This window comes from Herbaspirillum sp. AP02 (assembly GCF_015767275.1).
Classification (GTDB): domain Bacteria; phylum Pseudomonadota; class Gammaproteobacteria; order Burkholderiales; family Burkholderiaceae_D; genus Herbaspirillum.
In genome coordinates, this window is record NZ_JADWMY010000016.1 from 1 (window position 1) to 57671 (window position 57671).

Sequence of the window (57671 nt, forward strand, 5' to 3'; positions counted from 1 at the left end):
GGGGGTGGGGTGTGGCGGGATGGCACAGAGACGTGCAATTGATGCGGAATCGTTGCTGTAAATGCAGGTTGGCGTGAGGAAGAGGGATTTTCTGTACAGAGGGTAGTCGAGCGCTACCATCTTCCGCTCCACGTGGATATTCATTTCCAGCCGCCAACGGGAGCGACGAGATTGATCTGACTGCGGACATCCAAGATGTAGCAAGGCGATGAGCAGGCGGTCTTGCTCGGTTGAGAGCAGCGGCTGCGCCCACAGTTGTCGGAAGTAGCTTTGCAGCTTGGCCGGCCTCCCCGCCAGCAATGCCGCCTCGGCATCGGCGCTGAGTGGCTGGTTCTTCCACTCGCGCAGCTGTGCATCACTAAATTGTTCTTCACGCCAGCGTGCCCAGAACTTCATGGGCGTGCTGGTGGTGCCATAACGTCCTTCGGTGGGGCTCACAGCCAGCAGCAACTGGGCATAGGCAAAGAGTTGGGGAATCTCGTCCGGCCGCTGGTTGCGCAGCTGCTGGCTGATGGCTTCATCGACCATGGCTTGGCCCACATGGGTGGCATCGGGCCGTTTGGCCTCGATCACCACCAAAGGCAAACCATTCACATAGGCCACCACATCGGGCACACGATGGTGCGTACCATGGGTGGACAGCACCTCCAACTCTTCTGTCACGTCCCAGCGGTTGGCAGTGGCATCGCTCCAATCCACCAGGGCAATGGTCGGCTGGTGCTTCTTGCCATCGGGCATGAACTCGGTGACGGTCACGCCCAGCGTGAGCATCTGGTAGACCCGCTCGTTGGCCGGCAACAGGCCTTCGGTCAGGTTCACCGCCTGCACCTGCCGCAGGATCTGGTCGATGCCGCTGGGCGAGAGCGGAAACCATTCGCCCTTGTAGTCGAAGCGCCGGGTTTGCAGCACTTCGATGAGGCGCGTCTTGAGGATGACCTCCCGCGTGCTGCCACGCAAGGCCAGCGCCTGGGCCGTGCTCAGGAAATGCCAGCCCAGATTGATCAGCAGATGCAGCGCCGGGATGTGGGCGCTGTATTGCTCGCGGGTTTGGGGGAGGGTGCTCATGCGGCCTCCGGTTCCGCCGTGGTGTCGGGCGTACGGACGCGACGTTTGCCGGTTAGCAGGTCGGCCATGAGGGCGCGTTTTTCTTCCCTAAGCAAATCTAACTGTCGCTGAACCGTCATCTCCTCCTGGCTAGCAGCATCAAGGATGGCCACGATGCGAAGCTGCTCGTCCAAAGGCGGCAGATTGATGGGCCATTTCAACCACTTATCCAGACGGAACAGCATCTTCTCGATATGCACACCGATGCTGGAGTGAAAGCAGGTTTGCTGGAAATAGGTGGTTTCAGACAGGTAGCGCAAGAAGCGCGGATCAAGATCGCCGTAGGTGTTCAGAACAGCGTACTCGTTGGAGACGATGGCGCCTTCCAGTTCTGCCGGAACGATGCCGCATGCGCCATGAACGATCTGACGCTTGGAGATAAGAAAATCTCCTTCGTGGACGTAAAACTGCGTGGGTGTCTTGATTTCCGCCCCTGGCAATTCGCATCGTTCGTCGACACCTCCACGGGACCGACGCACCGTAACCAGTCGATAGTTTGTGGCTAGATCAAGGCTTGCAGGACGAACGACCTCTTTCAAATGGGCGCCCAAATTGGTTTTGATCCAACCCTTCGGTGTTTGGGGTAGTTGAGGAATGCCTGGTTGTACGGAGGGGGGAAAGGCATCGCCCGCCGTGCGTTTCCCAGTACCGAACGGGACTGGCATCAGGAGGTGCCCAATCAACGAGTGCCTCTGTCTGCGACTGTTGGCGAGATGGCTTTCAGTCGCAACTATGGTCGCGTTCCATGTGTCGATCACCCGTGCAATACGGAGCTGCTCGTCAAATGGAGGAAGAATGACTGGGAATCCTTTCAGTTGCGTGGAGTTCAGCGATGCAAGGCCCGTCGAGCCTTTAGCACAAGAGAGAAAATAGTCGCGGCCATATCGCGATTGAACTAACAACTCCAAGAACGCTGGTAATAACTGCCCGCTCCCATGCGTTCGCACAGCAAACACATGATTCTGGTGAACGGCGTCGGGAATCTGGCCCTGCCATAAGCAACCACGTCCGAGATTTTCAGGATTTCCATTGCCTTCGATTAATAGCAAGTCACCTGCTTGCAAGGTATATCGCGACGTCTGACTAGCCGGTACGTCAATCTCTTGAACGTCAGACAAGTCCAAAGCACCGTCTTGCACGTTTGCAACTCTAAGATATGGCCGTTTCAGAGTGGCACCCTGACGTTGCGCGTTCTTTGACAGCCCTGTGCGAACTTCTGCGACGGTATGCAGTGGTACTTGTTTCCATTCCTTAGGCAGCATGCAGCACCTGCCTCGCCAGATGTTGTGCAGCTTCGTGCGGCGAAGAGAAGCGCTTGAAAGTCACTGACCGAGCTCTAGCCTCGGTTTCCAAAAAGTCCAAAGAATTCATAAAGCTTTCACGTTCTCGCCGCGGCAGGCACACCGGTAACAAATGGCGCCACACCCGCGAAGCGGCGATCACCCGCATCGAATCCAAGACTGAGGCGTTCTACACGGTGGACAAAGCCACTGGAAAGCGCATCTACATCGGGGTTGTGCGTGAAGCCGGGAAGGCGCCCTACTTGCGCACGCATGCGGATGGCAAATGGAATGACAACCTGCTGGCGCAAGGCGAGTGCGGCGCTGACTGCAGGCTCATCTGAGCGGGTAGATGCAGTGGCATGGGCTATGACCGTTGGTGGTGGTAGCCCATCTGACGCATCTTGTTTTTTATGCACAACGTTCTTAGGGCCCCACTGATGTGGAGCTGCTCTCCCCATTCGTAAAAAATCCGCTTCTCAAATATGCGGAGAAGTTTTCCCGCCCTCGCTATTAGCTTGCCGCCAACGGAGCCACTTAGAATGTGGACGCCCATCATCACTTTCCCATCAACACATGAAGGATTTATGCGTTTGTTCGGCAGCCCATGAGAACAGATTTGATCAAGCTGGCGTATGCTGCGAACTCATCCATTCACCAATCTCATCGACAATTTGTTAGCGGAGTTCCCCTCGAACTGAGAACGAATGCAGTTACATCTCCCAGACAAGCGCGAAGTCCAGTAGATGTTCTATCCTAGTGGGTGAGATGTAAGAAACATGCTCATCCAGTGACAGCGCTGGAGAGATAGCAGGAGTTAGAAAATAGGGATGGAGCTATCGACAGAGCCGGGCAGTAAGTAGGCCAATCTTTTCACTTGTGATTTTTATGCACTCTCTTGCTATAGCAAGACGCTCCTTATAAAACCCTTGCAACAGACGTACCCCTTCATAATCTATGAGCATTGGCTTAAGGGACATGAGCCAATTTTCTTTTTCTAAATCACTTATGTAGATGTCCGTATTCTGCTGAAATGACGCTTCCGATGCCTTCAAGAGTTCGATCAGCGCGACTAGGTCTTTGTGAGAAAAGGGCGCTGTATCTAGCAGCTGCGCCCACTGTTCTATCGTAACGAACATCAACGGGTGGTTACGCGACATTTCAGACCGTAGAAAATTGGAAAAATCGTATTTATTAAAAGATTTAACTAGACCTGCATCATATTTGCGAAGCACTTCTAGATCCTGAAAATAAAAATATAGCCCGTACCACTCAGAGAATTGATGCAACTTGTTCCTAAATGGACGAAACCACTCTTCAGTTTTAAATTCTGAATCTAAATTTCTAGATATATTCTGGTTTAGTGCTGCAAATGCATCCTCAGAATCTCCCGGATACCCCTCTACGTCTAACGCGAATGCTGGAGCGTATTTCTTAGGTATAGCTCTGAAGGCAGACTCTGTTACATCGTCAAAAAAAGTGGTCAATCGCAGAAAATCACCTGGCACAATTGCTTCCGGTATTTCTCTACCAAATATTTCTATCCCCGCCTCTATATAACAATGCGCCACAAGATGGGAACAAAAAAAACTGTCTTCGTTGCGCCTATCTCCTGATAGACCTAGGCCCGCCGCCATTGCCCCTCTTGGCCAATATGGTCTAAATAGGCATCCCTTGGCGGCGCTTGCTGCTTTGGTTGGCACATCCGCATCAAACGAGGCCTTTAGTCGTAGCACACGAACATTGCTTAGGTCAGCGACGTGTATGCGCTCCAAACACATTACTCGTACACCATTCCCTACCGCCTCTACGCAATTAGAGCCCATCATTGCTATTGATGCATGGCTGAAATTGGAATCAGTGACCTTTCGAATTACTTGACTTACTCGTGATGCAGAATTTGTGGAAAGCACCACATCGCCAGGCTTGAACTTGTTTACATCAATCACAAACACGTCGGATCGCATCTTGTTGCCTACTAGAGTGGACCTATAGCATCATAGCTCAGAGGCCCCGCGAAAGTTCTCAAACAACCCCAGTGAACACTACAGATGAGACATGAACTCCCTGACCGCGATTGGCACGGCTCGCATCATCCCTGGACGTACAGAGCTAATTGCTTCAGGTGGTGGGACACAGATATTGTCGGTGTGAATTTTCTTCCCTTAGCCACAGAAATGAGAGCGTGGCTTGAGGGAAGAGGCGAGCTCTCGCTGCCACCCGAAAAAGGGGAAGGCAATCGAGGAAGCTACTACAATCCATACACGTATAGTGGAGCAGCGTTAGGAGCAATTTTCAGCCGACTAGTAAATTCCTTTGCCACATATGTCGGTTCAAGCTCTAGCGATCACGATGAAGTAGATGCCGAAATTGAGAGACTTCGCCTCTATAACGAAATTCTCCTCTACACGGCCAGATTTTGCGAAACGGCGATTAAGCAGCTACTTTATTGCACGGCGATCCCTGAAAAGGATTTCAATCGTATGGCCCTCGGCGCGTTACTCGAATCGCCGTGTCCAAGCTGCAAGAAGGCGAAGGATAAACAGCCGCATAGTATTTCATTGGTGGGTACCTTGGCGCACCCATTTCATCTCTGCTTAGAATTTGAGCATTGCGCGCTGGATCATATGGCCTTAGTAAATAGCTTACGAAACTCGCAAGCGGCTCACTCAGATATGCAGATGCTAAAGGTCCGGACTGTAGAGGTCTCAAAGAATCAACTGAGGGAAGAGTGCGACGATATCCTGTCAAAGTTCGTTCACTTACTATCGCATCTCGAGAGTTTGGAGCAACGAATGCTGGAAGATCTGATTCAGAAGGGCAAATCCATTATGGTTCTGAAACTCGGCGGATTAGCTCCCGAGGACTGTAATTTTAATCTTGTCCCCGGTCAGCCTTTTATCGAGCCACCTAAGAAGCTATCAAAGGCAATCCAAATTTAGAAAGTCCGGCCACATCTAGCTAGTGGCCATCTGAATAAGCGGAAACGAAAAGGTCCTTTCCAGCTTTGCGCCAATTACGGCAAGCTTGCACAAATCAGCAATACGGATCAAAGCCCTTCGCATGGCGCCGTCCTCAACGCGTTGAGCGCCAAAGATTTCAATGCCCGATAATTGCTTGAATAACGCTGACGATTTCGTTCCCATGCCTCTTGGCCAGGTCAGCCATTGGTACGTAGTTTTGCCTGAACTCAAGCAACTGCGGGGGAAGAACTACGCGGCAAAGCTGCCCTCGCAACCGGATTGATTCCGACTTGTTGAATTGCACCTAACACTAACCCTCGGCTACGAGGGCTCCTATGACCGCGTGGCGGCCTTCGGACGAAAGTGGAAGGAGGGTCAAATGAGAGGGTCAAATCTGCGAGCGAATCAACAGTCATACCACTTGGAGCAATTACTCCGCGCATCCAATCTCCAAAACTACGGGCGGTAACTCCTGCTATGGAGGCCATTTCATCTTGGGTCAGATCTTTCCCTTAGCGCACCTGCGCGCCAAGCTGTATTTGCTTGAGTGTTTTTTGTAATTTAGTTTCTTTTTATGTCGCATAGCTCAGATTCGGTCGCTTGCAAAAAGGGCTCATATGGTTCTCACATATGAGCCCTTTTCTTCTCAACTTATGCTGCTATCTACAAACGAAATCAAACGTCAATATTCCCCGCCTGCAACGCATTAGATTCAATAAACGCCCGACGCGGCTCCACATCATCGCCCATGAGCGTCATGAAGATCTGATCGGCCGCAATGGCATCCTCGATCTGCACCTTCAACAAACGGCGCACGGTCGGGTCCATGGTGGTTTCCCACAGCTGCTCGGGGTTCATCTCGCCCAGGCCTTTGTAGCGCTGCTTGTTGACGCCGCGTTCGGCTTCGTCGCGCAGCCAGCCCATGGCCTGGCGGAAGTCGGTGATGACGGATTCCTTGCGCTTTTCGCCTTGGCCACGGGCCACCGTGGCGCCCTTGCGGATGAGGCCCTTGAAGGTCTCGGCGGCGGTGGAGAGCACCTGGTAGTCCGGGCCGCTGACGAAGTCGGCGTCGATCACGGTGGCCTTGATGTTGCCGTGCTGGCGACGATGGATGTGCAATGCCACCTTTTCGCTGAGCTCGTCCACGCGAGCTTGCACGTCGATGTTGCTGTCGTTGATGGCCTTCTTCAGTTCGGCGGCGGTGGCGGTGGCTTGCTCGATGTTTTCCATCTTCAGCACCACGCCGGCGGTCATGATGGCGTTGAGCGCAGCGTCATCGATGGCGCGCGACAGGCGCATGATGATGGCGTTGGCGGTGTTGTACTGGCGGGCCAGTTCGACCAGGGCTTCGCCGCTGATGGCGGGGGCGTCTTCGGCGGGCTTGATCTCGGCGTCGTTCAGGGCGATCTGCATCATGTATTGCGCTTCTTCCAGATCGTCCTTGAGGTAGCGCTCGTCCTTGCCGGCCTTGACCTTGTATAGCGGCGGCTGGGCGATGTAGATGTGGCCGCGTTCGACCAGGGCCGGCATCTGGCGGTAGAACAGGGTCAGCAGCAAGGTGCGGATGTGGGCGCCGTCGACGTCAGCATCGGTCATGATGATGATGCGGTGGTAGCGCAACTTGTCCGGGTTGAATTCATCCGCGCCGATGCTGGTGCCCAGGGTGGCGATGAGGGTGGTGATCTGCTCGGAGGAGAGCATCTTCTCGAAGCGCGCCTTCTCGACGTTCAGCACCTTGCCGCGCAGCGGCAGGATGGCCTGGAACTTGCGGTCGCGGCCTTGCTTGGCCGAGCCGCCTGCGGAGTCACCCTCGACGATGTAGAGCTCGCACAGGGCCGGGTCGCGTTCCTGGCAGTCGGCCAGCTTGGACGACAAACCCAGGCCGTCCATGACGCCCTTGCGGCGGGTCAGTTCGCGGGCCTTGCGGGCGGCTTCGCGGGCGCGGGCGGCTTCGACGATCTTGCCGCAGATGATCTTGGCGTCGTTGGGCTTCTCGGCGAGGAAGTCGGTCAGGGTCTTGGCGACGATTTCTTCCACCGGGCCGCGCACTTCGCTGGAGACCAGCTTGTCCTTGGTCTGGGAGCTGAACTTGGGTTCCGGTACCTTCACGGAGAGCACGCAGGTCAGGCCTTCGCGCATGTCGTCGCCGGAGATCTCGACCTTGGCCTTCTTGGCGAGATCGTTTTCTTCGATGTACTTGTTGATGACGCGGGTCATGGCGGCGCGCAGGCCGGTCAGGTGGGAGCCGCCGTCACGCTGGGGAATGTTGTTGGTGAAGCAGAGCACCTGTTCGTTGAAGGCGTCGTTCCACTGCATGGAAACGTCGACCGAAATCAGGGTGTTCTGGTCCGACATCTTCTCGCCGGTGGCCTGGAAGATGGTCGGGTTGAGGATGCTCTTGTTCTTGTTGATGTATTCGACGAAGCCGCGGGTGCCGCCTTCGAAGGCGAAGTCTTCTTCCTTGCCGGTGCGCTGGTCGGTCAGCTTGATGTGCACGCCGTTGTTGAGGAAGGACAGTTCGCGGATGCGCTTGGCCAGGATTTCGTAGTGGAATTCGACGTGGGTGAAGATCTCTTCGTCAGCCCAGAAGTGGACTTCGGTGCCGCGCTTGTCGGAGTCGCCGACGACCTTGATGGGCGAGACCTGAATGCCATCGACCACGTCCAGCTCTCGGTTCTGGACGACGCCCCTGGCGAATTCCATCGCATGCACACGGCCATCGCGGCGGATGGTCAGCTTCAGTTTCTTCGACAGTGCGTTCACGCAGGACACGCCCACGCCGTGCAGACCGCCGGAGACCTTGTAGGAGTTCTGGTCGAACTTGCCGCCGGCGTGCAGCTCGGTCATCACGATCTCGGCGGCGGAGCGCTTGGGTTCGTGCTTGTCGTCCATCTTCAGGCCGGTGGGAATGCCGCGGCCGTTGTCGGTGATGGAGATGGAATTGTCAGCGTGGATGGTGACGTGGATCTCGGTGCAATAGCCGGCCAGGGCTTCGTCGATGGAGTTGTCCAGCACTTCGAATACCAGATGGTGCAGGCCGGTGCCGTCAGAGGTGTCGCCAATGTACATGCCGGGACGCTTGCGCACCGCCTCCAGGCCTTCCAGGATCTGGATGGAAGAAGCGCCATAGCTTTGTTGCGCGGAATTGGTGTTGTCTGCGGGGCTGGAGGACATGGTTACCTTCTGAAATTGCTAGCCAAACGACTAGGGGACTGCAAAAAACGGAATTCGTCGGGGGATTCTTGGAATTCTTAAAAGCAACCGAGGGGCCGTCTGGGACGGCCCCTCGGGCGCGTGAAGCGGTGTTGCTCAGATCCGCATCGGCATGACGACGTACTTGAAGTCGGCGTTCTCGGGGATGGTAATCAGGGCCGAGGAATTGGCATCGCCCAGGGCGATGTTGACGTAGTCGTTCTTCAGGTTGTTGAGCACGTCGAGCAGGTAGCTGACGTTGAAACCGATGTCGACGGTGTCGCCGCCGTAGTCGATTTCCAGTTCTTCGACCGCTTCTTCCTGGTCGGCGTTGGTGGAGCTGATCTTCAGGCTGCCGGGAGCGATCACCCAGCGCACGCCCTTGAACTTGTCGCTGGTCATGATGGCAGCGCGTTGCAGGGAGCGCAGCAGCTGGTCGCGGCTGATGGTGAAGCTGTTCTTGTAGCCCTTGGGCACCACGCGGGTGTAGTCGGGGAACTTGCCTTCGACCAGCTTGGAGATCAGCTCGATGTCGGCGAAGGTCAGCTTGACCTGGTTGTTGGCGATCTGCAGCTGGACTTCTTCATCGCTGTCATCCAGCAGACGTTGCAGCTCGATGATGGTCTTGCGCGGGATGATCACTTCCTGGCGCGGGAAGTCCTGTTCGGTCTCGACCTGGCAGAAGGCCAGTCGGTGGCCATCGGTGGCGACGGCGATCACGTTCTTGCCTTCGACCACCAGCAGCAGGCCGTTGAGGTAGTAGCGGATATCCTGCTGGGCCATGGCGAAGTGGACCATGTTGAACAGGTGCTTGAGGGTCTTCTGCGGCAGGTTGACCTGGGCGTTGTAGTGCTCGGCCTGGGCGACCGTCGGGAATTCCTCGGCAGCCAGGGTCTGCAGCGCGAAGCGGGACTTGCCCGATTGCACCGTCAGGCGCTTGTTGGAGAGGGAGATGGCGACTTCGCCGGAATCGGGCAGGGCACGCAGGATGTCGAGCAGCTTGCGGGCGGCCACGGTGGTGGCGGTCGTTTCATTGCCGGAGCCGACGTCGGCGTGCGTGGTGATCTGCACTTCGATGTCGGTGGACAGGAAAGAGACCTTCTCGCCGTCCTTGCGGATGAGGATATTGGCCAGAATCGGCAACGTGTGCCGACGCTCGACAATACCACTCACGATCTGCAGAGGACGCAGGAGCGTGTCTCGTTGGGTTTTAACCAATTGCATAGTCAGTTTGTCCTTGCTAGTAATGGTTTAAAGGGTGCCGTCGGCCGGCTTTGCGTCATGCCCATCGTGCGCGTCATCCTCCTCTGGTGAAAAACGCCGTCTGCATTCCAACCTGCCTGAATATGCAACGCTCCTGCTGGTGGCATGACCGGTAAGCCACCGGTCCGGAACCCGTTCCCGAAAAGCTGGTGATACAGCAACCCGCGATTGTCCAGATAACTATGACAATGTCGGGAAGCCAGAAACACTTGGCTATACGTTCGGAACATTTGAATACATTTGCCGGATGTTTTCGGGTATTTATTCGAAGTTTCCGTGCTATTCCGCGGATTTCCTGCTCCGTGGCCGGCCCTTGCGTCCGCCTGCGAAATAACGCCTTCCATTGTACCAATCATCCCCTCTTCCGAGTAGTCCGCCCGGGGGGAGGGTGGGGCTGAGAGGATCAAAAAACCGGGTGGCGCGTGCGGAGGACTTCCCGCGCGCCGGGAGTTGAATCGCCGCAGGCGATCCTGCTGATTTATCCACAGGTATCCGCCGGGCGGGCGCGGAAATGTCGTTGTGGAAAAGAAAATGCCGCCGGCGCGGACGCGGGCGGCATTGTCATCTTATCCACAGGCCTGGCCGGTGGATGCTGGGGTCACCCCTTGAGGGTTTGCTCCAGCACGTGCAGTTCGTGGTTGCATTCCGGGCTCTTGGCGCGGTCGGCGGCGATCTTGCGCACCGCATGCAGCACCGTGGTGTGGTCACGGCCGCCGAAGAGGTCACCGATTTCCGGCAGGCTCTTCTGGGTCAGTTCCTTGGCCAGGTACATGGCGATCTGGCGCGGGCGGGCGATGTTGGCCGGGCGCTTCTTGGAATACATGTCGGCGACCTTGATGTTGAAGAAGTCGGCCACCGTCTTCTGGATGTTTTCCACCGAGATCTGGCGGTTCTGCACCGACAGCAGGTCCTTCAGGGCTTCCTTGACGACATCGATGGTGATGTCCTTGCCGTGGAAGCGCGAGTAGGCCAGGATCTTGCGCAGGGCGCCTTCCAGCTCGCGCACGTTGGAGCGCAGGTGCTTGGCGACGAAGAAGGCAACGTCGTCGGAAAGCACCACATCCTCGGCGGCGGCCTTCTTCATCAGGATGGCCACGCGCATCTCCAGCTCGGGCGGCTCGATGGCCACCGTCAGGCCGGAGTCGAAGCGGGAGATCAGGCGGTCATCCATGCCGCTGATTTCCTTGGGGTAGGTATCGCTGGTGATGATGATCTGCTTCTTGGCCGCGATCAGGGCTTCGAAGGCGTAGAAGAATTCTTCCTGGGTGCGGCTCTTGCCGCCGAAGAACTGGATATCGTCGATCAGCAGCAGGTCCAGCGAGTGGTAATAGCGCTTGAAGTCGTCGAAACCCTTGCGCTGGTAGGCCGTCACCACATCGCGCACGTACTGTTCGGCGTGGATATAGCGAATCTTGGCGCCCGGGTTATCCACAAGCACCTGGTTGCCGATGGCGTGGATGATGTGGGTCTTACCCAGACCCACGCCGCCGTACAGGAACAGCGGGTTGTACGAGGTACCGGGGTTGTTGGCGACCTGGGTGGCGGCAGCGCGGGCCAGCTGGTTGGCCTTACCGGTGACCAGGTTGTCGAAGGTCAGGACCGGGTTGATGCGCGACTGTTCCTGGCGCGGCGCGATGGCACGCACCGGCTGGGCCGGTTCGGGATCCAGATGCAACTGTTCGTGGTTGGGCAAGCCCAGGCCATTGGCGCCGCCGCCGGCCGCTTGCGGGCTGGCGGCCGGGCGCCGGCCCTGGTTGCCGCGCGGGTCCAGCACGAACTGGACTTCGGTCGGTGCGTCCCAGTATTCGCAGGCCAGCGCGGTGATGCGGTTGGCGAACTGGGTCTTGACCCAGTCCAGCTTGAAGCGATTGGGCGCAGCAATGCGCAGGAGCCCATCCTCGAAGTCGAGCGGCACCAGCGGCTTGATCCAGGCGCTGTATTGCTGAGGGGTCAGCTCCTGCTCGAGTTTATGGGAGCAAGCCTGCCAGAAGTTTTCCATGAAGCTTTCTTATCGGATAAGTGCGGCGCCCGCCTGCCGCGTCCGGAGGACGGGCCTGGATGGACGAAGTCGTCCGGGCGCGAAACGAGGGACGCATTTTACTCCGGTAAACCCAAGTTATCCACAGGTTGGCTGGCAAAAATCCCTGAAAAATCTGAACTATCCACAGGCTGCGCAGCAGCGCATCGTCACCCTGACACCGGAATGCCCGTGAGCGGGCGGTGTTAGGGGGACAGAGTCATCAGCTGTGGATAAGACGAGGCGGGCAATCCGCCCGCATTTTTTGTAACAGCCTGTGCAAAAGTGGATTTTCGCGGCAGATTTAGCTGTGGACAGGTGACTGTGGTTGGCAGCCGGGTTGCTCAATCGACCACGTTGCCGTCGACAAAGACCTTCATTTCGCCGGCCTGGAAAGCGGTCCAGACTTCATTGTTGGTCAATGGCTGGGTCACGATGACGGCAACCCGGTCATTGGTGGTGGTGACCTCGGCAAAGTCGACCGAGAGGTCGTCATCGGACAGCTTGGCGGTGGTGAAGGGGTGCTGGCGGACGATGTAATAAAGATGCGTGGAGCAGTGGGTATAAAGCGCCGAGCCGTCCGAGAGCAGCATGTTGAAGGTGCCGTGGCTGGCGATGCGCTCGACGATCTCACGCAGGGCGGGGCGCAGGTCGGCCAGCAGCGGCAGGGTGTCGCCGAAGCGCTTGCGCATCTCCTGCAGGATGTAGCAGAAGGCCAGTTCGCTGTCGGTGGTACCGACCGGGCGGTAGGGGCCATCGAGCTCGGGCGTGAAGTTCTTCAGGTCGCCGTTGTGGGCAAATACCCAGTAGCGGCCCCACAGTTCGCGCACGAAGGGATGGCAGTTGGCCAGGGTGACGCGGCCCTGGGTCGCCTTGCGGATGTGGGCGATCACATGCTGTGACTTGATCGGATAGTGCTTGATCAGTTCGGCCACGGGAGAATCGACGGCGGCCTGGTGGTCGACGAAGGTGCGCACGCCCGAGCCCTCGAAGAAGGCAATGCCCCAGCCATCGCGGTGGTGATCGGTCAGGCCGCCCCGGGTGGCGAAGCCGGTGAAACTGAAGACGATGTCGGTGGGGGTGTTGCAGTTCATCCCGAGAAGCTGGCACATGATGTGTTGCGGAAATGCTGTGAGGGTTGGCGGGTGGACAAGTTATCACGTTGACGCTGGCCCGGGTCCGGGCTGTGGATAAAAAAAGCCCCGCGAGCTTGCGCTAGCGGGGCTAATCCTTCCTAAAGAGGGAGGAGGAGACACAGTACGTACTACAAAACTACAAAACGACCAGAAGACGGATCATCAGTCGCACGGCAGGCGGAGACTCGACTTCAGTCGCGGGCAGCCATGTTGCGCAGCTCGGCTGCAAAATTCGGTTGGGTCATGCTGTATTCGTTGGCCATGCGGTTGAGCATGCGCTTGCCACTGAACTTGTGCGCCAGGATGCGTTGCTCCAGCGACTTGCGCGGCTTGACCAGCAGGACGGCGGCTTGCGCCAGACCCAGGATCAGCGGCTTGAACACCATTACCAGGGTCACCAGTGCGCCCAGACCCAGCGCCGGGCGGATATACGCCACCAGCATGCCCATCAGGGATTGCGCGAAGGGCAGGGCTGCTTCTGCAGGAAAGGCCAGGTTCAGAAAGGACATGATATTTCTACCTCTGATAATCAGGCCGCGACACGACTGCGCGGCGTTCAAGTTCACTGTTGTTGCGTCGCAGTATGCGGTTTGGCCTCCTGTATGACTACTTTAGAGTTCTCATATCAGATATAGAGTTTGTGAATATAGCTCTGCAGCCCTCGGCGACAACGGCACCATGGCCCGCAAACCCTTGATGGCTGGCCTTCATTGCCATTTTCACACTAGCCGGCTGGCAAGGTGGCGATGGCTTGGCGGATCGCGATGCGGCAAATCTGCAACGCCGTTTGACGGAGCGCGAAGGGACTGTGAATATCTCGAACGGAAGTCGTCGCCGATGGTGAGCAGCCCGTTCGCAATGCACGAAAAAAAACCCCGCAGGCATGGCCTACGGGGTTAATCCTTCCTAAAGAGGGAGGAGGAGACAACGGATCGGTGTCCTGACGCGTTGATCGAATCAGCGTCAACATAAGCGCCGTACGCGCCGGAACTACCGAAATCCTTGATACCGGCGCCGATCTCCAGGACCTGGCGCCAGCGTCACGCAAGTGTCATGCGTGACGGGTAAAACCTGAAACTGGTGAAGCAGAAACCTTCGATTAACCGCGCGAAGCGATGAAGCGCAGTTCAGCAGCCAGGTTAGGCTGGGTGGCTTCGAACTTGTCGGCCATGCGGTTCAGCTGGCGGGTGCCCGATGCGCGATCCTGTTCGGCGGCGACCAGAGCAACAGCTTGCAGCTCGTGGGCCTTGACGAAGTGGATGAAGATGTTGCGCATGACGGCGGCGAACTTGCTCTTGAAGGTGCTGTTGGTGCTTTGTGCGATGGTTGCCATGATTCGATCCTTGACGTTGTGTGTTATGTTGCATTGCAGTGTAGTGAACTCACATTTGTTTGACCACTTTCCGTTTCGGATATCAGTTATATAATCTGTGAATAATATTTCGGGTGGCGATCAGCAGCGCTCATCGGCCCCCCCAATGACTTCCTTCCTGCCGCAAAGGCCCGCCCCATGAGCTTTCTCACCCTGGACCTGAACCTGTTGCGCGTATTCGACGCCGTCATGACCGAGCAGAATCTGACGCGTGCGGCCAACTTGCTGGCCATGACCCAGCCGGCTGTCTCCAATGCGCTACGCCGCCTGCGCGACACCCTCAATGACGATCTGGTGATCCGTACCGCCCATGGCGTCAAGCCCACGCCCCGCGCCGAGGAACTGTGGCCCACCGTGCGCCGGGCCCTGTCGGAGCTGGAAGCGGTGATCGCGCCGGAGAGCTTCGATATCTCGCGCGCCCAGAACACCTTCCGCATGGCCATGGTGGATGCCACCGCCGCGCTGTGGCTGCCCTCCCTGGTGCGCACCATCATGCGCGACGCCCCCCGCATCAAGATCCGGATGATGCCGCTGACCACGCGTGACCCCCGCGCCATGCTGTTGCGCGGCGACATCGACCTGGCAGTCGGCTTTTTCCCCGGCGTGACCGCGCAGCTGGCCGATGGCCAGGGCATGGCCAAGAGCCAGATCAGCCACGCCCGGCTCTACACCGGCCAATATGTCTGCGTGATGCACAAGAACCACCCGCTGGCAGGCCAACCACTGACGCTGGACAGCTATTGCAGCGCCGACCACCTGCTGGTGAGCCTGTCGGGCAAGCCACACGCGGTGATCGATGACGTGCTGGCCGGCATGAACCGGGAGCGCAAGATCCTGCTGACGGTGAACCAGTTCTTCACGGCCGGCCGCATCGTGGCCAGTTCAGAGCTCCTCACGGTGCTGCCGCGCCACCTGGTGGCCGCCACCGGCATGGCCGAGGTGCTGGTGGTGAAGGAGTTGCCCTTCCAGACCCCGGAAGAGCATGTGGACATGTTGTGGCATGAACGCGACGCCCGCAATCCGGCCCATAAGTGGCTACGTGCTCACTTGTCTGCAACAACACATGACGAATTCGGTCGTATCAACATGAAGCGCTGATGCGGCGCTGGCAGCATAGGGCTTTCCCGGCCTGATCTATCCACAGGCGCCACGGAGACTGGCGCTCGGGAAAGCCGCTGTCGGCGGGCGTCGGCGCATGTTGATAACCCTTCATAGGGGATGCCGAAGCGATGCCGCGCCTGACCAAAATCCTTCTCTGGCTGCTTGCCAGTCTGCTCATCCTGATCGCCGCCGCGGTCATTTTCATCCTCACCTTCGACTGGAACCGGGCCAAACCCTGGATCAACGCGCGTGTCTCGACCGCGATCGGGCGCGAGTTCGCCATCGACGGCAATCTCTCCCTGCACTGGCAGCGAGCAGGCACGGACGCCACCCCAGGTGCGGCGCCACCTGGCTTCTGGGCGCGCTGGGTACCGTGGCCCCGGCTACAGGCCGAGGATATCCGTGTCGGCAATCCCCCTACCTTCAGCGGCGCTGGCCAGATGGCCACCGTGCGGCTGGTCAGTTTCACCCTCAATCCGCTGCCGCTGCTTGTGCATAAGATTTCCCTGCCTGCGCTGGAGGTACAGGCGCCCTCGGTTTCCTTGCTGCGCAACCGCCAGGCTGTGAACAACTGGACTTTCGCCAGCGACCACAGTGCGCCCTCGGCCTGGCAGCTCAGCCTGGGCCGCATCAGCCTGAGCCAGGGCAAGCTGGCGCTGGACGATGCGGTGCAAAAGCTCAACATCAAGGCCGATATCGACACCCTGGATCCGGACAAGGAGAAGGTCTACGGACTGGGATGGAAGCTCGGCGGCACCTTCAACGGCGCCCCGGTGAGCGGCCAGGGCAAGGCCGGTGGAGTGCTCTCGCTGCAGGACCAGCAGCAGCCGTATCCGCTGCAGGCCCAGGTCAAGGTGGGCAAGACCCGCATCGGTATCCAGGGAACGCTCACCAAACCGGCCGAACTGGCGGCGCTGGACCTGCGGCTGTCGGTGGCCGGCGCCAGCATGGGCAACCTGTATCCGCTGACCGGCATCCTGTTGCCGGAAACGCCGCCCTTCGCCACCGAAGGCCATCTGCTGGGCAAGATCGGCGAGAGCGGCAGTCAGTGGCACTACCAGGACTTCAGCGGCAAGGTGGGCGACAGCGATATCAACGGCAGCCTGGATTACGTGACCGGGGGCGCGCGTCCACAACTGACGGGGGCGCTGACCTCCAACGTGCTGCGCTTCGATGACCTGGCGCCCCTGATCGGTGCCGATTCCAACGCCGAGAAGGCCCAACGCGGCGCCGAGGAACGCCAGCCGGGCAACAAGGTGCTCCCGGTGAAGACCTTCAGCACCGAGGCCTGGGGTGCGCTGGATGCTGATGTGCGTTTTACCGGCAAGCGCATCATCCGGCAAAAGGACTTGCCCATCACCGACCTGCAGGCCCACCTCATCCTCAAGGACAAGGTACTGAGCCTGGACCCGCTCAACTTCGGCATGGCCGGCGGCAATCTGCGCTCGACCATCCGGCTTGACGGCCAGGCGGCGCAGATGAAGTCGGAGCTGAAGCTGGCCGCACGCAAGCTGAAGATCCAGAAGCTGTATCCCCAGCTTGATGCCTCGCGCACCAGCTTCGGCGAGATCAACGGCGACGCCCAGTTGAGCGCCACCGGCAATTCGGTGGCCGCCATGCTGGGCTCGGCCAATGGCGAGGTGAAGACCCTGGTCAACAAGGGTGCGATCAGCAAGTTCCTGCTGGAAGCGGCCGGGCTCAACGTGGGCAACGTGGTCATCAGCAAGCTGTTCGGAGACAAGGAAGTGAAGCTGAACTGCCTGGCCGGCGACCTGCCGGTGCAGGATGGCGTGATGCAGGTGAAGACCTTGTTGCTGGACACTGAAGACGCCTTGATCGTGGTGGATGGCGACATCGACATGAAGCGCGAATTGCTGGACCTGAACGTGCATCCGCGCAGCAAGGGCTTGCGCATCATCTCGCTGCGGTCCCCGCTGTACGTGAAGGGCAGCTTCAAGAACCCGGACGTCGGTGTGAACAAGGGAGTGCTGGCATTGCGTGCAGGAGGGGCGGTCGCCTTGGGCCTGTTGGCACCGGTGACCGCCATCCTGCCCCTGATCAATGTCGATGGCGACCAGCAGGCGGACTGCGACCATCTGCTCGAAGAAGTGAAGAAAGCACCACAGGCGCCGCCACCCGGCAAGACTGCTGTCACAAAGGGTATGCCCAAAAAATAGGCAGGGCCAACAGACTGTTGTTTTATCGGCGGGGGCAGGGGATAACTTTCCTGCCCCCGCCTCGTTTTAGCTTCGTTTTCCGCAACAGTGACACGGCTTGCGTCCGAGGTAGTGGTCGTTGGAAGACAGAATCCTGCCTCTTCCCCCCTTCAATCCCTTATGAATGACCTAAATCGGTGACCAATTGGGCGATTTCACCCACTTCGTCACATTTCGGGTTTCAAACCCTGAAATTCCTTCATATTCGATTAGCCTGTGGATAAAGTTCTGAATAACTTTTTCATGGATTGGGGAAAACTGGGAAAGTTATCCAAAGCCGAATTTTTATCCAAGATTGGTGATGGCGTCATACAGAGCTTGCCCTTGTGCTTATCCCGTTCGCAATTGCCTGATTTTTCGTGAGTAAACCAGGTTATCCACAGTAAACCACAGACGTTAACCATCACTACTAAAGTTATAAACAGCTTAGATATAAAACCGAACTGCGCGAGCTCTCGCTGCGCGCACACGTGTCTGCCACACCAGAGAACCGCACCACCGTCAGGAAAAGCGCCAGGAGTGACCTAGCGCCTCGAGGCTGAAAAATCAGGATTTCAAGGTATCCATCTGAGGCACCCTCACAGCCCCACCATGACGATTCGGTGAGGTGCATGCAGGGGGCTGGTTATCCAGAGATTGCAAGGCCGCCTGTGGGTAAATCGCATGCCTGGCGACGTTTTTTTATCCACAGGGAGGGATGAAAGGGGAAATCAGGGGCCCATGACAGGAAACGACGGTGGATAAATCAGTCGCCGTGAAGAGCGATGGCGTCCGCAACGTCAAGCTCCAGGTCGCTGCGGGCCTCAGCCACGCAAGGAAGCAGCCAGCCTTCGGCCTTTTCTTCCCTGGTCAGACCAGGCCATTCGATCTGATAGGCAATTTCGCCTGTGGACAGTTTGCACATGCACGTCCGGCAGGTGCCGTTACGGCAAGAACTGGGCATGCGTATGCCCGCGGCGAGACCCGATTGCAGCAGGGAAAGATGCGGAACCTGTTCGAATTGCAAACCCGATGGTTGCAGGACAACCTGGAAACGTTTTGCTTCGGTCATGGCGTTCTGATGGTTTTTGCCCGGGTTTGGAGGCGGCTGTGGATAAGTCTTTGCATATCTGCCGGACGTTTTGGGTATATCTGCGTAATTTATCCACCGCCGAAAATTTGTCCAGAATCTGTTCCTTCGCAATGCAGAAGCTTACCAAGCGTTTATCAGAAAGCTAAGGTTTTGATTTTTCTCAGGTAAACAAGGTTATCCACAGTTTTTGGCGACGTTAACTACTACTACTATTTATATATATCCACATCTGAATTAAAAGACCGGAAGAGCGCACGCGGTGGACATCTTTCCAAAAAGTTGGCTTTCAAACACCAAAACCGCCCCAAAAGCCCTTGGCAAAGGCCTACAGCGATTCAAACGTCCTTTTGGTTCTGCATGAAGACGGAGAAATCCACGACGTCTATTGCCATATAGACACTAAATAGATGTCTGTTAGTCAATTAACAAGCCCGGTCGACCGCCATCAGGCCTGCCAAACCTGTTGCAATAATTGAAATACCGCTTGGATGGCATCTTCATGTTGTCTTTTTTCCAGCGAAATGAAGCTCAACTCCGTCGACAACTCGACCGCATCAGCGATCACCAGACCATGGGCCTGCGCCTGGTTCAGGGCAATCGACTCCCGCGCCAGGGAAAGCCCGACCCCGGACTTGACCAGATCCAGCATGGAAGACTCCTGGTCCACCAAGGCTACCGTATGTGGTTTTGATTGATGTTGCACGAAGATACGGCTCAATAGACGATGATGTGCCGATTCCGCGGGTGTCCATATCCAGGGCAGGCGCGCCAGTTCCTTCCAGCCTTTGCCGGAGACCCGGTTTTTCCATCCTGCCGGGGCGATGACGTTGTAGGTGAAGGAAGTCAGCGTCATGGCGTGGAAGCCCTTGCCGGGATCGCCCAGGAAGTAGCCGACGTCCAGATGGCCGGCCCGCACCTCGTTGAGTACTGATCCCGACATGTGATGTGACAGCTGGGTCGACAAACGCGGATGATGTTCGACCAGCAACTTCAGGAAAGCACCCAGCCGGATGAATTCCGGGTCGAGGATGGTGCCGATGGCCAAGGTCCCGGTGAGGACATCATCACTGGAGCGCAGTCCGCTGGCATGCCGACGCAATTCCTGGACATCGGCCAGGATGCGCTCGGCCAGTGGCAGCAAGGTATTGCCTTCCACCGTCAAGACCATGCCGGATGCACTGCGATTGAACAATTGCAGGCCCAGGCTTTCCTGCAAGCCCTTGATCTGCAGGCTCACAGCGGGTTGGGTCAAATGCAGCTTCTCGGCGGCCCGGGTCAGGTTGCCTTCATGGGCAACCGAGATAAATGCACGTAATTGCGTCAAATCCATCGTCATCTCCAGCGATCACAGCTTCATCCTGGCTTTCCCACTTGTGGATAAGGCCGTGGATATCCAGGTGAATATCTTGTGGGAATCGTGTGGGTATCATGTGAACAATAAAGACGGATTATAAGCATCCTTTATATTGCTCTTGATAATTCCTCATTGGATGCAGGCTCGGGCGAGGACTATTCTTGCTGTTCCATGCCGACCCTGACCTGGTCGACGTATCGCAGGAAGGCGCAGGAGACGGCACCTTCACCCGACATCGACAACACCAAAGGAAACCTTATGAGCCTCCCGCACATCGACCACTTCATCAATGGCCAACTTTCGCGTTCGGAAAGCGGCCGCAGCCAGGACGTATTCAACCCCGCGACCGGCGCCGTCGCCGCCAAGGTGGCGCTGGCGTCGGTCGCTGAAGTCAACGCTGCAGTCGCCGCTGCCAGTGCCGCCGCACCGGCCTGGGCCGAGACCGCACCCTTGAAGCGTGCCCGCGTGCTGTTCAAGTTCAAGGAATTGATCGAGCAGAACCACGATGCCCTGGCCCGTGCCATCACGCTGGAGCATGGCAAGGTGTTCTCGGATGCGAAAGGGGAGGTGACCCGTGGCCTGGAAATCGTCGAATTCGCCACCGGTATCCCGCAACTGCTCAAGACCCAGTTCACCGACAACATCGGCGGCGGCATCGACAACTGGAACCTGCGCCAGCCGCTGGGCGTGACGGCCGGCATCACGCCGTTCAACTTCCCGGTGATGGTGCCGCTGTGGATGGCGCCGATTGCGATCGCCACTGGCAACAGCTTCGTGCTCAAGCCCTCCGAGCGCGATCCTTCACCTTCCCTGATGCTGGCTGAACTGTTCAAGCGTGCCGGCCTGCCTGATGGTGTCTTCAACGTGGTGCAAGGCGACAAGGTGGCGGTGGATGCGTTGCTGGAGCATCCGGAGGTACAGGCAGTCTCCTTCGTCGGTTCTACCCCGATTGCCGAATACATCTATCGCAAGGCCACCGAACGCGCCGGCACCTTCCCGCTGCGCGCACAGGCCCTGGGCGGCGCCAAGAACCACCTGGTGGTCATGCCCGACGCCAACCTGGAGCAGGCCGTGGATGCGCTCATCGGCGCGGCCTATGGTTCGGCTGGCGAGCGCTGCATGGCGATCTCGGTGGCGGTGGCCGTGGGCAGTGTGGCCGACAAGCTGGTGGAAGCCCTGATCCCGCGCGTGAAGGCCTTGAAGGTCAAGAACGGCATGGAAGACGATGCCGAGATGGGCCCGCTGGTGACGGCAGCCCACAAGGCCAAGGTGGAAGGTTATATCCAGAGCGGTGTCGATGCCGGCGCCAAGCTGCTGGTCGATGGCCGTGGCCTGAAGGTGTCAGGCCATGAAGAAGGTTTCTTCATCGGCGGCACGCTCTTCGACAACGTCAGCACCGAGATGAAGATCTACCAGGAAGAAATCTTCGGCCCCGTGCTGTGCGTGGTGCGGGTGCCGGACTTCGCCTCGGCCGTGCAACTGATCAACGCCCACGAGTATGGCAACGGTGTATCGCTGTTCACTGCCGATGGCAATACGGCGCATGAGTTCTCGCGCCGCATCCAGGTCGGCATGGTGGGCATCAACGTGCCCATCCCGGTGCCGATGGCCTGGCACTCCTTCGGCGGCTGGAAGCGCTCGCTCTTCGGCGATACCCATGCCTATGGCGAGGAGGGCATCCGCTTCTATACCCGCTACAAGTCCATCATGCAGCGCTGGTCGGCTACTATCGGCAAGGGGGCGGAGTTCACCATGCCGGTGGCCAAGTAAGGCCGGCACGTAGAGATAGAGAACAAGAACCGAGAACAAAAATAGAAAACACAAACGCACCGGAGACAACATGCAATCGGCAGGGCAATACGACTACATCATCATCGGCGCCGGCACCGCCGGCTGTGTCATGGCCAATCGGCTGTCCAGGAAGACCGGCAAGAAGGTGCTGCTGATCGAAGCGGGCGCCAAGGACGATTACATCTGGATCCATATTCCGGTGGGCTATCTCTACTGCATCAACAATCCGCGCACCGACTGGATGTTCCGCACCGAGGCCGACGCCGGCCTGAACGGACGCAGCCTGATCTACCCGCGTGGCAAGGTGCTGGGCGGCAGTTCCTCGATCAACGGCATGATCTACATGCGCGGCCAGGCGCGTGACTACGAGCACTGGGCGGACCTCACCGGCGACGACAGCTGGCGCTGGGACCAGGTACTGCCGCTGTTCCGCAAGAGCGAGGATTACCACCTGGGCGAGAGCGAATTCCACGGCGCCGGGGGCGAGTGGCGGGTCGAGAAGCAGCGCCTGCGCTGGGACATCCTGGATGCCTTCCGCGAGGCCGCCGCCGAGAACGGCATCCCCAAGCTCGATGACTTCAACCGGGGCGATAACGAGGGCTGTGGCTACTTCGACGTCAACCAGAAGCGCGGCGTGCGCTGGAACGCTTCCAAGGCCTTCCTGCGGCCTGCCATGAAGGATGGCAGCCTGACCATCATGACCGGCTCACACGTCAGGAAGCTGCGCATGGAGCAGGGTGTCGACGGACCGGTCTGCACCGGTGTCGAATTCACCGGCGGTGGCAGCGAGTGGCTGGCCGAGGCCAAGGAGACCATTCTCTGCGCCGGTGCCATCGGCTCGCCGCATATCCTGCAGATGTCGGGTATCGGCGCCCCTGCGCTGTTGCAGCAGCACCAGATCCCGGTGGTCCACGCCTTGCCCGGCGTGGGCGAGAACCTGCAGGATCACCTGCAGATGCGTATGGTGTTCAAGGTCAATGGCACCAGCACCCTCAATGCCATGGCTTCGACCCTCTTCGGAAAGATGAAGATCGGACTGGAATACCTGCTGATGCAAAGCGGTCCCATGTCGATGGCACCCTCGCAGCTGGGCGCCTTCGCCCGGTCCGATGCGCAACAGACCAGCGCCAACCTGCAGTACCACGTGCAGCCGCTGTCGCTGGAAAAATTCGGCGATCCGCTGCATGCCTTCCCGGCCTTCACCGCCAGCGTGTGCAACCTGCGTCCGACCTCGCGCGGGCACGTACGCCTGGCCTCTACCGATCACGCGCTGGCCCCGCGCATCACCACCAACTATCTCTCCACCGAAGAAGATCTCAAGGTCGCCGCCGATGCCCTGCGCCTGACCCGGCGCATCGCCGCTTCCCCGGCACTGGCGCGCTACCGGCCCGAGGAGTACAAGCCTGGCGTGCAGTACCAGAGCGAAGAGGATCTGCGCCGCGCTGCCGGTGACGTGGGCACCACCATCTTCCATCCGGTCGGCACCTGTCGCATGGGCCGCAGCGACGATGCTGCCGCCGTCGTGGACGCGCATTGCCGTGTGCGCGGGGTGTCGGGACTGAGCGTGGCCGATGCCTCCGTGATGCCCTCCATCACCTCCGGCAATACCAATTCGCCGACCGTCATGATTGCCGAGAAAGTCGCTGCCAGCTTGCTTTCCCGAGCGTAAACGGGGGATTCTCAGCCGCTGGCGGATACGGTGTTTATACGTATTGTATGAATGGTACGAACCGGCTACTATGCGCCAAATATTAAAACGAGCTTCTCGATTCGCCAGGTAGAAAACGGCGGCGCCTGCATCCACAAGATGCAAGCCAACCGCAGCAGGCAGGCCTTGACGACCGGATCAACCGGCGCGGGCATCAAAGGGAAAGAAGAGACCATGACAGACGTCATTCTGGAGACACGAAACCTGACGAAGGAATTCAAGGGTTTCACGGCAGTGAGCGCGGTCAACCTGCAAATTGAGCGCGGCCATATTCATGCATTGATCGGCCCCAATGGTGCCGGCAAGACCACCTGTTTCAACCTGCTGACCAAGTTCCTGGTACCGACCTCGGGCCAGATCCTGTTCAACGGCAAAGACATCACCATGGATGCACCGGCGCAGATCGCGCGCCAGGGCATCATCCGTTCCTTCCAGATTTCGGCCGTCTTCCCGCACATGAGCGTGCTGGAGAACGTGCGCATCGGCCTGCAGCGCAAGCTCGGTACCTCCTTCCATTTCTGGAAGAATGGCGAGAGCTTGAAGCAGCTCGACCAGCGCGCCATGCAGCTGCTGGAAGAAGTGGACCTCACCAGCTTCGCCCACACCATCACGGTGGACCTGCCCTACGGCCGCAAGCGCGCGCTGGAGATCGCCACCACCCTGGCCATGGAACCGGAGCTGATGCTGCTGGACGAGCCCACCCAGGGCATGGGCCACGAAGACGTGGACCGCGTCACGGCACTGATCAAGAAGGTCTCGGCCGGTCGCACCATCCTCATGGTGGAGCACAACATGAGCGTGATCTCCGGCATCTGCGACCGCATCAGCGTGCTGCAACGTGGCGCGCTGCTGGCCGAAGGCAGCTATGAAGAAGTCTCGCGCAATCCGCAGGTGATGGAAGCCTACATGGGCAGCACCTCGGCCGAACTGCAAGGGGCTCACTGATGAGTACCGCTACCCTCCATGCCGATGCCATGACGACGTCTTCTTCCGCTTCTTCCAACACGCCGCTGGTGCTGCAGATCAGCGATCTGCAATCCTGGTATGGCGAATCGCACATCCTGCACAACGTCAACCTGAACGTCCACCAGGGCGAAGTGGTGACGCTGCTGGGCCGCAACGGCGCCGGTCGTACCACCACGCTGCGCTCCATCATGGGCCTGGTTGGCACCCGCAAGGGATCGATCAAGATCAATGGCCAGGAGACCATCAACCTGGCCACCCACAAGATCGCCCACTACGGTGTCGGTTACTGCCCCGAAGAGCGCGGCATCTTTTCCTCGCTCTCGGCTGAGGAAAACCTGATGCTGCCGCCCTTCGTCTCCAAGACCGAGAAGGGCATGTCGATCGAAGAAATCTACGACATGTTCCCCAACCTGAAGGAGCGTCGCAACAGCCAGGGCACGCGCCTGTCGGGCGGCGAACAGCAGATGCTGGCGGTGGCCCGCATCCTGCGCACCGGTGCCCGCCTGCTGCTGCTGGACGAGATTTCCGAAGGCTTGGCACCGGTCATCGTGCAGGCGCTGGCGCGCATGATCACAACCCTGAAGGCCAAGGGCTACACCATCGTGATGGTCGAGCAGAACTTCCGCTTCGCCGCACCCCTGGCCGACCGCTTCTATGTGATGGAGCATGGCCAGATTGTCGAGTCCTTCGCCTCTTCGCAGCTGGAAGCGAAGATGCAGACATTGAACGAACTGCTGGGCGTCTGATCCCGATCCACGCTCGCGTGCGCGGCGCCACGGCTGCGCCGCCTTCCTGATTTTTCCGTAGCACCTGCATCACCAGAACAAGAAGTACTGCCAAACAAGTACGTCAGCGGGGTGAGCGATCCTTTCCCCGTTCCACCAAGTTGTCTCGCTTCAATACACACGCGGGCTTCATAACAGAGGAGATGAATATGAAACTTAAGGCAATGGCACTGGCGATCACCGCTGCAGCAGCGGCATTCGCGACGGCATCGGCTTCGGCCCAGATTTCGGGCGACGTGATCAAGATCGGTTTCATCACCGATATCTCGGGCGTGTATTCGGACATCGACGGCCAGGGTGGCGCAGAAGCCATCAAGATGGCGATTGCCGACATGGGCGGCGCCATCAACGGCAAGAAGATCGAACTGCTGGTGGCCGACCACCAGAACAAGGCCGACGTGGCCGCCAGCAAGGCCCGTGAATGGTTCGACCAGCAGGGCGTGGACATGCTCATCGGTGGCACCAACTCCGGTACCGCCCTGGCCAGCGCCAAGGTGGCGGCCGAGAAGAAGAAGGTCTACATGCAGATCGGCGCCGGTTCGGCCCGCCTGACCAATGAAGAGTGCTCGCCCTATACCGTGCACTACGCCTACGACACCGTGGCCCTGGCCAAGGGTACCGGCTCGGCAGTGGTGAAGCAGGGTGGCAAGAGCTGGTTCTTCCTGACCGCCGACTATGCCTTCGGCCACTCCCTGGAATCCGACACCGCCAATGTCGTGAAGGCTTCCGGCGGCACCGTGGTGGGCTCGGTCAAGCACCCGCTGGGCGCATCCGACTTCTCCTCCTTCCTGCTGCAGGCGCAGAGCTCCAAGGCCCAGATCATCGGTCTGGCCAACGCCGGTGGCGACTTCATCAACTCGGTGAAGGCGGCCAACGAATTCGGCATCACCAAGACCGCCAAGCTGGCCGGTCTGCTGGTGTTCATCAACGACGTCCACTCGCTGACCCTGAAGAACACCGAAGGCCTGTACCTGACCGACAGCTGGTACTGGGATGCCAACGAAGAGACCCGCGCCTTCGCCAAGCGCTACTTCGCCGTGCGCAAGAAAATGCCGTCGTCCCTGCAAGCCGCCGACTACTCCGCCGCCCTGCAATACCTGAAGGTGGTCAAGGAAATCGGTACCGATGATTCGGACAAGGTCATGGCCGCCCTGCGCAAGGCCAAGTTCAACGACATGTACCAGAAGAACGGCTACCTGCGCGCCGACGGCCGCGTGATGCACGACATGTACCTGTACCAGGTCAAGGCCCAGTCGGAATCGAAGTATCCGTGGGATTACTACAAGCTGGTGCAGACCATTCCCGCCGAGCAGGCCTGGACCACCAAGGCTGAATCCAAGTGCGCGGCCTGGAAGTAAGCAGGACGCACCGAGCAGCGCGCAACAAGCAGTAAGGCCATCGCACAGCCCAGCAAAATCTGTCATTTCTGTTCACGCGGGGATGGCAGATTTTTGCTGTAGGCGATGGTGATTTTCACCCATCTGGATGAACGGGTTTTTATGGAACTATTCGGCATACCCCTGCAAGCCTTGTTGAGCCAGCTCCTGCTGGGACTGGTCAACGGCTCCTTCTACGCCATGCTCTCGCTGGGCCTGGCGGTGATCTTCGGCTTGCTCAACGTGATCAACTTTGCGCACGGCACGCTGTACATGCTGGGCGCTTTCCTGGCGTGGATGGGCCTGTCCTATCTCGGCCTGAACTACTGGGTCATGCTCATCGTGGCACCGATCCTGGTGGGCGCATTCGGCATCGTCATCGAGAAGACCATGCTGCGCTGGCTCTACAAGCTGGACCACCTCTACGGGCTGCTGCTGACCTTCGGCATCACGCTGATGATCGAGGGCATCTTCCGCTCCATCTATGGCGTTTCCGGCCAGCCGTATTCGGTGCCTGACCTGCTGCAGGGGGCGACCAACCTCGGCTTCATGGTGCTGCCGAACTACCGCGCCTGGGTCGTGGTGGCGTCGCTGATCGTCTGTTTCGCCACCTGGTTCGTGATCGAAAAGACCCGCCTGGGCGCCTACCTGCGCGCCGGTACCGAGAACCCCAAGCTGGTGGAAGCCTTCGGTATCAACGTGCCGCTGATGGTGACCCTGACCTACGGCTTCGGCGTGGCGCTGGCCGCTTTCGCCGGCGTGCTGGCCGCACCGGTGATCCAGGTCTCGCCGCTGATGGGCTCCAACCTCATCATCACGGTGTTTGCGGTGGTGGTCATCGGGGGCATGGGTTCCATCCTCGGCTCCATCCTGACCGGGCTGATGCTCGGCCTGGTCGAGGGCCTGACCCGGGTGTTCTACCCCGAACTGTCGGCCACCGTGGTCTTCATCATCATGGCCATCGTCCTGATGGTCCGTCCGGCCGGCCTGTTCGGCAAAGAGAAATAATCGGAGACCGGCATGAACAAGAAAATCGGAATTGCTGTTTTACTAATATTGTTGTTGGCGGCACCGTTCGGCATCTACCCGGTGTTCCTGATGAAGATGCTGTGCTTCGCACTCTTCGCCTGCGCTTTCAACCTGCTGATCGGCTACACCGGCCTGTTGTCCTTCGGTCACGCCGCGTTCTTCGGCTGGGCCGGCTACCTGTGCGGCCAGGCGCTGAAGGTGTGGGGACTGCCGACCGAGCTGGGTTTGATCATCGGTACCCTGACGGGCGCCCTGATCGGCCTGGTGATGGGTTTGCTGGCGATCCGCCGGCAGGGCATCTACTTCACCATGATCACCCTGGCGCTGGCGCAGATGCTGTTCTTCGTGGCCTTGCAGATGCCGTTCACCGGTGGCGAGGATGGCTTGCAGGGCGTGCCGCGTGGCAAGTTGCTGGGCTTCCTGAGCCTGGAGAGCGACATGACCCTGTACTACGTGGTGCTGGCCATCGCGGTGGCGGGCTTCGCCCTGATCGTGCGTACCATCCATTCGCCCTTCGGCCAGGTGCTTAAGGCGATCAAGGAGAACGAGCCCCGCGCCATCTCGCTGGGCTATGACGTGGCCCGCTACAAGCTGCTGGCCTTCGTGCTGTCGGCCGGCCTGGCGGGCCTGGCCGGTGCCACCAAGACCTTGGTGTTGGGCTTCGAAACCCTGACCGACGTGCACTGGAGCATGTCCGGCCTGGTGGTGCTGATGACCCTCGTAGGCGGTCTGGGCACCATCCTCGGTCCCATCGTCGGTGCGGTCATCATCATCATGCTGGAGAACAAGCTGGGTGACATCGGCAGCTGGCTGGCCAATGCCACCAGCATCGACTGGTTCAACACCCTGGGAGATTCGGTGACCATCGTGACCGGCTTCATCTTCATCGTTTGCGTGCTGGCCTTCCGCAAGGGCATCGTCGGGGAAATCCAGGCGCTGTTCGGGAAAGGGCAGGCCAAGAGTTCGCACTAGCACACCGTTCGACAGAGCGCGGGTCACCCACCACGGTGATCCGCTTGCCGCCGGCGAGTCACCGACCAGGTGATTTCCCGGCGGTAATTTTTTGTCCACAGGCTTTTCTTTGTGCTTTGCCGGGCATAACAGATCGTGGATGTTCCGGAACAGGGATAGGCAGGCTCCATCTGTTGCTGATGCTGCCGGTGGCAGGGCGGTAGAATGTGGGCCGGTCGGAGAGGGCGATCAGCAGCACTCGCCCGGTTTCCCATTTCTCCGATTCTCCACATCACCTATCCGCGCCCTATCTTATGCACAGCCTTGCATCGTTCCCGTCGTTCCCATCATCACCCCTTGCCGGTCCGGTCCGTTTCGTCATGGAGGTGACGCATGCTTGATTACTTCATCCTGTGCGGCGCCGCGTTCGTTGCCGGTCTGATCGATGCAGTGGTGGGCGGGGGAGGGCTGGTGCTGGTGCCGACCTTGTTCTCGGTCTTTCCCAATACCGCACCGGCCACGCTGCTGGGTACCAACAAGGTGGCGGGCGTGATGGGGACCAGCGCTGCCGCCATCAATTTCGCGCGCAAGGTGGCCGTACGCTGGAGTACCGTGACGCCGGCCGCCATGGCCGCATTTGCGTTTTCCTTCTTCGGTGCGTATGTGGTCACCCATATCCCGACCGATCTGATCCGCAAGGCCTTGCCCTTCGTATTGATCGCGGTTGCGCTCTACACGCTGAAGAAAAAGGATTTCGGTACCACGCATGCCCCCACCCTGACCGGCAGACGGGAGATGATCTACGCCGCCCTGATCGGTGGTGCGGTCGGCTTCTACGATGGGGTATTCGGCCCAGGTACGGGAAGCTTCCTGGTCTTCCTGTTCGTACGGGTGTTCAGCTATGACTTCCTGTCGGCCTCGGCGGTCTCCAAGTTCGTCAACATCGCGACCAATCTCGCGGCCTTGTGCTGGTTCGGGTATAGCGGCCATGTGATCTGGCAGCTGGGTCTGCTGATGGCGGTATTCAATATCGGGGGTTCGCTGGTGGGTACCCGACTGGCGATGAAACATGGCAGCGTCTTTGTGCGCAAGTTGTTCTTGATCGTGGTCGGGGCGTTGATCCTGAAGTCCGGGTACGATGCGTTTCTTCGTTAGAAAACATGTTTGATGTTTCACGTGAAACAGCGTGAGTGAAGTTGAAGACGGAGCCAAGGGCTCCGTTTTTATTTGCTCGTTGTATTTCACTCAAGCGCAAAGATATCCACCCGATGTTCCACGTGAAACAGTGCCGACCATGTTTCATCGATCAGCTATGTCTATCGGAAGTTGCCGGCGATAGCGTTCAGCAGGGCAGGGAAGTGCGGTAAACCAACAGCGTGGGACCTACCTCCCGACCCGTCCGGATAAAAGGTCTTATAATCTCGCCTCTGTTCTCACCTCACCACGAGGCCCGCATCATGCTATTCCCCACACAATTTGACGTCATCGTCGTTGGCGGCGGTCACGCCGGCACCGAGGCTGCACTGGCCGCAGCACGCATGGGCCAGAAAACCCTGCTCTTGACGCATAACATCGAGACCCTGGGCCAGATGTCCTGCAATCCCTCCATCGGCGGGATTGGCAAGGGCCACCTGGTCAAGGAAGTCGATGCGATGGGGGGGGCGATGGCCATCGCCACCGACGAGGCGGGCATCCAGTTCCGCATCCTGAATTCCTCCAAGGGCCCGGCGGTGCGCGCCACGCGTGCCCAGGCCGACCGCATCCTGTACAAGGCGGCGATCCGCTCCCGTCTGGAAAATCAGCCCAACCTGTGGCTGTTCCAGCAGGCGGTGGATGATCTGATGCTGGAAGGCGACCGCGTCATCGGTGCCGTGACTCAGGCCGGCATCCGTTTCGCAGGCCACGCAGTGGTATTAACCGCGGGTACCTTCCTCGACGGGAAAATTCACGTAGGACTGAACAATTATTCCGGCGGTCGTGCCGGTGATCCGCCTGCAGTCTCGCTTTCCGCCCGACTGAAGGAATTGAAGCTGCCACAAGGCCGTTTGAAAACCGGTACGCCGCCGCGTATCGATGGTCGCAGCATCAACCTGGCCATCCTGGAAGAGCAGCCGGGTGATCTCGATCCGGTACCGGTGTTCTCCGTCATGGGCAACGCTGCCATGCATCCGCGCCAGATGCCGTGCTGGATCACCCATACCAATAGCCGCACCCACGACATCATCCGTGGCGGCCTGGATCGCAGCCCCATGTACACCGGCGTCATCGAAGGCGTGGGCCCGCGTTATTGCCCCTCCATCGAAGACAAGATCCACCGCTTCGCCAGCAAGGATTCGCACCAGATCTACCTGGAGCCCGAGGGCCTGACCACCCACGAGTTCTACCCCAATGGCATCTCCACCAGCCTGCCATTCGACGTGCAGCTGGAACTGGTGCGCTCGATGAAGGGCATGGAAAACGCCCACATCCTGCGCCCCGGCTATGCCATCGAATACGACTACTACGACCCGCGTGGCCTGAAGTCCTCGCTGGAAACCCGTCAGGTGCAGGGCCTGTTCTTCGCCGGTCAGATCAACGGCACCACCGGTTACGAAGAAGCCGCCGCCCAGGGCATGCTGGCCGGCATCAATGCCGCCTTGCAGACCCAGGGCCGGGATGCCTGGACCCCGCGCCGCGATGAAGCCTATCTGGGCGTGCTGGTCGACGACCTGGTCACCCAGGGCGTGCAGGAGCCGTACCGCATGTTCACCAGCCGGGCCGAATACCGTCTTTCGCTGCGCGAAGACAATGCCGACCTGCGCCTGACCGAAATCGGCCGCGAACTGGGTTGCGTAGGTGATGCGCAATGGGAAGCCTTCGAACGCAAGCGCGAAGCCGTTTCACGTGAAATGGAACGCCTCAAGTCCACCTGGGTGAATCCGCGCATCCTCGCCGCCGCCGAAGCCGAACGCGTGCTGGGCAAGGCCATCGAACGCGAATACAACCTGCTGGACCTGCTGCGCCGTCCCAACGTCAACTATGACAGCCTGATGAGCCTGACCGGCAGTGAAGGCCAGCCCCTGGCCGGCCCCGGCATCGAAGAGGGACCGGTGCGCGAGCAGGTCGAGATCCAGGTCAAGTACGCCGGCTACATCGCCCGCCAGGCGCACGAGATCAGCCGCCAGGACCACAACGAAAACCTGAAGCTGCCCGCCGATCTGGACTACATGGACGTCAAGGCACTGTCCATCGAAGTGCGCCAGAAGTTGAACAAGCATCGCCCCGAGACCCTGGGCCAGGCCTCACGCATTTCCGGCGTGACCCCGGCGGCGCTGTCGCTGCTGCTGGTACACCTGAAGAAGGGTGGCCTGAAGCAGTTGACCGCCAGCGACAACCAGGCCGCCTGAGGCTGCGCAAAGCTTCACATTACTGCCCACGGCACCACCGACCCAGATCAATACCAAGGCAACACGGATGAGCAACACTGCAGACCTGTCCTCACTGACCCGCACCCTGAACGAGGGGGCCCTGGCCCTCGGGCTCACGCTCTCGGAGGCGCAGATCGCCAGGTTGATGGCCTACCAGGCCCTGCTGGCGAAGTGGAACAAGGTCTACAACCTGACCGCCTTGCGTGATCCGGCCCAGATGGTGTCGCATCACCTGCTCGATTCGCTGTCGGCCGTGTCCGCCTTTGCCGGCGCGCAGCGCGTGCTGGATGTGGGCGCCGGTGGTGGGCTGCCGGGCATCGTGCTGGCGATCTGGGCCGCCGAGGCCGAGCCGCAGATGAAGATCACCCTGGTCGATACGGTCCAGAAGAAAACCGCCTTCCTGAATCAGGTCAAGGCGCAATTGCAACTGGGCAATGTGACGGTCCTCCATGCCCGCGTCGAGCAGTTGCCAGTCGAGCAACAATACGATGTCATCACTTCCCGCGCCTTTGCGGAACTGAAGGACTTCGTCACATGGTCGAACCACCTCTTGCAACAAGGTGGCAAGTACATCGCCCTCAAGGGTGTGCTGCCGCAAGAGGAAATCGACCGGTTGCCGGCGGGGTGGACGGTGCAGCAAGTGCAGCCCCTGCAGGTGCCGGGCCTGGATGCCGAACGGCATCTCATCTTCATGGAAAGAGCGACCTGATGAACAAACTCAAACAGGCCCTGGTGGCGACCATGGTCTCGATGGCGGCCTATGGCGTCATCGCCACCGCCAGCGCCCAGGAAGTCAAGACCGTGCCCTCCGTGGACCTGAAGCGCTATGCGGGCAAGTGGTACGAAATCGCCAAGATTCCCAACAGTTTCCAGAAAAAATGCGTCTCCGGCACCAGCGCCGAGTATGCTGCCCGTGACGATGGCATGATCGACGTCACCAACCGCTGCAAGACCGCCGACGGCACGGATGAAGCCAAAGGCGTGGCGCGGGTGGTCCCGGGCAGCAACAACAGCAAGCTGGAAGTGCGCTTTGCGCCGGCCTGGCTGTCGTGGGTGCCGATGGTCTGGGGCGACTACTGGATCATGGACCTGGACGAGCACTACACGCTGGCCACCGTCGGCAGCCCGTCGCGCGAATACCTGTGGATACTCTCGCGCACGCCGACCATCAGCGACGAGCAATACGAGAACGCACTCAACAACGCCACCAAGCAGGGTTTCGATACCGCGCGGGTGGTCAAGAGCAAGCCGTAAATACGGCACCTGACATCAGGCCGGCGGCCCGGGCAGCAACCCGGGCCGCTCACATTCAAGGAGACCCACCATGCAGGCGATCTTTCATTCCCTCGGCATCACCGATATCTGGCAACTGGTTGCCGCCACCATGGTGTTCCTGCTGCTGCCCGGCCCCGGCACCTTCTGCGTGCTGACCTGCGCCGCCAAGGGGGGATTGCGCGGTGGCTTCATGGCGCAGGCGGGTCTGATGCTGGGTGACATCGTGCTCATGTTCCTGGCTGCAGCCGGCGTGGCGGCACTGCTGCATGCCAACCCCTTGCTGTTCCACGGCCTGCAGTACCTGGGTGCAGCCTACCTGGCCTACCTCGGCGGGCGTCTTTTGTTTGCAAGAGGCGAGGGCGGTGGTACAGTCGTACCCTTTTCCAACGCCGCAGAATTCCGGCGCGGCTTTCTGGTGACCTTGTTCAACCCGAAAGCCATCGTGTTTTACATGGCGTTCTTCCCGCTGTTTCTGGACCCCGCCACGCAACAGGGCTCGCTCACCTTCTTCACGATGGGCGCCGTGATCAGTACCTGCACCTTCTTCTATGGCAGTTTCCTGATCTTCGTCGGCAATGCCGCCGCCCGTCGCATGGCCCGCAATCGCACCATCGCCAAGCTGGCCTCGCGTGCGGCAGGGGTCTTCCTGATCGGTTTCGGCATCAAGTTGACCACGCAATAACGCTCACATAAAAAAGATATGGCAAAAATATTTTGTGTCGCCAACCAGAAAGGTGGCGTAGGCAAGACCACCACCGCGGTCAACCTGGCCGCCGGTCTGGCGCAACTGAACCAGCGCGTGCTGCTGGTCGACCTCGACCCGCAGGGCAATGCCACCATGGGGGCCGGCATCAACAAGGCCACGCTGGAAGGCTCGATCTATGAGGTGCTGCTGGGCATGTCCGACATCCCCAGCGTGCGCAAGCGTTCCGAGGCCGGCGGTTTCGACGTGCTGCCGGCCAATCGTGAGCTGGCCGGCGCCGAAGTCGAGATGGTCGAACTGGAACAGCGCGAAGCACGCCTGAAGAATGCCTTCGTCCAGGTGGCGGAGGACTACGACTTCATCCTCATCGACTGCCCGCCGGCGCTGTCCATGCTGACCCTGAACGGCCTGTGTTCGGCGCATGGCGTGATCATCCCGATGCAGTGCGAATACTACGCACTCGAAGGCCTGTCGGATCTGGTCAACACCATCAAGAAGGTGCATGCCAAGCTGAATCCGGAACTGAAGGTGATCGGTCTGCTGCGGGTGATGTTCGACCCGCGCATGACGCTGTCGCAACAGGTATCGGACCAGCTGGAGCAACACTTCGGTGACAAGGTCTTCAAGACCGTCATCCCGCGCAACGTGCGACTGGCCGAAGCGCCGTCGTATGGCTTGCCGGGTGTCACCTTCGATCCATCCTCCAAGGGTGCGCAGGCCTATATCGCGTTCGGCGCGGAAATGGTCGAGCGCATCAAGACGCTGTAATCAGGCATCGTTTTCATCAGGCAATCGCATGGCAACTCTACCGAAAAAATCCAAGGGACTGGGACGCGGACTGGACGCACTCCTGGGTGGCTCCTCCGACATCACCGAAGAAGCGCAAGCGGCCAAGGCCGGCCTGCCCAGCGTGATGGCCGTCACCGAGCTGCAGGCCGGCAAGTACCAGCCGCGCACCCGCATGGACGAGGGCGCGCTCAATGAGCTGGCCGCCTCCATCAAGGAACAGGGCCTGCTGCAACCCATCCTGATCCGCGCCATCGGCCAGAAGAACGGCCGTGACGTCTACGAGATCATCGCCGGCGAGCGCCGCTTCCGCGCCGCCAAGATCGCCGGCCTGACCGAAGTGCCGGTGCTGGTCAAGAACGTGGACGACCAGACCACCGCCGCCATGGCGCTGATCGAAAACATGCAGCGCGAGGACCTCAATCCCCTGGAAGAAGCCCAGGGCATCCATCGCCTGATCACCGATTTCGCCTTCACCCACGAGCAGGCAGCGCTGGCCGTGGGCCGCTCGCGCAGTGCGGTATCCAACCTGCTGCGCCTGCTGAACCTGGCCAAGCCGGTGCAGACCATGCTCATGGCCGGCGACATCGACATGGGCCATGCCCGTGCGCTGCTGGCGGTGGATTCGGCGACCCAGATCCAGCTGGCCAACCAGATCGTGGCCAAGCGCATGTCGGTGCGCGACGCCGAAAAGCTGGTCACCCGCGCCTCCGCCGAGCAGGCCGCCAAGCCACGCGAAGCCCGCGACAAGTCGCGTGACATCACCCGCCTGGAAGAAGAACTCTCCGACCTCCTGGCGACCCAGGTCAGCATCAAGACCGGCGCCCGCAACAAGGGCCAGCTGATCATCACCTTCAACGACCTCGATGCCCTGGATGGCGTCATCGCCCGCTTGCGCGGCGAATCGGTGGAGAGCTGATCGCCGGTTTGCGCATCGCGTGATGCAAGGCGCGACGCCGCAAAAAAATGGGCTGCAAGTGATGTCACTTGCAGCCCATTTTTATTGATATAAATAATTTACTGTTTCAGCGCCTCGGGATCAGAAGGTCCGCTGCACGTCCGAACGCGGCGGCAGCTGATAGCTCCAGGTCTCGGTCAGCGGCTTGCCATTGGCAGTGAGCGCGGCGCGCAATTCCACCGCCTGCGCGACGTTGCGGATCTTCACCCGCAAGGTCAGGCGCCAGCCGTTGATGGCCGGATTGGGCTGCAGTTGCGCATCGATCAGCTCGCCATTGTTGGACACGCTCACCTGAGGCTGCACCTGGGTCCCGGCGGGCAGCTTGCCCAGCGGGCCGCCGGTGAAGTCCACCAGCAGGGCAGTGGTACCGTCGAAGGCGCGGATCAGGTTGGCTTGCGTGAGCTCACCATCGGTATGGAAGGTCTGCTTGACCCAGCCCACCTCGTTGTTGAGGATGGCCGGCTCGTCCATGGTCCAGTGGATGCGGTAGTCATAGGCCACCGGCGTGCCGCGCGCCGGCAATTGCGCCGGCAGCCAGTAGGCCACGATGTTGTCGTTGGTCTCGTCGGCGGTGGGGATTTCCACCAGTTGCACCGCGCCACGGCCCCAGTCGCCACGCGGCTCGATCCAGGCCGAGGGACGCAGGTCATAACGATCCTTCAGGTCTTCGAAAGCCGAGAACTCGCGGCCCCGCTGCAGCAGTCCGAAGCCACGCGGATTGGTCACCTCGAAGGAACTCACTTCCACATTCTGCGGATCGTTGAGCGGACGCCACAGCCATTCACCATTGCCGGTGTGGATCGCCAGGCCGTTGGAGTCATGGATGGCCGGGCGGAAGTTGCGGCGCGAGGATTGCTGGTTGGGGCCGAACAGGAACATGCTGGTCAGCGGTGCAATGCCCAGGCGACCCACCTCGCCGCGCAGGAACACGCGCGCCTGCACATCCAGCAGCGCATCCTGGCCCGGGGTCAGCGTGAACTTGTAGGCCCCGGTAGCGCGGGGCGAATCCAGCAGTGCATAGAAGGTCAGTTGCTTCTCGCCCGGGGCCGGACGCTGGATCCAGAATTCGGTAAAGTGCGGGAATTCCTCGCCGCTCAGCATGGCCGTGTCGATCGCCAGCCCACGCGCCGACAGGCCATAGACCTGCCCCTTGCCGATCACACGGAAGTAGCTCGCGCCCAGCACGCTCATGACTTCGTCTTCCTTGTCATCGCGATTGAGCGGATAGACCACGCGGAAGCCCGCATAGCCCAGGTGCGCCGTGCTGTCCTTGGCCAGCGCCAGGTCGCCGAAGTTGAAGCGGTCGGTGCTGTAGCCCACATCCTGCACGCGGCCATCGATGATCTCGTGGATCGCCACCGGCGCGTTGAACTGCATGCCCTGGTGGTAGAAGGCCAGCTTGAAGGGCGTCTTCTGATCGCGCCATTCGAACTTCTCGCTCTTCGGCTGGATCTTCATGTAGTCGGCGAACTGCATCGCCGCGAAGGTCGGCGAGAGATTGCTCGCCGGTTTCTGATAAGGCTGGTCGGCCAGCGCCTTGGCGCGTGCCACGGCCTGGTTGAGGTCGAAGCCCTGCCTGCTCTGCGCCTGCACCGAAGCGGCCAGCAGTGACGCCGACAGCACCATGCCGTGCAGGAAACTCCATTTCAGTCCACGTTTGATCAATGCATCTCTCCACAAAGAGGCGGCGTTCCAGTACAAACAGGCTGGACACCGCCAGGTACCTGACTGTCCTGCAGGCATCAAAACAGAATAATATAGCGAACCGTCCGGCCGGCTAAGCATCATAGAAGACAAGCAATTAATGCTCCAGCCATTGCTATCGCCGTCGATACGCTGCTGTCCCGCTTGCGCAAGTTCGTAGAGTAGAGGGCAGTACGCCGCCAAAGTTTAGAAAAAGAGAGGAAACCTGTGTCCCACAAGCTTACCGAGCGGCAAGCCGCGCCCGTGCGCCGCCCCCGCCTGGCCTTGGCCATGACCCTGTGCGCGCTGGCCTGTACCGCCGCGCTCAGTGGCCCCGCAGCCCATGCGCAAGCCAACCCCGCCTTGCTGGGTGACAAGACCGCCTTCATCGACGACCTGCTGCGTCAGATGACGCTGGAAGAAAAGATCGGCCAGTTGCGCCTGATCAGCATCGGCCCGGAAATGCCTGCCAAGAAACTGGCAGAGGAACTGGCCGCCGGCCGCGTCGGTGGTACCTTCAATTCGGTCACCCGCGCCGAGAACCGTCCGCTGCAGGAAGGCGCGATGCGCTCGCGGCTGAAGATCCCGATGTTCTTCGCCTACGACGTGATCCACGGTCACCGCACCACCTTCCCGATCGGACTGGGCCTGGCCTCCAGCTGGGACATGGACCTGGTCGCCAAGGCCATGCGTACCGCCGCCGAGGAAGCCGCTGCCGACAGTATCGACATGACTTTCGCGCCGATGGTGGATATCAGCCGCGATCCGCGCTGGGGCCGTACCTCGGAAGGCTTCGGTGAAGACCCTTATCTGGTCTCGCGCATCGCCGATGTCTCCGTGCGCGCACTGCAGGGCGAGACCCGTCCCATCGCGGCCAATCGCGTCATGGCCAGCGTCAAGCACTTCGCGCTGTATGGGGCAGTGGAGGGCGGGCGCGACTACAACGTGGTCAACATGGACCCGCAACGCATGTACAACGACTACCTGCCGCCGTATCGCGCCGCCATCGATGCCGGCGCCGGTGCCGTGATGGTGGCGCTCAATTCCATCAATGGCGCCCCGGCCACCTCCAACACCTGGCTGCTGCAGGATCTGCTGCGCCGTGACTGGGGCTTCAAGGGCCTGACCGTGTCTGACCACGGCGCCATCACCGAACTGGTCAACCACGGCGTGGCGCAGAACGACAGCGAAGCGGCGCGCCTGTCCATGAAAGCCGGTACCGACATGAGCATGGCCGACCAGGTCTACATCAAGCAATTGCCGGCGCTGGTGCGCTCGGGCAAGGTCTCGCAGCAGGAGCTGGACAACGCCGTGCGCGACATCCTGGGCGCCAAGTACGACCTGGGCCTGTTCAAGGACCCGTTCGTGCGCATCGGCCGTGCCGCCGATGACCCGGCCGATGTCTATGCCGATGCGCGCCTGCATCGCGCTGCCGCTCGTGAAGTGGCACAGCAGTCCATGGTGCTGCTGGAAAACCGCAACGCTACGCTGCCGCTGAAGAAGAATGCCCGCATCGCGCTGGTCGGCCCGCTGGCCGATTCGCACATCGACATGCTGGGCAGCTGGTCGGCGGCCGGTCGCGACAAGCAGACCATCACCGTGCGCCAGGGCCTGCAGGCCGCGGTGGGCACGCAGGGCAGGCTGGTCTATGCCCGTGGCGCCAACATCACCGACGACAAGCACATCGTCGATTACCTCAACTTCCTGAACTGGGATGACCCGGAGGTGGTGCAGGACAAGCGCAGCCCGCAGACGATGATCGATGAAGCCGTGCAGGCGGCCGGCCATGCCGACGTCATCGTGGCCGCCGTGGGCGAGTCGCGTGGCATGTCGCACGAATCCTCCAGCCGCACCTCGCTGTCGCTGCCACAGAGCCAGCTGGATCTGCTCAAGGCGCTCAAGGCCACCGGCAAGCCGCTGGTGCTGGTCTTGATGAATGGCCGTCCGCTGGACCTGAACTGGGCACGCGAGAACGCCTCGGCCGTCCTGGAGACCTGGTACACCGGCACCGAGGGTGGCAATGCGATTGCCGATGTGCTGTTCGGCGACGTCAATCCTTCCGGCAAGCTGCCGCTGACCTTCCCGCGTTCGGTGGGGCAGATCCCGAGCTACTACAACCATCCGCGCGTCGGTCGTCCCTACACCGAAGGCAAGCCCGGCAACTACACCTCGCAATACTTCGACGAACCCAATGGCCCGCTCTATCCCTTCGGCTATGGCCTCAGCTATACCGAGTTCAAGCTCTCCGATGTCAGTCTGTCGCAGCCGACCATGCAGGCCGATGGCAAGGTCGAGGCCAGTGTCACCGTGAAGAACATCGGCCGTCGCGCCGGTGCGACCGTGGTGCAGCTGTACATCCGCGATGTGGCCGCTTCGGTGGTGCGGCCGGTCAAGGAACTGAAGGATTTCCGCAAGCTGATGCTGCAGCCGGGAGAGGAAAAACAGGTGCGCTTCAGCATCGACCGCAAGGCGCTGTCCTTCTATAACGCCAAGCTGGAATACGTGGCCGAGCCGGGTGAATTCCAGGTGCAGGTGGGCTTGGATTCCAAGGATGTGAAGACGGCTTCGTTCAACCTGCAATAGGGGCGGAGCAGGGTCGGAGCAACTCCGGAGTACGAAGCAAAAATGGGCGCACCGTAAAAGGTCCGCCCATTTTTTCTGCGCGATCTTCCGCCGCTATCCGTAAATGATATAAACCATTTGCGAGCCGGTGTCTCGGGCGGATCAGGCGGTCGCCACGACCTGTTCTTCCTCTTCGCCCAGGAAGCCGCCGCTCTGGTGCGCCCACAGCCGCGCATACAAACCGTTGGCCGCCAGCAGCTCGCTGTGCGTGCCTTGCTCCACGATGTGGCCCTGGTCCAGCACGATCAGGCGATCCATGGCCGCAATGGTGGACAGGCGGTGCGCAATGGCGACCACGGTCTTGCCTTCCATGAGTTTGTAGAGGCTGGTCTGGATGGCCGCTTCCACTTCCGAATCGAGTGCGCTGGTGGCCTCGTCCAGCAGCAGGATGGGCGCATCCTTGAGCATCACGCGGGCAATCGCGATGCGCTGGCGCTGGCCGCCGGACAGTTTCACGCCACGCTCGCCGACGTGCGCGTCATAACCGGTGCGGCCCTTGGCGTCGGCCAGGGTGCCGATGAAATCATGTGCCTCGGCCCGTTCGGCCGCATGGATCATCTCGGCATCGCTGGCGTCGGGGCGGCCGTAGGTCACGTTCTCGCGCACCGAACGATGCAGCAGCGAGGTGTCCTGCGTGACCATGCCGATCTGCGCGCGCAGGCTGTCCTGGGTGACGTGGGCGATGTCCTGGCCATCGATGGTGATGCGGCCGCCCTCGATATCGTAGAAGCGCAGCAGCAGGTTGACGATGGTCGACTTGCCGGCGCCGGACCGGCCGACCAGGCCGATCTTTTCGCCGGGTCTGATCACCAGGTCCAGGCGGTCCACCACCGGGCGCGGCGCCGCGCCGCCATAGCTGAAGCTCACGCCCTCGAAGCGCAGTTCGCCCTGCGTGACCTTGAGCGGCCGGGCATCCGGGGCATCCTTGACGTCATGCGCCAGCGCCAGCGTGTTGATGCCGTCCTGTACCGTACCGACGTGCTCGAACAGCGATGACATTTCCCACATCACCCAGTGGGCGATGCCGTTCAGGCGCAGGGCCATCGCGGTGCTGGCAGCGACCGCGCCGATACCCACCTTGCCCTGCGTCCACAGGTACAGCGATACCCCGCTGGCTCCGATGATGAGGATCATGTTCAGGATGTGATTGACCACCTCGAAACCCGAGACCAGCCGCATCTGGCGATGCACCGTAGTCAGGAATTCGCGCATGGCACTGCGGGCGTAGTCGGCTTCGCGGCCGGCATGCGAGAACAGCTTGACGGTGGCGATGTTGGTGTAGGCGTCCGTGATGCGGCCGGTCATCATCGAACGTGCATCGGCCTGGTTGCGCGCCACTGCCGACAGGCGCGGCACGAAGTAGCGCAGGGCCACGGCGAAGGCCGCCAGCCAGAGGAAGAAAGGTGCCAGCATCCACATGTCGAAGCTGCCGACCACGCCGATCAGGGTCGCGAAATAGATGGTGATGAAGACCAGGATGTCGCCCACGATCATGCAGAAATCACGCACCGCCAGCGCGCTTTGCATGACCTTGGTGGCGACCCGTCCGGCGAATTCGTTCTGGTAGAAGCTCATGCTCTGGCTCAGCATGAGGCGATGGAAATTCCAGCGCAGCAGCATGGGAAAATTACCGGCCAGGGTCTGGTGCTTGAACATGGTCTGCAGTGCGATGAGCAGCGGACTGGCCACCAGGATCAGCAACAGCCACAGCAGCGTATGCCCCTCTTGCGCCCACAGGTGCGCCGGCTCGATCTTGGACAGCCAGTCGACGATACGGCCCAGCGCGGCAAACAGCAGTGCCTCGAATACGCCGATGATGGCCGTCATCAACGTCATGGCGGCGATGTAGGGGCGCACGCCCCGGGTACAGAACCAGATGAAGCGCATGAAGCCACGTGGGGGCGGCAGGGGGTGTGTTTCCGGATAGGGACGGACCAGTTTTTCGAACCAGCTGAACATGCAACAAACTCCAAAAAGGGGGCGGCGGGCGACGGCGATGCGGCGGCGGGCGCAGGACAGGCCAAGCTGACCTGTGGCGCGGCTTCGTGCGCGGCTGGCGGATCGTTGCGGCAGCAGGGCCACTATCGTGATCCGGGGCTTGCCCGCGGAAATGGTGGAAGCCATGGAAGCCGCATCATCTCATAGGCGAGCTGCCCAGGTGTATCGGACAAGTCAAAAACACTTGTCGGAAAATCGGAATGGTGGTCGGCGCCTGAGGTTCCCGGATCGGCGATACTGATGAATTGCCCTCCATTCATCTATTGCAGCCATGAATCTCTCGCAAGCCGCCGTCGCCTTCCAGCCACAAGAGCCGTTGGCTCTCACGCTGTTGCCCTATGTCCTCGACGATGCCGGTGATGGTTCGCATGATCTCTCGCATCTGCTGCGGGTCTGGAACAATGCGCGCCGTCTCCAGCAGGAGGAGGGAGGTGACCTGCGCATCCTGCTGGCCGCCGTGCTCTTGCATGACTGCGTGCGGGTGGAGAAGGATTCGCCCCTGCGCAGCCAGGCTTCGACGCTCTCGGCGCAACGCGCGCGGGAAATCCTGGACGCGCTGGGGTGGACCGCGCAAGACGCCGACCGCGTAGTCCATGCCGTGCAGGCCCACAGCTACTCGGCGCAGATCACCCCGCAGTCGCTGGAGGCGAAGATCGTGCAGGATGCCGACCGGCTGGATGCCATCGGCGCCATTGGCGTGGCACGTTGCTTCTATGTGGCGGGGCGGATGGGGTCGGCGCTCTATGAACCGCTGGACCCACAGGCGCACGGGCGGGTACTGGACGATCGTCGCTTCGCGCTGGACCATTTCCCGGCCAAGCTGTTGCGCTTGCAGGAGGGCTTCCAGACCGCCAGCGGAGCGGCCATGGCCAGCGCACGGCAGGCACGCATGCGCGCGTTCGTGGAGGACTTCCTAGGGGAGTTATGAGGGGGAGGGTGGTGCACAGAGGGTAGCGCCAGCAGCGCCGGCCCGCTCGCGAGGGGAAGAGCAGGTGGCCCCGGATCAAGGCCACCTGATCACCAGATCACTTCACTTGAGCATCAGGCCGCCAGCTTTTCCATCGGCAGTGCCGGTGCCACTTGCAGCGGGACCTGTACGGTACGCAACAGCGGTGCGGTTTGCGCTGTCCTTGCCACGGACACCCCCGCCACCGGTGCCGGCACCAGCGCGTCCGGTGCTTCCAGCTGGAATACGCCCACCGCCTGGTTCAGGTTCACCGCCTGCTCTTGCAGCGTGGCCACGGCGGCGCTGGCCTGTTCCACCAGCGCGGCATTGTGCTGGGTCACCTGATCCATCAGGGCAATGGCCTTGTTGACTTCCTCGATGCCCACGCTCTGCTCATGGCTGGCGGTGGAAATCTCGCCCATCACATCGGTCACCTGCTGCACGCTGGTCACGATCTGTTCCATGGTCTCGCCGGCGCGCTCCACCAGGCGGGTACCGTTCTCGACGTTGTCGACCGAGGCATCGATCAGTTGCTTGACCTCCTTGGCGGCCGCCGCGCTGCGTTGGGCCAAGCTGCGCACCTCGGTGGCGACCACGGCGAAACCGCGTCCCTGTTCACCGGCACGGGCCGCTTCCACTGCGGCATTCAAGGCCAGGATATTGGTCTGGAAGGCGATGCCGTCGATCACCCCGATGATGTCCACGATCTTGCGCGACGAGGTGTTGATGGCGGCCATGGTATCGACCACCTCTTCGACGATGGCGCCACCCTGCTTGGCGATGTCGGAGGCATTGCGGGCCAGCTGGTTGGCTTCGCGGGCGTGGCCGTCGTTCTGCTTGACGGTGGCTGTCAGCTGCTCCATGGCCGAGGCGGTTTCTTCCAGCGAGGCGGCCTGGTCTTCGGTGCGGGCCGAGAGGTCGCTGTTGCCGGCGGCGATCTGGGCGCTGATGGTGGCGACGCCAGCGGCGGCATCGCGCACTTCGCTGACGGTGTTGCGCAGGTTGCCGCTCATTTCGGCCAGGGCTTCCATGATGCTCTGGCGACGCGCATTGCCGGCATGGCGCAGCGTCACCTCGTGGTACAGCTCGCCACGGTCCACGGCCAGCGCCACGTGCTTGACCTCGTCCGGTTCGGCGCCCAGTGCGCCACGGATGGAGCGGGTGATCAGCGTGGCCAGCACCACGCCGGCCACCAGCGCGGCGCTGAGCAGGATCAGCATGAAGGCCTGGAAGCCGCGTGCGGTGCTGCGGGCCTTGGCTGATTCCGCCTGGCTCATACCTTCTTCCAGGTCGATGAACTGGTTGATCGCGGCCAGCCATTCGACAAAGGCCGGCTTGACCTGGCCCAGCATCAACTGGCGCGCAGCCTCGATGTCACCCGCCTTGCGTGCCGCGATGGCCTTGGCGGCCAGCGGCATGGCGCGGGCTTCCACGGCCTTGATGCGTTCCAGACTGGCGCGCTCGTCGGGGCGCACGCTCATGCTGGCGAAGACCGCATCGAGCGGCTTGGCCGACTGCTGGTAATCGGCGTCGAGCTTGTCGATCTGGGCCATCACGTCCTTGACCTCGGCATCGCCCACCAGGGTCAAGTCGCGCAGGGCGATGGCGCGGTCATGCACGCTGCCGCGGAAGTTGATGGCGTAGCGCTGCTTGACGTTGTTGTCTTCGCTGACCCGCGCTAGGCTGCCCTCGATGGCATTGACCTTGGTAATGCTGACCACGGTCAGCACCAGCATCATTGCCAGTACCAGCGCAAAGCTCAGCGACAATTGGGTGGCGACGCTCAGTGAGCGACGCTTGGGGGTAAGTGGATGCATGACAGGCTCCCTGGAATGATGGACTGGTGACGCGACAGTGACTTGTGACCGATGCTGCCGATGTTGCCGATTATTGCGGGTCAGCCCGCAGGCGCCTACCAGACGATGGTATTAGTCCGCCTTCGGACGCGGCGTTGATGACCGGCAACATGGTGCGAAGAGGGCAGTCTAGCGGCAATCGCCACGGCCCTGGATTGAATCTTCCGATGGAAGCGATAGTCTCTGCGCGGTCCCACAGGATGGGCGGGAGAGGGTGCTTAAGCCTGCGTTAAGTCTTCTGCGGCAAGCTGGGCAGCAAAACAACCGCCAGGACCACGACATGACCGAACACCCGTCCCCTGCAGTCGCTTCCACGCCACCGGCCGATCCCAGCCATCTCGCCAACCGTGCCACCCGCACCCAGATATGGCGGCTCATCCGGCCGTTCTGGGTATCCGAAGAAAAGTGGAAGGCCTGGGCGCTGCTGCTGTCCATCATTGCCCTGAACCTGGGCATGGTCTACATCAACGTGCGCCTGAACTCGTGGAACCGCGACATGTACAACGTGCTGCAATCGCGCGACTATCCGCAGTTCAAATCCTTGCTGTGGCAGTTCTCGGGACTGGCCTTCGTGTTCGTGGCCATCGCCATCTATAGCGTCTACCTGAAGCAGGCGCTGCAGATCCGCTGGCGCTACTGGATGAGCACCCGCTATCTCGACCAGTGGCTGGCGCATCGCGCCTATTACCGCATCGAGCAAGGGCAGGAGGGTCGGCTCTCGGATAACCCCGACCAGCGCATCGCCGAGGACCTGCATGCGCTGACCTCCGATACGCTGTCGCTGGTGCTCGGGTTCATCTCCAGCAGCGTCACCCTGTTTTCCTTCATCCACATCCTGTGGTCGGTCAGCGGCCCGCTGAGTTTTTCGGCCGGTGGGCAGAATTGGGTCATTCCCGGTTACATGGTCTGGTTCGTCATCGCCTATGCCGCCGTCGGGTCCGGGCTGGTGTGGTGGATCGGTCGCCCGCTGGTGGGATTGAGCTTCAACCAGGAGCGCTTCGAGGCCAACTTCCGTTTCGGCCTGATCCGTGTGCGCGAGCATGCCGAGGCGGTGGCCCTGTATCGCGGCGAGGTGCAGGAACGCACCCAGCTGACAGCACGCCTGGACGATATCCGCCGCAACTGGTGGGACATCATGCGGCTGACCAAGAAGCTCAATGTGGCCGTCAATTTCTATGGCCAGTTTGCGGTGATCTTCCCGATGCTGGTGTCGGCGCCGCGCTACTTCTCGGGCGCCATCTCGCTGGGTGTGCTGATGCAGATCAGCGATGCCTTCGGCCAGGTGCAGGATGCGCTGTCGTGGTTCATCAATGCCTTCACCACGCTGGCCAGCTGGAAGGCCAGCATCAACCGGCTGGCGGGCTTCCATGCCGACGTCGAGCGTGCCACCGGCATGGCGCGCACCATCGAGGTGGCGCCGCATGCGGGCAGTGCGGTGACGGTGTCGGGTTTGCAGCTGTCCTTCCCGGATGGCGCGCCGATGATGCGCAGTCTCGATGCGCGGGTGGAGTCGGGCGAGCATGTGCTCATCAGCGGCCCCTCGGGATGTGGCAAGTCCACGCTGATCCGCGCCATGGCCGATGTCTGGCCCTATGGTCATGGACAGGTCGGCCTGCCGCAGGATGCCCCGGTGATGTTCCTGCCCCAGCGCAGCTACCTGCCCATCGGCAGCCTGCGGGCGGCGCTGTCCTATCCGGCAGCCGAGGGCAGTTTCGAGGATGCCCTCATCCTCCGTTACCTGGCCCTGTGCCGCCTGTCGCATCTGACCGACCGGCTGGATGTGGCGGCCAACTGGAGCCAGGCATTGTCGCCGGGCGAGCAGCAACGGCTGGCCTTCGTGCGGGTGTTTCTGAATCGCCCGCGCATCGTGTTCCTGGATGAAGCCAGCAGCGCCATGGATGGCGAGACCGAAGAGGTGCTCTATGCCGCCTTGCCGCGCGAGCTGCCGGGCGTGACCGTGATCAGCATCGCGCACCGCGAGACGCTGGCGCGCTTCCACGACGTGCGCTGGAAGTTCGTCCCCGCGGCAGCGGGCGAGGGCGCGGGACATCGCGTGCAGATGCAGCCGATCACGTCGTGAGCTGAGCAGATGGCGGGCCATACCGTTTTTGCATAAGCTCGGCGGAAAGGGCGTGACAGAATGGATTCATCGCGGCACGGTTCGCCGCATCCACCCGCTCACCCACGATTACTGGAAAGCCCACCATGAACGATCCCATCGTCTATCTCAATGGCGAACTCACGCCGCTGTCCGAAGCCCGCGTCCCGGTGCTGGATCGCGGTTTCATCTTCGGCGATGGCATCTACGAGGTGATCCCCATGTATCGCCGCAAGGCTTTCCGTGGTCGCCAGCACCTCGCGCGCCTGTTCCGCAGCCTGGACAGCATCGGTATTCCCAATCCGCATGACGAGGCCGGCTGGAACGCCCTGATCGACCAGGTGGTCCAGGCCAACGGTCTGGAGGACCAGATGATCTATCTGCAGGTCACCCGGGGTGTCGCCAAGCGCGCCCATGCCTTCCCCAAGGAAATGGTGCCGACGGTGCTGATCATGACCAATCCCATGGCGCTGCCGGCGGCCTCGGCCATCGAGCTGGGCGTGGCCTGCGTGACCATGGAAGATCGCCGCTGGCTCAATTGCCAGATCAAGTCGACCTCGCTGCTGGGCAATGTGCTGGCCGCGCAGTTCGCTGCCGAGAATGAAGTGACCGAGGCGATCCAGTTCCGTGACGGTTTCCTGTCGGAAGCCTCGTCCTCCAATGTGTGGGTGGTCAAGGATGGCCAGATGTCGGCACCGCCCAAGGACAACCTGATCCTGGAAGGCATCCGCTATGGCCTGATGGAAGAGCTGTGCGTCGAGCAGGGTATCGTGCTGCAGTCGCGCCGCATCACCCGCGAGGAAGTACTGGCGGCCGACGAGCTCATCATTTCCTCGGCCAGCAAGGAAGTGCTGCCGGTGGTCAAGCTGGACGGCCAGCCGGTGGGCAGCGGGCATCCGGGGCCGGTGTTCGGCAAGGTCTATGCGGCCTACCAGGCAGCCAAGGCCCGTCTGTAAGCTTGCAGGCCAGCACAGTGCGCGCACATTGATCAACGGCGACCCTGACGTTTTCTGCACGTCGGGTCGCCGGCATGGCGTAGAATGCAGGCATCCCCCACCCGTATTCACCCGACCCTCCGCTTGAAGCCTGCCGGTTCATCCCCATCTGGGAGCATTGAAACCCGGAGCGCCGAAGCGGACAACGCCAAGACGGTTTGCCATGACTATGCCCACAATTTCCCCTGAAGAATCCCTGATCGAGTATCCCAGCGACTTCCCCATCAAGGTGGTCGGGGTCACCCATGACGCGTTCGCCGAAACCATCGTCGCCATGGTCATCGAGCATGATCCCGAGTTTCATGCGGGCAAGGTCGAGATGCGGCCATCCACCCAGGGCAAGTACCTGTCGTTGACGCTGACCGTGCGCGCCACCAGCCGCACCCAGCTCGACAACATCTATCGCGCGCTGTCCACGCACGAGATGGTCAAGTTCGTGCTCTGATCCGGTTCGCGGTGTCGCAAGGTCGGCAAAGGCCGGCGCAGTCCTTCGGGATGCGCCGGTTTTTTCATGGGCTTTTCGCTTTTTTGCGGCCTGGCGTTTTCGGCACATCGCCCGGCCAGCCGGGGATGGCCTGGAACAGTTGCATCTCCTCGAAGATCCATTGGCGGAAGGCCACCACGCCGGGCTTTTCCAGCCCCTCCGGCAGGTGCACCAGGTAGTGCGCCTCGTCGCACAGCTGGGCCACGTCGAACAGGCGCACCAGCGTGCCGCTGGCGATCTCCTGCCAGGCGATGGTGTGCCGCGACAGTGCCACGCCCTTGCCCTCGACGGCATGACGCAGCGTCAATGAGGAGTCTTCCACCACCAGCGTGCCGCTGGGCTCCGGCAGGTCCAGCCCGGCCAGGGTCAGCCAGGGCTGCCAGGACTCGCGGGTATCCATGCGCAACAGCGTGCAATGGGCCAGGTCGGCCGGGCGCGTGAGCTTGCGGCTGCGGGCGCCGTCGCCGCGATAACCGGGGGCGGCCACCGGGTAGTAGTAATCGTCGCTGAGCTTTTCGGTGACCACGCCGCTGTATTGCCCGCGGCCGAAGCGGATGCCCACGTCCACTCCGTCCAGGCGCAGGTCGGCCAGATGGCTGCCCGATTGCAGCACCACCTCGATTTCCGGATGGGCATCGATGAACTTCCACAGGCGCGGCGCCAGCCAGCGTGAGGCGAACGAGGGTGTGGCCGAGATCACCAGGCGCTGCTGGCGGTTCAGGCTGCGCAGGTGTTCGGCGGCCTGGGCGATTTCGCCGAGCGACTTGCGGATAGTGGCGGCGAAGCGCTGGCCGGTCTCGGTGATGGCGATGCGCTTGCCGTGGCGCTTGAAGAGCTGCAGGCCGAGGTCCTCTTCCAGCGCGCGCACCTGGTGGCTGATGGCACCGGGGGTCACATGCACCTCCTCGGCCGCACGCGAGAAGCATTCGTGGCGGGCGGCCGCGTCAAAGGCGCGCAGGGCGGCCAGGTTGGGCAGTTTCCTGAGATCGGCCATGGTGGGTTCCTTGTGAATTTCATTCGCAAAGAAACGCAATATATATCGTTTTGTTGTGCTGCAGGGTTTTCCTACAATGGTGACTCATTCACCATCACTCCAGGCATTCTCCCTCTGAAAGCCGCACCCGACCGGGCAGCGCGGCAGGGGCGCGGCTTGCCTGGATTTTCGCAAGGGAGTACCCGCCATGGCAATTTCATTCGCAGATCAGACACCTCCGGAGAGACTTCTGGAAGGACAGACGCAGACCCGCCGCCTGCGCGGTGGCGTGCGCATCCGCATCACCAGCGGCCTGGTGTGGCTGACCATTGCCGGCTGCCGGCAGGACATCTGGCTCACGGCCGGACGTTGCTTCGATTACCACGGGCGCGGGCTGGCCATCCTGGAAGCGGTGCACGGTGCGGCCGAGTTCACGGTGTCGCCCCTGCGTCGGGCGGGCTGGCGCAGCTGGCTGTCCGGCACCGGTGCTGCCGTCGCCCCGCAGGCGCCGCTGCTGCCGATGGCTGAGGGTGGCGATACGGTGCGTATCAGCAAGTTGTTGCCGCACGGACTGATCCGCTGGTTCTGACACGGGCCTGTCCGAATTTCGCTACACTGACGGACATGCAAACCGCACTACCCACCGCCAGCGCCAGCGACACCCCCGCCGCTGCTGCTGCCCGCCGCCCGCAGATCGTGCGGCGGGGCGTCGAGTCCTACGAAACCAGCTTCGCCGACATGCGCGCCTACACCGATGCGCGCACCGCCGACAGTCCCGACCAGCTCTGGATCGTCGAACATCCCCCCGTCTATACCCTGGGCCTGGGCGCCGACCGCGCCCATGTGTTGAATCCACACGACATCCCGGTGGTGCAGACCGACCGGGGTGGCGAGGTCACCTACCACGGCCCCGGACAGGTGGTCATCTACCTCTTGATGGACCTGCGCCGCAACCGCAGCGGGGCGCGCCTGTTCGCCCGCGAATTCGTGCACAACATCGAAGAGGCGGTGATCGCCACGCTGGCGGCGTATAATCTCGCCGGTGTACGCAAGGAAGGGGCGCCCGGCATCTACGCTGCCGACGGCCCCTGGCAGGGCGCCAAGGTGGCCGCGCTGGGCTTGAAGATACGGGGCAACGGCTGCACCTACCACGGGGTATCTCTGAACGTGGCAATGGACCTGGCGCCGTTTTCCTGGATCAATCCCTGTGGCTACGAAGGCCTGGCCACCGTGGACATGCAGACCCTGGGGGCCGGACAGGCCCGCCTGGCCGATGTCCAGGACTTGCTTGCAGACCAACTGATCGCCCGCTTCGCGGGCATGGCTTGAGCCTCACGCGCTGAGCGCGCCCGGGGCCGGAACGACCGACATGACGACCGAAATCACTTCCGCAGCAGATTCCTCCTCCAATGCCAACGCCGCCGGCGCGGCCCGCGTGAACCCGCTGGACAAGCAGAAAGGCGCCGGCAAGACGGCCTGGATTCCCATCAAGGTGGTGGCCGCCGAAAAGCTGAAGAAGCCGGACTGGATTCGCGTCAAGGCGGGCTCGCCGACCACGCGCTTCTACGAGATCAAGGACATCCTGCGCGCCAACAACCTGGTGACGGTCTGCGAGGAAGCTTCCTGCCCCAACATCGGCGAATGCTTCGGCAAGGGCACCGCGACCTTCATGATCATGGGTGACAAGTGCACCCGCCGCTGCCCGTTCTGCGATGTCGGCCACGGTCGTCCCGACCCGCTGGACCCCAACGAGCCGGAAAACCTGGCCAAGACCATCGCCCAGTTGCGCCTGTCCTACGTGGTCATCACCAGCGTGGACCGCGACGACCTGCGCGACGGCGGTGCAGCCCACTTTGCAGCCTGCATCCAGCGTGTACGCGAATTGTCGCCCGAGACCCGCATCGAGATCCTGACCCCGGACTTCCGTGGCCGCATGGACCGCGCGCTGGAAATCCTCAAGATGGCCCCGCCGGACGTGATGAATCACAACCTGGAAACCGCGCCGCGCCTGTACAAGGAAGCCCGTCCGGGTTCCGACTACGAGTATTCGCTGAGCCTGTTGAAGCGTTTCAAGGACCTGCATCCGGAAGTACCGACCAAGTCCGGCATCATGGTCGGCCTGGGCGAGACCGACGAGGAAGTGCTGCAGGTCATGCGCGACATGCGTGCCCACAACGTCGACATGCTCACCATCGGCCAGTACCTCATGCCCAGTGGCGACCACCTGCCGGTGCGCCGCTACGTGCACCCGGACACCTTCAAGATGTACGAGGAAGAGGCCTACAAGATGGGCTTCGTGCACGCCGCCGTGGGCGCCATGGTGCGCTCCAGCTATCACGCGGACCAGCAGGCGCACGGGTTGGTCTGAGCCGGCTGGCTTGGCGCCGCAAGGCCCCGCCGTGCGCGGGGCTTTTTCTTGCGTGAGGGTAATTCAAATTCCCCGTACAAGTCGCTCAGGTGGCTTGTACGGGATAGTGGGGCGCTGAAAGAAACCCGGCTGCAAGGTAAGATACGCGGTTCTGAGCATTCGATTCGAAAGCAGGTTGTCATGTCCTCATCCATCGCCCCGGCCGCCGCCGTGCCGGAAGAAAAACTGGTCTTCGTCAGTTCGTGCAAGTTGCCCATGCCTTGGGCCACCTTCGAGCTGCACGCCTTCTACGATGAAGTTTCCGGCAAGGAACATCTGGCCCTGACCCTGGGCGATGTCGGTAGCGGCGTGCCGGTGCTGGGCCGCGTGCATTCCGAATGCCTGACCGGCGACGCGCTGTTCTCCCAGCGCTGCGACTGCGGCGCCCAGCTGGAGGCTGCCCTGAAGAAGATCGCCAAGGAAGGCCGTGGCGTGCTGTTCTACCTGCGCCAGGAAGGCCGTGGCATCGGGCTGTTGAACAAGATCCGCGCCTACCACCTGCAGGACCAGGGCGCCGATACCGTGGAGGCTAATGAACGCCTGGGCTTCCCGGCGGACATGCGGCGCTACACCATCGTATTGCCCATGCTGGCCCACCTGAAGATCACCAGCCTGCGCCTGATGACCAACAACCCGCGCAAGGTCAAGGCACTGGAAGAGAGCGGCATCACCGTGGCCGAGCGCATTGCCCTGATCGCCAACCACAATCCCTTCAACATCGGCTACCTGGGGACCAAGGCGCGCAAGCTGGGGCACCTGCTGCCGGGCCTGGGCAAGACCGACGCTCAACCTCAACCCGAGAAAGTGCCGCTGGATGCGCACGACAATGAGTGAATTGCGCGACTGAACCGCACAACACCAGACGGGCCGATACGGTCCGTCTTTTTTTTGCCCGTTCCTGCCGGCCCCTTGACGCATCGGTTAGCATGGCGACTGGACTGTCCATTCTCATCCCGTCTTTACAACATGAACCCATCCGTACCCGCCGGCGCTGCGCCGATTCCCGTTTCCCTGCTCACCGGCTTCCTGGGCAGCGGCAAGACCACGCTGTTGAATCACCTGATCGCCCAGCCGGAAATGAAGGACACGCTGGTCATCATCAACGAGTTCGGCGAGATCGGTCTGGATCACCTGCTGGTGGCGCACAGCCAGGAAGAAACCATCGTCGAGATGAGCAGCGGCTGCCTGTGCTGCACCATCCGTGGCGATCTCAAGAAGACGCTCAAGGACATCACCTGGCGCTTCGCCGAAGGCGGCCAGCGCAAGTTCAACCGGGTGGTCATCGAGACCACCGGCCTGGCCTCGCCCACGCCCATCCTGCACACGCTGATGACGGACCCCTTCATTTCGGAGCGCTATCGTCTCGATGGCGTGATCGTCACGGTTGATGCGGTCAATGGCATGTCGACCCTGGACAGTCACCCGGAAGCCGTGCAACAGGCGGCGGTTGCCGACCGCCTGCTGCTGACCAAGACCGACCTGGCCGACGCCGCCACGCTGTCGGCCCTGCAGGCGCGCCTGCGCACGCTGAACCCGGGTGCGCGCCAGTTGCAGCCGCAGGTCGGCCAGATCGCGGCCGGCGAGCTGCTGGATGCGGGCCTGTTCAAGCCGGGCGAGAAAATGCCTGACGTGGCGCGCTGGCTCAACGAGGAAGCCTTCGCCGAGAAAGCAGCCCAGCACCACCATCATGGACACGATCACCATCACCACGATCATCATGCCCATGGGCATCATGAGCATGATCACGCCCACGACGTCAACCGTCACGACGACCACATCCGCGCCTTCTGCTTTACCTTCGACGAGCCCATCGATCCGGTGCTCTTCGATGAATGGCTGAGCTTGCTGGTGGGCTTCAAGGGTCCCAACATCCTGCGCATCAAGGGCATCCTCAACCTCAAGGGCGAGGCGTTGCCGACCGTGATCCATGGTGTGCAGCACATCTTCCATCCCACCGCCACCTTGCCGCAGTGGCCCTCGGAAGACCGTCGCAGCCGCATCGTCTTCATCACCCGCGACGTCGAGCGGGCCACCATCGAGCGCTCCTTCGACGCCTTCATGCAAGCCCAGCAGATCGAGCGGGAGGCGCGCGAGGCGCAACAAAAGCGCAACGCGGCACCGGCCGCCTACTGAGCAGGACCGGCCGCGCAGGCGGTCGAATGTTCCTGCGGGGAAACATGAGAACGACCTGGCGATGGGATAAGCGCCCGCCGGCAGTGCGCCGATTAAAAATAAATCCGCAACGGCCGATAACGAGGGATAGTCCAGATTATGATCGGGCTCCATAGAGATATAACGATTCGTTTATGCAGCGTGTGATCAACAAGCTGGGGGCAACGTTGTCGGCATCGCTCACGCTGATGCTGGGTTTGTGCGCCACCGTGACGGTCTTCGTCGCCACCAGCCACCTGGAAGAGGATGCCGTCAACCTGGACTTCGAGCGCCGGGCCGGTCTGCGCGCCTTTACCATCCAGCGCGGGCTGGAAGAGGCGGTCCAGGTGCAGTCGGTGGTGAACCACTTCTATGCCACCGTGGGCGATCCCAGCCGTGAGCAGTTCGAGAACTTCACTCGTCCGCTGCTGGAACGCTACCCCTATGTACGCGCCTTCAGCGTGCAGCGTTTCGTCTCGGACGAAGACCGTCCCGTGTTCGAAGCCTTGCGCCAGGGCACCAAGCCGGGCTTCGAAATCACCGCCCTGCAGGATGGCCGTCTGCAAAGCGCGCCGCAACAACCCTCCTACCTCGTCGTCGATTACGTCGAGCCGACCGTGGGCAATGAAGCCGCGCTGGGGCTGGACGTGTCCGGCAACGCCGCCATCCGGCATGCCCTGGACGCGGCGCTGGTCAGTGGCCGGCCGGCGTCGACGCTGCCGCTCCAGTTGGCCCAGTCCGGGCCTGACGAGCGCGGCCTGCTGGTGATCCAGGCCGTCTACCGTGGCGGCGTGCAGCCCACCGATCATGCGGCGCGGCGCGCCCTGCTGGTGGGCGATACCACGGCGGTACTCGAACTCAACGGCCTGGTGCAGAAGATCCTTGACGGCGCCGGCCTGACATCGGATCACGAAATCGGCCTGCGCATCTACGTCGGTCCCCAGGCCGAGCCGGGCAATCTGGTGTACCACCATGAGAGTGCGCCCCGTGAGACGCACTGGCTGGATCATCTGCTCAAGCCGGGTACACTGTTTCGCCATCCCTCCAACACCGTTACCAGCTTCGACATCGCCGGCCAGACCTGGCACATGGAGGTCAGCATCCCTCCGCGGTCGGTCTTCGCCGATCACTACGGTTCGTTGCTGATCCTGCTGGCGGGGGTGATCGCCTCGGTGCTGGGCGCAGCCTACATGCGGGCCTTGTCGATGCGTTCGCACCGCGTGCAGCAACTGGTGGAAGACAAGACCGCCGAGCTACGCACCACCAATGCCCTGCTGTCGGACGATATCAAGGCCCGCCGGCTGGCCGAGCGCGCATTGCGCCTGCGCCACCAGGCCATCGAGGCCAGTGCCAACGCCATCCTGATCCTGTCGGCACGGCAGCCCGACTACACCATCGAATACGTCAATCCGGCCTTCGCCCGCATCACCGGCTACAGCAGCGCCGAGGCGGTGGGCAAGAGCATCCGCTTCCTGGAGGGGCGCGACAGCGATCCCGAGGGTTTCGAGACCGTCTGGATCGCCATGCGCGAGCAGCGCGAGCGCAACGTGGTCCTGCGCAACTATCACAAGGACGGTTCGGAGCTGTGGAACGACTTCTACATCGCCCCGGTGCGCGACGAGAGTGGCGAGGTCACCCACTTCGTGGCGGCGCTCTACGACATCACCTCGATGAAGCGCTACGAAGCCGAACTGGAATTCCAGGCCAGCCGCGATACGCTCACCGGCCTGATCAACCGCCACATGCTGCGTCATCACCTGGAACAGGCCATCGGCGTGGCCGAGCGGCAGAAGCAGGCCCTCTGGGTGGTGTTCGTCGATCTGGACCGCTTCAAGTTCGTCAACGACACCTTGGGCCACAAGGCCGGCGATACCCTGTTGCGCACCGTGGCCGGGCGACTGCGCGCGGCGGTGCGTGAAGCCGATACCGTGGCGCGCCTGGGCGGTGACGAATTCATCATGATCCTGCCGGAGCAGGATGAGCTGTCACTGGATACGCGCAGCCTGCAACGCATCATGGATGCCGTGGCGGCCCCGGTGACGCTGGGCGGACATACCCTCTTCATGACCTGCAGCATCGGCGTGGCCTGCTATCCCAACGACGGCACCGATGGCGAGACCCTGATCAAGCACGCCGACATCGCCATGTATCGCGGCAAGCAGACCGGTCGCAACAATTTCCAGTTCTACACGCCGGCGATGAACGAGCAGGCGCTGGAACGCCTGCGCATCGAAGGCGACCTGCGCAATGCGCTGGACCACGGCGAATTCCTGCTGCATTACCAGCCCAAGGTGGACCTGGCCAGTGGGCGCGTGATCGGCAGCGAGGCATTGATCCGCTGGCAGCATCCGCAACTGGGCATGGTCTCGCCGGCACGCTTCATCGGCCTGGCCGAGGAGACCGGCCTGATCCTGCCGATCGGCGCCTGGGTCTTGCGTACCGCCTGCGTGCAGTGCCGCCAGTGGCAGCTCAAGGGGCATGAAGACATCAGCGTTTCGGTCAACCTGTCGGTGGGCCAGTTCCTGCAGAAGGACCTGGTCTCCTCCATTGCCGACGTGCTGGAAGATACCGGCCTGCCGCCGGCCTCGCTGGAACTGGAACTGACCGAGAGCCTGATGATGACCGATGTCGAGCACGCCATCGGCATCCTGGCGGGCTTGAAGAAGCTGGGCGTGCGCCTGTCCATCGACGACTTTGGCACCGGCTATTCCTCGCTGGCCTACTTGAAACGCTTCCCCATCGACGTGCTCAAGATCGACCGCTCCTTCGTGCGCGACATCACCATCGACGCCGACGATGCCGCCATTACCGCATCCATCATCTCGCTGGCACGCCACCTGAAGCTGCGCGTGATCGCTGAGGGCGTGGAAACCGACGAACAGCTGGATTACCTGCGCCACTACGGTTGCGACGAGATCCAGGGTTACCTGTTCAGCCCGCCGGTACCAGCCGACAAGTTCGAACAGATCCTGCGCGAGGAACGGGTCATGCTGTAAGTGCGCCCGCGCTGCCGGTGCTGCGCATCAGGACTCAATGGTGCGCGATCCAGGCCAGGATCACGGCGATGGTCGGCAGCGACAGGGTGGTGGAGATCAGGATGGCGCGCGACATGGCCGTCACTTCCCGCTGATACAGTTCGGCCAGCATGAACGGTCCGGTGCCGATCGGCATCGCCGCCAGCAACACCGCGCTGTCTGCCCACACCCGTGGCAGCGGCAATATCCAGTAGGCCAGCACGGCCGTCACCGCCGGTTGCAGCAGCAGCTTGAAGGCCACCAGCAGCCACACCGGTGCGCCTTCGCCACGCTGCACCGGCTGCGCCAGGAACAGCCCCAGCGACACCAGCGCACAGGGGCTGGCCGCGCCCCCCAGAATCTTGAACAACTGCTGCACGCCGCTGGGAATGCTGGCCCCGCTCATGGCCACCGCAATCCCCGCCATCGGCGCGATCATGATGGGATTGCGCAGCAGCGAACGCCCCACTTTCACCACCGTCTGCCCCAGCCCGGCCGGCGCGTGCAGGCAGGTCTCCAGCAACACGATGGCCACCGCGAAGAGCAGGCAGGCCGTCATCACCATCGCGATCACCGAGGGCGGCAGACCCTCGCGGCCGAAGGCCAGGTAGCACAGGGGGATGCCGATGAAACCGACAT

46 protein-coding genes (1 of these 46 running past the window's edge) are annotated in these 57671 nt (G+C 61.3%); 30 read left to right on the top strand and 16 right to left on the bottom strand.

Annotated features, from left to right (window positions below; translation table 11 throughout):
- Together I5R65_RS22760 and I5R65_RS22765 are read right to left on the bottom strand one after the other, a co-directional pair.
- On the bottom strand, positions 1 to 1065 hold a 1065-nt coding region (locus I5R65_RS22760), incomplete at its 3' end, for a type I restriction endonuclease (RefSeq protein WP_255493477.1).
- The gene (locus I5R65_RS22765) at positions 1062 to 2366 is read right to left on the bottom strand and encodes a restriction endonuclease subunit S (protein WP_180671108.1); all 1305 of its coding nucleotides are present in this window, start codon (positions 2364 to 2366) and stop codon (positions 1062 to 1064) included. The genes I5R65_RS22765 and I5R65_RS22760, both read right to left, overlap by 4 nt.
- A 53-nt stretch (positions 2367 to 2419) precedes the next feature.
- Here I5R65_RS22765 and I5R65_RS22770 point away from each other — a divergent pair, with 53 nt between their 5' ends.
- Positions 2420 to 2728 (top strand): DUF3892 domain-containing protein, encoded by a 309-nt coding sequence (locus I5R65_RS22770; protein ID WP_219341902.1) that lies wholly within the window; start codon positions 2420 to 2422, stop codon positions 2726 to 2728.
- A 492-nt stretch (positions 2729 to 3220) separates the two neighbouring features.
- Here I5R65_RS22770 and I5R65_RS22775 read toward each other — a convergent pair whose 3' ends face one another.
- Positions 3221 to 4351, bottom strand: coding sequence for a YiiX/YebB-like N1pC/P60 family cysteine hydrolase (locus I5R65_RS22775; protein WP_180671107.1), 1131 nt, complete (start codon positions 4349 to 4351; stop codon positions 3221 to 3223).
- Between the two features lie 84 nt (positions 4352 to 4435).
- Between I5R65_RS22775 and I5R65_RS22780 the strand changes: the two genes are divergently transcribed.
- Complete coding sequence (locus tag I5R65_RS22780; RefSeq protein ID WP_180671106.1) at positions 4436 to 5326, top strand: hypothetical protein; 891 nt, start codon at positions 4436 to 4438, stop codon at positions 5324 to 5326.
- Between the two features lie 696 nt (positions 5327 to 6022).
- Here the strand turns inward: I5R65_RS22780 and gyrB are convergent.
- The 3 genes from gyrB to dnaA form a co-directional block, all read right to left on the bottom strand.
- Entirely contained in the window at positions 6023 to 8521 is a 2499-nt protein-coding gene (gyrB, locus tag I5R65_RS22785; protein WP_180671105.1) for a DNA topoisomerase (ATP-hydrolyzing) subunit B, read from the bottom strand.
- 135 nt (positions 8522 to 8656) lie between these two features.
- Positions 8657 to 9763, bottom strand: a complete 1107-nt coding sequence (dnaN, locus tag I5R65_RS22790; RefSeq protein WP_180671104.1) for a DNA polymerase III subunit beta — start codon at positions 9761 to 9763, stop codon at positions 8657 to 8659.
- A 637-nt stretch (positions 9764 to 10400) separates the two neighbouring features.
- Positions 10401 to 11801, bottom strand: coding sequence for a chromosomal replication initiator protein DnaA (dnaA, locus tag I5R65_RS22795; RefSeq protein WP_180671103.1), 1401 nt, complete (start codon positions 11799 to 11801; stop codon positions 10401 to 10403).
- On the opposite strand from dnaA, the gene I5R65_RS22800 reads away from it, so the two are divergent.
- On the top strand, positions 11800 to 12015 hold the full coding sequence (locus I5R65_RS22800; protein WP_196872329.1) for a hypothetical protein: 216 nt from the start codon (positions 11800 to 11802) through the stop codon (positions 12013 to 12015). The two genes, dnaA and I5R65_RS22800, sit on opposite strands and share 2 nt — an antisense overlap.
- 148 nt (positions 12016 to 12163) lie before the next feature.
- Here the strand turns inward: I5R65_RS22800 and I5R65_RS22805 are convergent, their stop codons facing one another.
- The 3 genes from I5R65_RS22805 to I5R65_RS22815 all read right to left on the bottom strand — a co-directional run bounded on the left by I5R65_RS22805 (position 12164) and on the right by I5R65_RS22815 (position 14288).
- A complete protein-coding gene (locus I5R65_RS22805) occupies positions 12164 to 12931 on the bottom strand; it encodes a class II glutamine amidotransferase (protein ID WP_180671102.1) in 768 nt (255 codons plus the stop codon).
- 215 nt (positions 12932 to 13146) lie between these two features.
- Entirely contained in the window at positions 13147 to 13464 is a 318-nt protein-coding gene (locus I5R65_RS22810; protein ID WP_006463445.1) for a hypothetical protein, read from the bottom strand.
- Positions 13465 to 14054: 590 nt separating this feature from the next.
- Positions 14055 to 14288, bottom strand: coding sequence for a hypothetical protein (locus tag I5R65_RS22815; RefSeq protein ID WP_006463444.1), 234 nt, complete (start codon positions 14286 to 14288; stop codon positions 14055 to 14057).
- Between the two features lie 177 nt (positions 14289 to 14465).
- Here I5R65_RS22815 and I5R65_RS22820 point away from each other — a divergent pair, with 177 nt between their 5' ends.
- Positions 14466 to 15425 (top strand): LysR family transcriptional regulator, encoded by a 960-nt coding sequence (locus I5R65_RS22820; protein ID WP_180671101.1) that lies wholly within the window; start codon positions 14466 to 14468, stop codon positions 15423 to 15425.
- 131 nt (positions 15426 to 15556) lie between these two features.
- A complete protein-coding gene (locus I5R65_RS22825) occupies positions 15557 to 17605 on the top strand; it encodes an AsmA family protein (RefSeq protein ID WP_180671100.1) in 2049 nt (682 codons plus the stop codon).
- Positions 17606 to 18389: 784 nt separating this feature from the next.
- Here I5R65_RS22825 and I5R65_RS22830 read toward each other — a convergent pair.
- Both I5R65_RS22830 and I5R65_RS22835 read right to left on the bottom strand, forming a co-directional pair.
- Positions 18390 to 18695, bottom strand: coding sequence for a 2Fe-2S iron-sulfur cluster-binding protein (locus I5R65_RS22830; protein WP_180671099.1), 306 nt, complete (start codon positions 18693 to 18695; stop codon positions 18390 to 18392).
- A gap of 466 nt (positions 18696 to 19161) precedes the next feature.
- Entirely contained in the window at positions 19162 to 20046 is an 885-nt protein-coding gene (locus tag I5R65_RS22835) for a LysR family transcriptional regulator (RefSeq protein ID WP_180671098.1), read from the bottom strand.
- Between the two features lie 282 nt (positions 20047 to 20328).
- Here I5R65_RS22835 and I5R65_RS22840 point away from each other — a divergent pair, with 282 nt between their 5' ends.
- From I5R65_RS22840 to I5R65_RS22905, 14 genes are all read left to right on the top strand, one after another.
- Entirely contained in the window at positions 20329 to 21840 is a 1512-nt protein-coding gene (locus I5R65_RS22840; RefSeq protein ID WP_180671097.1) for a CoA-acylating methylmalonate-semialdehyde dehydrogenase, read from the top strand.
- Between the two features lie 70 nt (positions 21841 to 21910).
- A complete protein-coding gene (locus tag I5R65_RS22845; RefSeq protein WP_180671096.1) occupies positions 21911 to 23530 on the top strand; it encodes a GMC family oxidoreductase in 1620 nt (539 codons plus the stop codon).
- Positions 23531 to 23743: 213 nt separating this feature from the next.
- Positions 23744 to 24514 (top strand): ABC transporter ATP-binding protein, encoded by a 771-nt coding sequence (locus tag I5R65_RS22850; RefSeq protein WP_180671095.1) that lies wholly within the window; start codon positions 23744 to 23746, stop codon positions 24512 to 24514.
- Between the two features lie 29 nt (positions 24515 to 24543).
- The gene (locus I5R65_RS22855; RefSeq protein WP_180671112.1) at positions 24544 to 25281 is read left to right on the top strand and encodes an ABC transporter ATP-binding protein; all 738 of its coding nucleotides are present in this window, start codon (positions 24544 to 24546) and stop codon (positions 25279 to 25281) included.
- A gap of 188 nt (positions 25282 to 25469) precedes the next feature.
- Positions 25470 to 26678 (top strand): ABC transporter substrate-binding protein, encoded by a 1209-nt coding sequence (locus I5R65_RS22860; RefSeq protein ID WP_180671094.1) that lies wholly within the window; start codon positions 25470 to 25472, stop codon positions 26676 to 26678.
- Positions 26679 to 26819: 141 nt separating this feature from the next.
- Entirely contained in the window at positions 26820 to 27704 is an 885-nt protein-coding gene (locus tag I5R65_RS22865) for a branched-chain amino acid ABC transporter permease (protein WP_006463434.1), read from the top strand.
- Positions 27705 to 27716: 12 nt separating this feature from the next.
- Entirely contained in the window at positions 27717 to 28697 is a 981-nt protein-coding gene (locus I5R65_RS22870; RefSeq protein WP_180671093.1) for a branched-chain amino acid ABC transporter permease, read from the top strand.
- A 372-nt stretch (positions 28698 to 29069) separates the two neighbouring features.
- Positions 29070 to 29831: a TSUP family transporter gene (locus I5R65_RS22875; protein WP_180671092.1), complete on the top strand. Its 762-nt coding sequence runs from the start codon at positions 29070 to 29072 to the stop codon at positions 29829 to 29831.
- 302 nt (positions 29832 to 30133) lie between these two features.
- Positions 30134 to 32062 (top strand): tRNA uridine-5-carboxymethylaminomethyl(34) synthesis enzyme MnmG, encoded by a 1929-nt coding sequence (gene mnmG / locus I5R65_RS22880; protein ID WP_180671091.1) that lies wholly within the window; start codon positions 30134 to 30136, stop codon positions 32060 to 32062.
- Between the two features lie 67 nt (positions 32063 to 32129).
- Positions 32130 to 32792 (top strand): 16S rRNA (guanine(527)-N(7))-methyltransferase RsmG, encoded by a 663-nt coding sequence (gene rsmG / locus I5R65_RS22885; RefSeq protein ID WP_180671090.1) that lies wholly within the window; start codon positions 32130 to 32132, stop codon positions 32790 to 32792.
- Complete coding sequence (locus I5R65_RS22890; protein WP_180671089.1) at positions 32792 to 33337, top strand: lipocalin family protein; 546 nt, start codon at positions 32792 to 32794, stop codon at positions 33335 to 33337. The genes rsmG and I5R65_RS22890 overlap by 1 nt, the downstream gene beginning before the upstream one ends.
- A 70-nt stretch (positions 33338 to 33407) precedes the next feature.
- Positions 33408 to 34040 (top strand): leucine efflux protein LeuE, encoded by a 633-nt coding sequence (gene leuE / locus I5R65_RS22895; protein WP_180671088.1) that lies wholly within the window; start codon positions 33408 to 33410, stop codon positions 34038 to 34040.
- A gap of 18 nt (positions 34041 to 34058) precedes the next feature.
- Entirely contained in the window at positions 34059 to 34829 is a 771-nt protein-coding gene (locus tag I5R65_RS22900) for a ParA family protein (protein WP_180671087.1), read from the top strand.
- Between the two features lie 28 nt (positions 34830 to 34857).
- Positions 34858 to 35766, top strand: coding sequence for a ParB/RepB/Spo0J family partition protein (locus I5R65_RS22905; RefSeq protein ID WP_180671086.1), 909 nt, complete (start codon positions 34858 to 34860; stop codon positions 35764 to 35766).
- 120 nt (positions 35767 to 35886) lie between these two features.
- On the opposite strand, the gene I5R65_RS22910 is transcribed toward I5R65_RS22905, so the two are convergent.
- Positions 35887 to 37431 carry a glucan biosynthesis protein G gene (locus I5R65_RS22910; protein WP_180671111.1) on the bottom strand — a complete coding sequence of 515 codons (1545 nt, stop codon included), beginning with the start codon at positions 37429 to 37431 and terminating at the stop codon, positions 35887 to 35889.
- A 285-nt stretch (positions 37432 to 37716) separates the two neighbouring features.
- Between I5R65_RS22910 and bglX the strand changes: the two genes are divergently transcribed.
- The gene (gene bglX, locus I5R65_RS22915) at positions 37717 to 40071 is read left to right on the top strand and encodes a beta-glucosidase BglX (protein ID WP_180671085.1); all 2355 of its coding nucleotides are present in this window, start codon (positions 37717 to 37719) and stop codon (positions 40069 to 40071) included.
- 141 nt (positions 40072 to 40212) lie between these two features.
- Here bglX and I5R65_RS22920 read toward each other — a convergent pair whose 3' ends face one another.
- Complete coding sequence (locus tag I5R65_RS22920) at positions 40213 to 42069, bottom strand: ABC transporter ATP-binding protein (protein ID WP_180671084.1); 1857 nt, start codon at positions 42067 to 42069, stop codon at positions 40213 to 40215.
- 310 nt (positions 42070 to 42379) lie between these two features.
- On the opposite strand from I5R65_RS22920, the gene I5R65_RS22925 reads away from it, so the two are divergent.
- Entirely contained in the window at positions 42380 to 43036 is a 657-nt protein-coding gene (locus I5R65_RS22925) for an HD domain-containing protein (RefSeq protein WP_180671083.1), read from the top strand.
- Between the two features lie 113 nt (positions 43037 to 43149).
- Here I5R65_RS22925 and I5R65_RS22930 read toward each other — a convergent pair whose 3' ends face one another.
- Positions 43150 to 44871 carry a methyl-accepting chemotaxis protein gene (locus tag I5R65_RS22930; protein ID WP_180671082.1) on the bottom strand — a complete coding sequence of 574 codons (1722 nt, stop codon included), beginning with the start codon at positions 44869 to 44871 and terminating at the stop codon, positions 43150 to 43152.
- 319 nt (positions 44872 to 45190) lie between these two features.
- On the opposite strand from I5R65_RS22930, the gene I5R65_RS22935 reads away from it, so the two are divergent.
- The 3 genes from I5R65_RS22935 (at position 45191) to I5R65_RS22945 (ending at position 48448) form a co-directional block, all read left to right on the top strand.
- Positions 45191 to 46990 carry an ABC transporter ATP-binding protein/permease gene (locus I5R65_RS22935; RefSeq protein WP_180671081.1) on the top strand — a complete coding sequence of 600 codons (1800 nt, stop codon included), beginning with the start codon at positions 45191 to 45193 and terminating at the stop codon, positions 46988 to 46990.
- Between the two features lie 125 nt (positions 46991 to 47115).
- Positions 47116 to 47964 (top strand): D-amino acid aminotransferase, encoded by an 849-nt coding sequence (locus I5R65_RS22940; protein ID WP_180671080.1) that lies wholly within the window; start codon positions 47116 to 47118, stop codon positions 47962 to 47964.
- A 202-nt stretch (positions 47965 to 48166) separates the two neighbouring features.
- Complete coding sequence (locus I5R65_RS22945; RefSeq protein ID WP_180671079.1) at positions 48167 to 48448, top strand: DUF493 family protein; 282 nt, start codon at positions 48167 to 48169, stop codon at positions 48446 to 48448.
- Positions 48449 to 48512: 64 nt separating this feature from the next.
- On the opposite strand, the gene gcvA is transcribed toward I5R65_RS22945, so the two are convergent.
- Positions 48513 to 49481, bottom strand: coding sequence for a transcriptional regulator GcvA (gcvA, locus tag I5R65_RS22950; RefSeq protein ID WP_180671078.1), 969 nt, complete (start codon positions 49479 to 49481; stop codon positions 48513 to 48515).
- Positions 49482 to 49668: 187 nt separating this feature from the next.
- Between gcvA and I5R65_RS22955 the strand changes: the two genes are divergently transcribed.
- The 6 genes from I5R65_RS22955 (at position 49669) to I5R65_RS22980 (ending at position 57014) form a co-directional block, all read left to right on the top strand.
- Positions 49669 to 50049 (top strand): DUF2917 domain-containing protein, encoded by a 381-nt coding sequence (locus I5R65_RS22955; protein ID WP_180671077.1) that lies wholly within the window; start codon positions 49669 to 49671, stop codon positions 50047 to 50049.
- 35 nt (positions 50050 to 50084) lie between these two features.
- Positions 50085 to 50789 carry a lipoyl(octanoyl) transferase LipB gene (gene lipB, locus I5R65_RS22960; RefSeq protein ID WP_180671076.1) on the top strand — a complete coding sequence of 235 codons (705 nt, stop codon included), beginning with the start codon at positions 50085 to 50087 and terminating at the stop codon, positions 50787 to 50789.
- 40 nt (positions 50790 to 50829) lie between these two features.
- Positions 50830 to 51828: a lipoyl synthase gene (gene lipA / locus I5R65_RS22965; RefSeq protein WP_180671075.1), complete on the top strand. Its 999-nt coding sequence runs from the start codon at positions 50830 to 50832 to the stop codon at positions 51826 to 51828.
- 180 nt (positions 51829 to 52008) lie between these two features.
- On the top strand, positions 52009 to 52701 hold the full coding sequence (gene ribA / locus I5R65_RS22970; RefSeq protein WP_180671074.1) for a GTP cyclohydrolase II: 693 nt from the start codon (positions 52009 to 52011) through the stop codon (positions 52699 to 52701).
- A gap of 132 nt (positions 52702 to 52833) precedes the next feature.
- Entirely contained in the window at positions 52834 to 54000 is a 1167-nt protein-coding gene (locus I5R65_RS22975) for a GTP-binding protein (protein ID WP_180671073.1), read from the top strand.
- Between the two features lie 173 nt (positions 54001 to 54173).
- On the top strand, positions 54174 to 57014 hold the full coding sequence (locus I5R65_RS22980) for an EAL domain-containing protein (RefSeq protein WP_180671072.1): 2841 nt from the start codon (positions 54174 to 54176) through the stop codon (positions 57012 to 57014).
- Between the two features lie 34 nt (positions 57015 to 57048).
- Here the strand turns inward: I5R65_RS22980 and I5R65_RS22985 are convergent, their stop codons facing one another.
- Positions 57049 to 57671, bottom strand: the 3' portion of a protein-coding gene (locus I5R65_RS22985) for an AEC family transporter (RefSeq protein WP_180671071.1). 313 nt of this gene lie beyond the right edge of the window; the window shows 623 of its 936 coding nt (coding positions 314-936); its start codon lies off the right edge, out of view; it ends in the stop codon at positions 57049 to 57051.

Excerpts from the sequence above, each read along its gene's own strand:
- I5R65_RS22765 (WP_180671108.1), bottom strand. The coding sequence starts at position 2,366 with ATGCTGCCTAAGGAATGGAAACAAGTACCACTGCATACCGTCGCAGAA.
- I5R65_RS22775 (WP_180671107.1), bottom strand. The coding sequence starts at position 4,351 with ATGCGATCCGACGTGTTTGTGATTGATGTAAACAAGTTCAAGCCTGGC.
- I5R65_RS22780 (WP_180671106.1), top strand. The coding sequence starts at position 4,436 with ATGAGACATGAACTCCCTGACCGCGATTGGCACGGCTCGCATCATCCC.
- gyrB (WP_180671105.1), bottom strand. The coding sequence starts at position 8,521 with ATGTCCTCCAGCCCCGCAGACAACACCAATTCCGCGCAACAAAGCTAT.
- dnaN (WP_180671104.1), bottom strand. The coding sequence starts at position 9,763 with ATGCAATTGGTTAAAACCCAACGAGACACGCTCCTGCGTCCTCTGCAG.
- I5R65_RS22800 (WP_196872329.1), top strand. The coding sequence starts at position 11,800 with ATGAAGCTTTCTTATCGGATAAGTGCGGCGCCCGCCTGCCGCGTCCGG.
- dnaA (WP_180671103.1), bottom strand. The coding sequence starts at position 11,801 with ATGGAAAACTTCTGGCAGGCTTGCTCCCATAAACTCGAGCAGGAGCTG.
- I5R65_RS22805 (WP_180671102.1), bottom strand. The coding sequence starts at position 12,931 with ATGTGCCAGCTTCTCGGGATGAACTGCAACACCCCCACCGACATCGTC.
- I5R65_RS22810 (WP_006463445.1), bottom strand. The coding sequence starts at position 13,464 with ATGTCCTTTCTGAACCTGGCCTTTCCTGCAGAAGCAGCCCTGCCCTTC.
- I5R65_RS22815 (WP_006463444.1), bottom strand. The coding sequence starts at position 14,288 with ATGGCAACCATCGCACAAAGCACCAACAGCACCTTCAAGAGCAAGTTC.
- I5R65_RS22820 (WP_180671101.1), top strand. The coding sequence starts at position 14,466 with ATGAGCTTTCTCACCCTGGACCTGAACCTGTTGCGCGTATTCGACGCC.
- I5R65_RS22825 (WP_180671100.1), top strand. The coding sequence starts at position 15,557 with ATGCCGCGCCTGACCAAAATCCTTCTCTGGCTGCTTGCCAGTCTGCTC.
- I5R65_RS22830 (WP_180671099.1), bottom strand. The coding sequence starts at position 18,695 with ATGACCGAAGCAAAACGTTTCCAGGTTGTCCTGCAACCATCGGGTTTG.
- I5R65_RS22835 (WP_180671098.1), bottom strand. The coding sequence starts at position 20,046 with ATGGATTTGACGCAATTACGTGCATTTATCTCGGTTGCCCATGAAGGC.
- I5R65_RS22840 (WP_180671097.1), top strand. The coding sequence starts at position 20,329 with ATGAGCCTCCCGCACATCGACCACTTCATCAATGGCCAACTTTCGCGT.
- I5R65_RS22845 (WP_180671096.1), top strand. The coding sequence starts at position 21,911 with ATGCAATCGGCAGGGCAATACGACTACATCATCATCGGCGCCGGCACC.
- I5R65_RS22850 (WP_180671095.1), top strand. The coding sequence starts at position 23,744 with ATGACAGACGTCATTCTGGAGACACGAAACCTGACGAAGGAATTCAAG.
- I5R65_RS22855 (WP_180671112.1), top strand. The coding sequence starts at position 24,544 with ATGACGACGTCTTCTTCCGCTTCTTCCAACACGCCGCTGGTGCTGCAG.
- I5R65_RS22860 (WP_180671094.1), top strand. The coding sequence starts at position 25,470 with ATGAAACTTAAGGCAATGGCACTGGCGATCACCGCTGCAGCAGCGGCA.
- I5R65_RS22865 (WP_006463434.1), top strand. The coding sequence starts at position 26,820 with ATGGAACTATTCGGCATACCCCTGCAAGCCTTGTTGAGCCAGCTCCTG.
- I5R65_RS22870 (WP_180671093.1), top strand. The coding sequence starts at position 27,717 with ATGAACAAGAAAATCGGAATTGCTGTTTTACTAATATTGTTGTTGGCG.
- I5R65_RS22875 (WP_180671092.1), top strand. The coding sequence starts at position 29,070 with ATGCTTGATTACTTCATCCTGTGCGGCGCCGCGTTCGTTGCCGGTCTG.
- mnmG (WP_180671091.1), top strand. The coding sequence starts at position 30,134 with ATGCTATTCCCCACACAATTTGACGTCATCGTCGTTGGCGGCGGTCAC.
- rsmG (WP_180671090.1), top strand. The coding sequence starts at position 32,130 with ATGAGCAACACTGCAGACCTGTCCTCACTGACCCGCACCCTGAACGAG.
- I5R65_RS22890 (WP_180671089.1), top strand. The coding sequence starts at position 32,792 with ATGAACAAACTCAAACAGGCCCTGGTGGCGACCATGGTCTCGATGGCG.
- leuE (WP_180671088.1), top strand. The coding sequence starts at position 33,408 with ATGCAGGCGATCTTTCATTCCCTCGGCATCACCGATATCTGGCAACTG.
- I5R65_RS22900 (WP_180671087.1), top strand. The coding sequence starts at position 34,059 with ATGGCAAAAATATTTTGTGTCGCCAACCAGAAAGGTGGCGTAGGCAAG.
- I5R65_RS22905 (WP_180671086.1), top strand. The coding sequence starts at position 34,858 with ATGGCAACTCTACCGAAAAAATCCAAGGGACTGGGACGCGGACTGGAC.
- I5R65_RS22910 (WP_180671111.1), bottom strand. The coding sequence starts at position 37,431 with ATGGTGCTGTCGGCGTCACTGCTGGCCGCTTCGGTGCAGGCGCAGAGC.
- I5R65_RS22920 (WP_180671084.1), bottom strand. The coding sequence starts at position 42,069 with ATGTTCAGCTGGTTCGAAAAACTGGTCCGTCCCTATCCGGAAACACAC.
- I5R65_RS22925 (WP_180671083.1), top strand. The coding sequence starts at position 42,380 with ATGAATCTCTCGCAAGCCGCCGTCGCCTTCCAGCCACAAGAGCCGTTG.
- I5R65_RS22930 (WP_180671082.1), bottom strand. The coding sequence starts at position 44,871 with ATGCATCCACTTACCCCCAAGCGTCGCTCACTGAGCGTCGCCACCCAA.
- I5R65_RS22935 (WP_180671081.1), top strand. The coding sequence starts at position 45,191 with ATGACCGAACACCCGTCCCCTGCAGTCGCTTCCACGCCACCGGCCGAT.
- I5R65_RS22940 (WP_180671080.1), top strand. The coding sequence starts at position 47,116 with ATGAACGATCCCATCGTCTATCTCAATGGCGAACTCACGCCGCTGTCC.
- I5R65_RS22945 (WP_180671079.1), top strand. The coding sequence starts at position 48,167 with ATGACTATGCCCACAATTTCCCCTGAAGAATCCCTGATCGAGTATCCC.
- gcvA (WP_180671078.1), bottom strand. The coding sequence starts at position 49,481 with ATGGCCGATCTCAGGAAACTGCCCAACCTGGCCGCCCTGCGCGCCTTT.
- I5R65_RS22955 (WP_180671077.1), top strand. The coding sequence starts at position 49,669 with ATGGCAATTTCATTCGCAGATCAGACACCTCCGGAGAGACTTCTGGAA.
- lipB (WP_180671076.1), top strand. The coding sequence starts at position 50,085 with ATGCAAACCGCACTACCCACCGCCAGCGCCAGCGACACCCCCGCCGCT.
- lipA (WP_180671075.1), top strand. The coding sequence starts at position 50,830 with ATGACGACCGAAATCACTTCCGCAGCAGATTCCTCCTCCAATGCCAAC.
- ribA (WP_180671074.1), top strand. The coding sequence starts at position 52,009 with ATGTCCTCATCCATCGCCCCGGCCGCCGCCGTGCCGGAAGAAAAACTG.
- I5R65_RS22975 (WP_180671073.1), top strand. The coding sequence starts at position 52,834 with ATGAACCCATCCGTACCCGCCGGCGCTGCGCCGATTCCCGTTTCCCTG.
- I5R65_RS22980 (WP_180671072.1), top strand. The coding sequence starts at position 54,174 with ATGCAGCGTGTGATCAACAAGCTGGGGGCAACGTTGTCGGCATCGCTC.